General features: G+C 43.7%; 59 protein-coding genes (2 of these 59 running past the window's edge). 38 read left to right on the top strand and 21 right to left on the bottom strand.

Features of this window, described 5'->3' with window-relative positions; all coding sequences use genetic code 11:
- Positions 1–177 carry the 3' portion of a tRNA uridine-5-carboxymethylaminomethyl(34) synthesis GTPase MnmE gene (gene mnmE, locus FLAVO9R_RS20190; RefSeq protein ID WP_159534257.1) on the top strand. 1,212 nt of this gene lie to the left of the window's left edge, so 177 of the gene's 1,389 nt are visible here — the last part of the coding sequence; the start codon falls outside the window, past its left edge; the stop codon is at positions 175–177.
- Positions 178–212: 35 nt separating this feature from the next.
- Here mnmE and FLAVO9R_RS20185 read toward each other — a convergent pair whose 3' ends face one another.
- Positions 213–1,859: an endonuclease gene (locus tag FLAVO9R_RS20185; protein ID WP_159534255.1), complete on the bottom strand. Its 1,647-nt coding sequence runs from the start codon at positions 1,857–1,859 to the stop codon at positions 213–215.
- A gap of 278 nt (positions 1,860–2,137) precedes the next feature.
- Here FLAVO9R_RS20185 and FLAVO9R_RS20180 point away from each other — a divergent pair, with 278 nt between their 5' ends.
- The 19 genes from FLAVO9R_RS20180 (at position 2,138) to FLAVO9R_RS20090 (ending at position 19,227) form a co-directional block, all read left to right on the top strand.
- The gene (locus tag FLAVO9R_RS20180) at positions 2,138–2,575 is read left to right on the top strand and encodes a flavodoxin domain-containing protein (protein ID WP_159534253.1); all 438 of its coding nucleotides are present in this window, start codon (positions 2,138–2,140) and stop codon (positions 2,573–2,575) included.
- Complete coding sequence (locus FLAVO9R_RS20175) at positions 2,572–3,243, top strand: DnaT-like ssDNA-binding domain-containing protein (protein WP_159534251.1); 672 nt, start codon at positions 2,572–2,574, stop codon at positions 3,241–3,243. Before FLAVO9R_RS20180 ends, FLAVO9R_RS20175 begins: the two co-directional genes overlap by 4 nt.
- 4 nt (positions 3,244–3,247) lie before the next feature.
- The gene (locus tag FLAVO9R_RS20170; protein WP_159534249.1) at positions 3,248–4,069 is read left to right on the top strand and encodes an ATP-binding protein; all 822 of its coding nucleotides are present in this window, start codon (positions 3,248–3,250) and stop codon (positions 4,067–4,069) included.
- A gap of 712 nt (positions 4,070–4,781) precedes the next feature.
- Entirely contained in the window at positions 4,782–6,683 is a 1,902-nt protein-coding gene (mnmG, locus tag FLAVO9R_RS20165) for a tRNA uridine-5-carboxymethylaminomethyl(34) synthesis enzyme MnmG (RefSeq protein ID WP_159534247.1), read from the top strand.
- A gap of 14 nt (positions 6,684–6,697) precedes the next feature.
- Positions 6,698–7,342, top strand: coding sequence for a 16S rRNA (guanine(527)-N(7))-methyltransferase RsmG (gene rsmG / locus FLAVO9R_RS20160; protein ID WP_159534245.1), 645 nt, complete (start codon positions 6,698–6,700; stop codon positions 7,340–7,342).
- A gap of 11 nt (positions 7,343–7,353) precedes the next feature.
- Positions 7,354–8,148 carry a ParA family protein gene (locus tag FLAVO9R_RS20155; RefSeq protein ID WP_013786818.1) on the top strand — a complete coding sequence of 265 codons (795 nt, stop codon included), beginning with the start codon at positions 7,354–7,356 and terminating at the stop codon, positions 8,146–8,148.
- Between the two features lie 49 nt (positions 8,149–8,197).
- Positions 8,198–9,076: a ParB/RepB/Spo0J family partition protein gene (locus tag FLAVO9R_RS20150; RefSeq protein ID WP_159534243.1), complete on the top strand. Its 879-nt coding sequence runs from the start codon at positions 8,198–8,200 to the stop codon at positions 9,074–9,076.
- Between the two features lie 205 nt (positions 9,077–9,281).
- Entirely contained in the window at positions 9,282–9,665 is a 384-nt protein-coding gene (locus tag FLAVO9R_RS20145; RefSeq protein ID WP_159534241.1) for an ATP synthase subunit I, read from the top strand.
- Positions 9,666–9,764: 99 nt separating this feature from the next.
- Positions 9,765–10,598: a F0F1 ATP synthase subunit A gene (gene atpB, locus FLAVO9R_RS20140; protein ID WP_013786815.1), complete on the top strand. Its 834-nt coding sequence runs from the start codon at positions 9,765–9,767 to the stop codon at positions 10,596–10,598.
- Between the two features lie 104 nt (positions 10,599–10,702).
- Positions 10,703–10,924 (top strand): F0F1 ATP synthase subunit C, encoded by a 222-nt coding sequence (atpE, locus tag FLAVO9R_RS20135; RefSeq protein WP_012520222.1) that lies wholly within the window; start codon positions 10,703–10,705, stop codon positions 10,922–10,924.
- A gap of 45 nt (positions 10,925–10,969) precedes the next feature.
- Positions 10,970–11,440: a F0F1 ATP synthase subunit B gene (gene atpF / locus FLAVO9R_RS20130; protein WP_013786814.1), complete on the top strand. Its 471-nt coding sequence runs from the start codon at positions 10,970–10,972 to the stop codon at positions 11,438–11,440.
- Between the two features lie 14 nt (positions 11,441–11,454).
- Positions 11,455–11,988, top strand: coding sequence for a F0F1 ATP synthase subunit delta (gene atpH / locus FLAVO9R_RS20125; protein ID WP_159534239.1), 534 nt, complete (start codon positions 11,455–11,457; stop codon positions 11,986–11,988).
- A 13-nt stretch (positions 11,989–12,001) separates the two neighbouring features.
- Positions 12,002–13,543, top strand: a complete 1,542-nt coding sequence (gene atpA, locus FLAVO9R_RS20120; RefSeq protein ID WP_013786812.1) for a F0F1 ATP synthase subunit alpha — start codon at positions 12,002–12,004, stop codon at positions 13,541–13,543.
- A 62-nt stretch (positions 13,544–13,605) separates the two neighbouring features.
- Positions 13,606–14,466, top strand: a complete 861-nt coding sequence (gene atpG, locus FLAVO9R_RS20115) for a F0F1 ATP synthase subunit gamma (RefSeq protein ID WP_013786811.1) — start codon at positions 13,606–13,608, stop codon at positions 14,464–14,466.
- 33 nt (positions 14,467–14,499) lie between these two features.
- On the top strand, positions 14,500–15,885 hold the full coding sequence (atpD, locus tag FLAVO9R_RS20110; RefSeq protein ID WP_013786810.1) for a F0F1 ATP synthase subunit beta: 1,386 nt from the start codon (positions 14,500–14,502) through the stop codon (positions 15,883–15,885).
- A gap of 58 nt (positions 15,886–15,943) precedes the next feature.
- Positions 15,944–16,360 (top strand): F0F1 ATP synthase subunit epsilon, encoded by a 417-nt coding sequence (locus FLAVO9R_RS20105; protein WP_159534238.1) that lies wholly within the window; start codon positions 15,944–15,946, stop codon positions 16,358–16,360.
- Positions 16,361–16,558: 198 nt separating this feature from the next.
- On the top strand, positions 16,559–17,473 hold the full coding sequence (locus tag FLAVO9R_RS20100; protein ID WP_159534236.1) for a hypothetical protein: 915 nt from the start codon (positions 16,559–16,561) through the stop codon (positions 17,471–17,473).
- A gap of 152 nt (positions 17,474–17,625) precedes the next feature.
- Positions 17,626–18,582: a hypothetical protein gene (locus FLAVO9R_RS20095; protein WP_159534234.1), complete on the top strand. Its 957-nt coding sequence runs from the start codon at positions 17,626–17,628 to the stop codon at positions 18,580–18,582.
- 42 nt (positions 18,583–18,624) lie between these two features.
- Positions 18,625–19,227 (top strand): glutathione S-transferase family protein, encoded by a 603-nt coding sequence (locus FLAVO9R_RS20090; RefSeq protein ID WP_159534232.1) that lies wholly within the window; start codon positions 18,625–18,627, stop codon positions 19,225–19,227.
- Here the strand turns inward: FLAVO9R_RS20090 and FLAVO9R_RS20085 are convergent, their stop codons facing one another.
- On the bottom strand, positions 19,228–19,809 hold the full coding sequence (locus FLAVO9R_RS20085; protein ID WP_159534230.1) for a tRNA-uridine aminocarboxypropyltransferase: 582 nt from the start codon (positions 19,807–19,809) through the stop codon (positions 19,228–19,230).
- 60 nt (positions 19,810–19,869) lie between these two features.
- On the opposite strand from FLAVO9R_RS20085, the gene FLAVO9R_RS20080 reads away from it, so the two are divergent.
- The 3 genes from FLAVO9R_RS20080 to FLAVO9R_RS20070 all read left to right on the top strand — a co-directional run bounded on the left by FLAVO9R_RS20080 (position 19,870) and on the right by FLAVO9R_RS20070 (position 22,590).
- Positions 19,870–20,208, top strand: coding sequence for an MGMT family protein (locus tag FLAVO9R_RS20080; protein WP_159534228.1), 339 nt, complete (start codon positions 19,870–19,872; stop codon positions 20,206–20,208).
- Between the two features lie 74 nt (positions 20,209–20,282).
- Positions 20,283–21,476 carry an HD-GYP domain-containing protein gene (locus tag FLAVO9R_RS20075; RefSeq protein WP_159534226.1) on the top strand — a complete coding sequence of 398 codons (1,194 nt, stop codon included), beginning with the start codon at positions 20,283–20,285 and terminating at the stop codon, positions 21,474–21,476.
- Between the two features lie 478 nt (positions 21,477–21,954).
- Entirely contained in the window at positions 21,955–22,590 is a 636-nt protein-coding gene (locus FLAVO9R_RS20070; protein ID WP_159534224.1) for an OmpA family protein, read from the top strand.
- 36 nt (positions 22,591–22,626) lie between these two features.
- Here FLAVO9R_RS20070 and FLAVO9R_RS20065 read toward each other — a convergent pair whose 3' ends face one another.
- From FLAVO9R_RS20065 to FLAVO9R_RS20050, 4 genes are all read right to left on the bottom strand, one after another.
- The gene (locus tag FLAVO9R_RS20065; protein ID WP_159534222.1) at positions 22,627–23,175 is read right to left on the bottom strand and encodes a nuclear transport factor 2 family protein; all 549 of its coding nucleotides are present in this window, start codon (positions 23,173–23,175) and stop codon (positions 22,627–22,629) included.
- A gap of 143 nt (positions 23,176–23,318) precedes the next feature.
- Positions 23,319–24,320, bottom strand: a complete 1,002-nt coding sequence (locus tag FLAVO9R_RS20060) for a LacI family DNA-binding transcriptional regulator (protein WP_159534220.1) — start codon at positions 24,318–24,320, stop codon at positions 23,319–23,321.
- A 73-nt stretch (positions 24,321–24,393) separates the two neighbouring features.
- Positions 24,394–25,926: an MFS transporter gene (locus FLAVO9R_RS20055; protein WP_159534218.1), complete on the bottom strand. Its 1,533-nt coding sequence runs from the start codon at positions 25,924–25,926 to the stop codon at positions 24,394–24,396.
- A 21-nt stretch (positions 25,927–25,947) separates the two neighbouring features.
- Positions 25,948–27,285 (bottom strand): GH1 family beta-glucosidase, encoded by a 1,338-nt coding sequence (locus tag FLAVO9R_RS20050; protein ID WP_159534764.1) that lies wholly within the window; start codon positions 27,283–27,285, stop codon positions 25,948–25,950.
- Between the two features lie 518 nt (positions 27,286–27,803).
- Here FLAVO9R_RS20050 and FLAVO9R_RS20045 point away from each other — a divergent pair.
- The 4 genes from FLAVO9R_RS20045 (at position 27,804) to FLAVO9R_RS20030 (ending at position 34,592) form a co-directional block, all read left to right on the top strand.
- A complete protein-coding gene (locus FLAVO9R_RS20045) occupies positions 27,804–30,740 on the top strand; it encodes a TonB-dependent receptor (protein ID WP_442858573.1) in 2,937 nt (978 codons plus the stop codon).
- A 159-nt stretch (positions 30,741–30,899) separates the two neighbouring features.
- Positions 30,900–32,588: a tryptophan halogenase family protein gene (locus FLAVO9R_RS20040; protein WP_159534214.1), complete on the top strand. Its 1,689-nt coding sequence runs from the start codon at positions 30,900–30,902 to the stop codon at positions 32,586–32,588.
- Positions 32,566–34,086, top strand: coding sequence for a tryptophan halogenase family protein (locus FLAVO9R_RS20035; protein WP_159534212.1), 1,521 nt, complete (start codon positions 32,566–32,568; stop codon positions 34,084–34,086). Before FLAVO9R_RS20040 ends, FLAVO9R_RS20035 begins: the two co-directional genes overlap by 23 nt.
- 212 nt (positions 34,087–34,298) lie before the next feature.
- The gene (locus tag FLAVO9R_RS20030; RefSeq protein ID WP_159534210.1) at positions 34,299–34,592 is read left to right on the top strand and encodes a DUF1330 domain-containing protein; all 294 of its coding nucleotides are present in this window, start codon (positions 34,299–34,301) and stop codon (positions 34,590–34,592) included.
- 134 nt (positions 34,593–34,726) lie between these two features.
- On the opposite strand, the gene FLAVO9R_RS20025 is transcribed toward FLAVO9R_RS20030, so the two are convergent.
- On the bottom strand, positions 34,727–35,170 hold the full coding sequence (locus FLAVO9R_RS20025) for an SRPBCC family protein (RefSeq protein WP_159534208.1): 444 nt from the start codon (positions 35,168–35,170) through the stop codon (positions 34,727–34,729).
- Between the two features lie 221 nt (positions 35,171–35,391).
- Positions 35,392–36,255, bottom strand: a complete 864-nt coding sequence (locus FLAVO9R_RS20020; protein ID WP_159534206.1) for a YicC/YloC family endoribonuclease — start codon at positions 36,253–36,255, stop codon at positions 35,392–35,394.
- A 287-nt stretch (positions 36,256–36,542) separates the two neighbouring features.
- Here FLAVO9R_RS20020 and rph point away from each other — a divergent pair, with 287 nt between their 5' ends.
- From rph to tusA, 3 genes are read left to right on the top strand one after another with little or no spacing between them, the layout of a single operon-like run.
- Positions 36,543–37,256: a ribonuclease PH gene (rph, locus tag FLAVO9R_RS20015; protein WP_013786776.1), complete on the top strand. Its 714-nt coding sequence runs from the start codon at positions 36,543–36,545 to the stop codon at positions 37,254–37,256.
- Positions 37,257–37,265: 9 nt separating this feature from the next.
- Positions 37,266–37,907, top strand: coding sequence for an orotate phosphoribosyltransferase (gene pyrE, locus FLAVO9R_RS20010; RefSeq protein WP_159534204.1), 642 nt, complete (start codon positions 37,266–37,268; stop codon positions 37,905–37,907).
- 2 nt (positions 37,908–37,909) lie between these two features.
- Positions 37,910–38,167, top strand: a complete 258-nt coding sequence (tusA, locus tag FLAVO9R_RS20005) for a sulfurtransferase TusA (protein WP_159534202.1) — start codon at positions 37,910–37,912, stop codon at positions 38,165–38,167.
- A gap of 25 nt (positions 38,168–38,192) precedes the next feature.
- Here tusA and FLAVO9R_RS20000 read toward each other — a convergent pair whose 3' ends face one another.
- The 7 genes from FLAVO9R_RS20000 to FLAVO9R_RS19970 form a co-directional block, all read right to left on the bottom strand.
- Positions 38,193–39,005: a DUF1206 domain-containing protein gene (locus FLAVO9R_RS20000; protein WP_159534200.1), complete on the bottom strand. Its 813-nt coding sequence runs from the start codon at positions 39,003–39,005 to the stop codon at positions 38,193–38,195.
- A 140-nt stretch (positions 39,006–39,145) separates the two neighbouring features.
- Complete coding sequence (locus tag FLAVO9R_RS19995) at positions 39,146–39,328, bottom strand: hypothetical protein (RefSeq protein ID WP_159534198.1); 183 nt, start codon at positions 39,326–39,328, stop codon at positions 39,146–39,148.
- 53 nt (positions 39,329–39,381) lie between these two features.
- Positions 39,382–39,843: a hypothetical protein gene (locus FLAVO9R_RS19990; RefSeq protein WP_159534196.1), complete on the bottom strand. Its 462-nt coding sequence runs from the start codon at positions 39,841–39,843 to the stop codon at positions 39,382–39,384.
- A gap of 134 nt (positions 39,844–39,977) precedes the next feature.
- Positions 39,978–40,568, bottom strand: a complete 591-nt coding sequence (locus FLAVO9R_RS19985) for a YqaA family protein (protein ID WP_159534194.1) — start codon at positions 40,566–40,568, stop codon at positions 39,978–39,980.
- A gap of 54 nt (positions 40,569–40,622) precedes the next feature.
- The gene (locus tag FLAVO9R_RS19980) at positions 40,623–41,930 is read right to left on the bottom strand and encodes a metal-dependent hydrolase family protein (protein ID WP_159534192.1); all 1,308 of its coding nucleotides are present in this window, start codon (positions 41,928–41,930) and stop codon (positions 40,623–40,625) included.
- A gap of 227 nt (positions 41,931–42,157) precedes the next feature.
- Positions 42,158–42,727: a DUF1285 domain-containing protein gene (locus FLAVO9R_RS19975; protein WP_159534190.1), complete on the bottom strand. Its 570-nt coding sequence runs from the start codon at positions 42,725–42,727 to the stop codon at positions 42,158–42,160.
- A complete protein-coding gene (locus FLAVO9R_RS19970) occupies positions 42,714–43,574 on the bottom strand; it encodes a DUF3014 domain-containing protein (RefSeq protein ID WP_013786766.1) in 861 nt (286 codons plus the stop codon). Before FLAVO9R_RS19970 ends, FLAVO9R_RS19975 begins: the two co-directional genes overlap by 14 nt.
- A gap of 319 nt (positions 43,575–43,893) precedes the next feature.
- Between FLAVO9R_RS19970 and FLAVO9R_RS19965 the strand changes: the two genes are divergently transcribed.
- Together FLAVO9R_RS19965 and FLAVO9R_RS19960 are read left to right on the top strand one after the other, a co-directional pair.
- Complete coding sequence (locus tag FLAVO9R_RS19965; RefSeq protein ID WP_159534188.1) at positions 43,894–45,156, top strand: sterol desaturase family protein; 1,263 nt, start codon at positions 43,894–43,896, stop codon at positions 45,154–45,156.
- 88 nt (positions 45,157–45,244) lie between these two features.
- Positions 45,245–45,553 (top strand): DUF6482 family protein, encoded by a 309-nt coding sequence (locus FLAVO9R_RS19960; RefSeq protein WP_159534186.1) that lies wholly within the window; start codon positions 45,245–45,247, stop codon positions 45,551–45,553.
- A 62-nt stretch (positions 45,554–45,615) separates the two neighbouring features.
- Here the strand turns inward: FLAVO9R_RS19960 and FLAVO9R_RS19955 are convergent, their stop codons facing one another.
- The 4 genes from FLAVO9R_RS19955 to FLAVO9R_RS19940 form a co-directional block, all read right to left on the bottom strand.
- Positions 45,616–46,962, bottom strand: a complete 1,347-nt coding sequence (locus FLAVO9R_RS19955) for an ABC1 kinase family protein (protein WP_159534184.1) — start codon at positions 46,960–46,962, stop codon at positions 45,616–45,618.
- A gap of 299 nt (positions 46,963–47,261) precedes the next feature.
- Positions 47,262–47,534: a hypothetical protein gene (locus FLAVO9R_RS19950; protein ID WP_013786762.1), complete on the bottom strand. Its 273-nt coding sequence runs from the start codon at positions 47,532–47,534 to the stop codon at positions 47,262–47,264.
- 250 nt (positions 47,535–47,784) lie between these two features.
- Positions 47,785–48,348: a DUF6702 family protein gene (locus tag FLAVO9R_RS19945; protein ID WP_201299289.1), complete on the bottom strand. Its 564-nt coding sequence runs from the start codon at positions 48,346–48,348 to the stop codon at positions 47,785–47,787.
- Positions 48,338–50,761 carry a M1 family metallopeptidase gene (locus FLAVO9R_RS19940; protein ID WP_159534762.1) on the bottom strand — a complete coding sequence of 808 codons (2,424 nt, stop codon included), beginning with the start codon at positions 50,759–50,761 and terminating at the stop codon, positions 48,338–48,340. The genes FLAVO9R_RS19945 and FLAVO9R_RS19940 overlap by 11 nt, the downstream gene beginning before the upstream one ends.
- A 226-nt stretch (positions 50,762–50,987) precedes the next feature.
- Here FLAVO9R_RS19940 and proB point away from each other — a divergent pair, with 226 nt between their 5' ends.
- Genes proB through FLAVO9R_RS19920 form a run of 4 tightly spaced genes read left to right on the top strand, consistent with a single transcriptional unit; the run spans position 50,988 to position 54,523 of the window.
- Positions 50,988–52,085 carry a glutamate 5-kinase gene (gene proB / locus FLAVO9R_RS19935; RefSeq protein ID WP_159534182.1) on the top strand — a complete coding sequence of 366 codons (1,098 nt, stop codon included), beginning with the start codon at positions 50,988–50,990 and terminating at the stop codon, positions 52,083–52,085.
- A gap of 35 nt (positions 52,086–52,120) precedes the next feature.
- On the top strand, positions 52,121–52,594 hold the full coding sequence (locus FLAVO9R_RS19930) for an acyl-CoA thioesterase (RefSeq protein WP_159534180.1): 474 nt from the start codon (positions 52,121–52,123) through the stop codon (positions 52,592–52,594).
- Positions 52,584–53,624, top strand: coding sequence for a D-2-hydroxyacid dehydrogenase (locus tag FLAVO9R_RS19925; protein ID WP_159534178.1), 1,041 nt, complete (start codon positions 52,584–52,586; stop codon positions 53,622–53,624). Before FLAVO9R_RS19930 ends, FLAVO9R_RS19925 begins: the two co-directional genes overlap by 11 nt.
- Complete coding sequence (locus tag FLAVO9R_RS19920; RefSeq protein WP_159534176.1) at positions 53,621–54,523, top strand: DMT family transporter; 903 nt, start codon at positions 53,621–53,623, stop codon at positions 54,521–54,523. The genes FLAVO9R_RS19925 and FLAVO9R_RS19920 overlap by 4 nt, the downstream gene beginning before the upstream one ends.
- Positions 54,524–54,526: 3 nt before the next feature.
- Here the strand turns inward: FLAVO9R_RS19920 and FLAVO9R_RS19915 are convergent, their stop codons facing one another.
- Positions 54,527–54,802: a hypothetical protein gene (locus FLAVO9R_RS19915; RefSeq protein ID WP_159534174.1), complete on the bottom strand. Its 276-nt coding sequence runs from the start codon at positions 54,800–54,802 to the stop codon at positions 54,527–54,529.
- A gap of 249 nt (positions 54,803–55,051) precedes the next feature.
- Between FLAVO9R_RS19915 and FLAVO9R_RS19910 the strand changes: the two genes are divergently transcribed.
- The gene (locus FLAVO9R_RS19910; RefSeq protein ID WP_129740708.1) at positions 55,052–55,549 is read left to right on the top strand and encodes an RNA polymerase sigma factor; all 498 of its coding nucleotides are present in this window, start codon (positions 55,052–55,054) and stop codon (positions 55,547–55,549) included.
- Positions 55,542–56,138: a hypothetical protein gene (locus FLAVO9R_RS19905; protein ID WP_159534172.1), complete on the top strand. Its 597-nt coding sequence runs from the start codon at positions 55,542–55,544 to the stop codon at positions 56,136–56,138. The genes FLAVO9R_RS19910 and FLAVO9R_RS19905 overlap by 8 nt, the downstream gene beginning before the upstream one ends.
- A gap of 139 nt (positions 56,139–56,277) precedes the next feature.
- On the opposite strand, the gene FLAVO9R_RS19900 is transcribed toward FLAVO9R_RS19905, so the two are convergent.
- Positions 56,278–57,671: the 3' portion of a translocation/assembly module TamB domain-containing protein gene (locus FLAVO9R_RS19900; protein ID WP_159534170.1), read on the bottom strand. It continues 2,461 nt past the right edge of the window; 1,394 of the gene's 3,855 nt are visible here — the last part of the coding sequence; the start codon falls outside the window, past its right edge — the gene reads right to left on this strand; the stop codon is at positions 56,278–56,280.

The raw sequence follows: 57,671 nt of genomic DNA, 5'->3' as shown, positions 1-57,671 counted from the left end.
GAAAAAGCCTACGAATATGTAGTAATAGGCGAACAACAACTTCACGATGCTATGGCCGGCGAACTACTTGCAGAAGAACTTCGTTTAGCCCATCAGTCATTATGTGAAATAACCGGTGAATTCACCTCAGACGATTTACTTGGAAAGATATTTTCATCTTTCTGTATCGGTAAGTAATAGGTCGCCAGAGAGTCTCTGGCGACCCAACCAATCTAGTTCCCCCAAATGTCATTCACATAACCAGGATTATCAATAAACGGATTTCGATTCGACTGAAAACTATAAGCAGCCTCATTTCTATCAATTTCCTTTTGACTAACTGGGTCCTGTTGATGCCAATTTAACAACATTGTTAAAAACCATGATTCAAAAACTTGGCTACTTGTTCCATTAAGCACCGCATCACCATAGCTACTATTAGATTCCCATGAACTGATGACATCTTCATATCGTGTAGCCATATAAAAATAAGCGCGAGCAATATCGCCTTTAAATTCATCAATAGGTTCAAATACCGTACCGGAATAGCCTAAACCGGAAACCGCTGCACCTAATAGTGAGCCATTTTGAGAGGTAAATGTGCTACTGCCCACTTCCCCATAAGGGTAACTACTGCGCTTAGAGTTCACATATCCATCGGTTGGAAATACATGATGAATATCTGTATTCATTGGTGCTACAGCGCCACCAAACCAACTACGAGGAAAGGAATGCTCTCGGTTATAACAATCGCCTTCTCCAGAGTAGTTTCCACATTGATCACTACTAGAAGTAAAACTATAAGGGTCGTTAGAAGAAGGAAGTTCAGAATAAATATCCAATATACTGCCATCGTTTTCATAATAGCTATCTAGGCCATAAGAAACATAAAACGTCCAAAGGTCACCATATGACTGTGAGCTGTGCCCTTTAATAATATTGTAAAGTGCAGTCTTTAATGAATAACCTGTCATACCTGACGCATTTGAATAATAGTCTGATGTATCGTTATTACCGCCGCTTCCGTCACCTCCTCCATTATCGCCGCTATTTCCTAGCGTGAAGGTAGTAGCTTCTGAAGACGTAAATTCACCACCACTCGCCACGGTAACGTTATCAAATGTTAACGAATAACTGCCTGAGCCAAAGCTGCAACAAATGCCATCACCGTAACTGTCTTGTATTGTTAATGTGTAAGTGTCGTCAGTGAGACATACCGATTCGCTATAGGTGGTGTTACTTTCATAACCACTACCTTGATATTCCACAGCGTTTGCACTATTGGTAATAGTCCAACTAGTCTCACTACCATAGTTATCGGTAACGAGAGAGAACGAACCTGAATTAGACTCGCAGGTTTCTCCTCCCGGCTCCTCACTTGTGCTGTCTGTTGGCGAAAATAAGTCAACGTACACGAGTTCAGACCCGTCAAATGATGACTGATCATAGAACCTCAGTCCTATGTCTATAGATGAAGTACTAGAAGCGGTATAGGCGTAGCTTAATTCTTGCCACTGCCCAGTATTTGATGGTGTCGAATAACCTTGGTAACCATCTACGTAAAGACGCGCAGATACGCCACCCTCTGTATGATAAACCCACACACTAAAAGTGTATGACTCACCACTGACTACATCAACTGACTGCCTAAAATCGGTAGAGCCTTGCGTTGTGGTATTTACCGTAATCGCCGCAGCACTATCGCCGTTGTAAACAATACTATTAGATTGAGAAACCTCTATACCTGAGTCAATGGTATCCCAACTATTGGGAACGCCATTGCTCCAGCTTTCAAAATCGCCATTCACCACATCGGCAAAAGCAAATGCGTGAAGCGTTAACGTCATTACACCTATTGTGCGAACTATATTTTTATTCATTATTTTATTTTCTCTTTTTTTTTTTCGACATACTCGGTGTCATCAAAATAATTACACAATATGACAGCACTGTGAACAATAAACGACCAATTTGCATATAAATATAAATAAAACCTTATATCTAAATGCTATCGTTAAATTATTAGGGTGGTTCTCGACTTTTCTTTGTAATCCCAAGACAATCTTTTATCATGGTAAAAAGCCGAACAAATAGCAGGCTAGAGTGAGCAATAGCAAGTACGGCACATAAACATTTTGATGGCTAAGGTAGGTAGAAAGTGAGTAAACATTATTCCATTATCGTGGGCTCTATGCTCGGCGCATCTGAGTACGTCGCCGATGCATTGGCGAAATCATTGATTAATATGGGGAATACTGTAACTATCCATAACACGCCTACATTAGAAGACGTAAAAGACGAACCCAATTGGATTGTCTGCACATCGACACACGGAGCCGGAGAGTTACCCGATAACATTAAACCGTTTGCTAAAGCACTAGAAACTGCTGATTTATCCAAGGTGAACGCGTTTATTATTGGGTTAGGAGATACCAGTTATGACACGTATTGTTTCGGTGCTCTTATGATGGAAAATCTATTAAAATCACGAGGTGCTACATTAGAGGCATCAGCCCATTTAATAGATGTTTTGGAGCATCCTATACCGGAAGATGAAGCGGTAATGTGGTTTGAACGAATGCTGGAAACTGCATGAGTACAACGCTAACGCAAGCAGAACTCGCGGTACTGCAATCGCCGCTATCCAACGATTGCCGCGTACTTTACTTACTTGGCTTACGCCCAACCGCCAATACAGCATCAACAGCAAGTGCTGCTATTGATTATAAATTCTTACTGTCGATGTTAAACGGAGAGCATAAAGACACTCCCTATCAACGTGGCCGGCAAATTAATAGCCTTTTAAAGCAGCTTGAACTTGTTGGACTGGTGGCGCTTCCAGAAGCGTTGGATTTAGAGCACTCCATTAATGGTAAAGCCCTACTTCTTCCTTTGATAAACAATGCACAATCAAACTTTGATACCTTGCATAAATCTCACTTTGCTATTTCAGCAGACTGGAAACCAAACAAGGATCTGTTCTTAGAGATGGCCTCGCTACTAGGCATTATTGACACAGAATATGATGAAAATGAAGTTGGTGAATTCATTTCCTATTGGCTGGGCAGACCAACCACTATATTAAGTGAGTTTCAGTGGACACAGAAATTTGCTCACAATATAAAGCATAAGCGGGTAGCTGCAGGTTATTCCCCCGTAAGAAAAGTAGGAAATCAGCAAGTGAAAGTTGCAGCTGGTATCGAAGCGGATGATAATGCAAGAAAGCTGGTGGAAAAATACGCCACATTGACAAAGAAGAACTAACGCTATGGATCGAATTACAGACAAAATTGCGAATCTTGCAAAGGCACTTAACAAGCCTTCAGAGCCTAATGATGAATATATCGATTACGCAACGCTTAGAAAGCAATATGAGAACCAAGCAAACCAAGAGGTTGGTCAACTACAACAGCGCTCTAAAAAAGCACGTGTAGATGCCATTCATGGGCGTTCTGATCTAAATCCAAAATGGACATTCGCTAATTTAATTGAAGACAGTGACGATGTTATTGAAGCCGTATCTATTGCTCAGTCGTTCATTGCAGCTCACGATGATCCAGCCTGGCGCCAAAGCGGTTCACACATGATGTTATTTTATGGTGATTATGGCCGAGGTAAGTCTCATATTGCAGGCGCGATCGCGCATCAACTCATAGAGCAATATGAGATATCCGTATTATATAGGCAACTTTCAACCCTATTGGAAATGCGTTATTCCTCTTACGATTTTAGTGCCACAGACAACATAGGCCAGAAATTTAGAGAAGCAAACCAAGAACTACTAGAAGTCGATTTACTCATTCTTGATGAAGTGTGTGTGAATGAAACCGTACTTAAAAAGAATACCCAAAGCTGGTTGGGTAACTTATTACGCCAACGATTGGTGAATAAAAAGAACTGTATCTTAATCACCAACCATAGTTTAAGCGAACTAGAACACGCTATGGGGCGCTATTGCTTTGAGTCAGTTAAAGAATACGATACTTACAAAGTACGATTTCAAGGGCCAAGTAGACGTGAAGGCTTAACCCAAGATGAAGCCGAAGCACAGAATATCACACCAAGATATCAACCTAATCAGGTACGCTAAACCAAAACCCACAGGCAGTAAGCGTTAAAAGATCATTAAAATCCCCCTCGTAATTCTCTAAAAGGGTGTCATTAATAATGATCATTACTCCCTTGTGGCACTGATTTTTTCTGTTTACTCCATAAATTTTCAATTATTTTCCTGATCACATAATAAAAGATAATGAGTGATCATATGATCCACTCAAAAATTGTGGAAAGATCTCATCCACAGTTAGATCGCTCTGAAAGCCATATTCTATGCTTAGTTAACGATCTAACAGTAGTATTAACCAACATTTTATCCCCAATGCGATCACATCTTGATCAGTGCTGTGGATAGGATCCTACAAACCACTGTGTATAAGCTCTTACTGAAGAATGAGTAACTTTATTCACAATTGCCCATGTGGATAACTAAGGGGTTTATACACAAGATTATGAGGGGGTTATCGATCTGTATTACACAACCTTTTAGATCGTGTAACTTCATGATCTGAAACTGCTTTAAAGGGTTACTAACAGATCTTGCTGATCCTAATAATAATAAAAATAAACAGATCTATATAAGATCTTAAGATCAATAGAGCCAGGTCGAAAAGAAATGAGCAACAGCATTGAAGAAAATTTAACCATTTTCTTTATGCAATAAGTCAGCTAAAATACGCGCCCTTTTTTCGACTTGTACAGAAAAGAAAAAAGTTACTCCATTTACGTTAATAGTGAGGTTCGATATGTATTACACCCAAGCATTTGATGTCATCGTAGTCGGTGGTGGTCATGCTGGAACAGAAGCTGCGCTAGCTGCTGCTCGCATGGGATCAAACACCTTACTGTTAACTCATAACATTGAAACCATTGGACAGATGTCTTGTAACCCAGCGATCGGTGGGATCGGCAAAGGTCATTTGGTAAAAGAAATTGACGCACTTGGTGGTGCAATGGGTTTGGCTGCCGATCAAGGTGGTATTCAGTTTAGAACGCTAAATTCAAGCAAAGGACCAGCTGTACGAGCAACGCGTGCTCAGGCTGACAGAACCCTTTACCGCCAAGCCATTCGTAAAATTGTAGAAAGCCAAGAAAACCTCACGTTGTTTCAACAAAGCGTTGACGATCTTGTCGTTGAAAACGATCAGGTGACTGGTGTGGTTACCCAAATGGGGCTAAAATTTAAAGCCAAAACCGTGGTACTCACAGTAGGAACCTTCTTAGGCGGCACGATTCACATAGGCCTTGAGAACTATCGTGGTGGACGCGCAGGCGATCCCCCTTCGATAGCCCTCGCAGATCGTTTACGTGCCTTACCGTTTCGTGTAGACCGCTTAAAAACCGGTACACCTGCACGATTAGATGCCCGTTCGTTAGATTTTAGTGTGATGCAGGCACAACCTGGTGATAACCCAACACCGGTATTTTCGTTCATGGGCAACCGTGAAATGCATCCACAACAGATCCCGTGTTACATCACGCACACTAACGAAAAAACACATGATATTATTCGAGGCGGACTTGATCGCTCTCCTATGTTCACTGGCGTAATTGAAGGTATTGGCCCTCGTTACTGCCCAAGCATTGAAGATAAGATCACTCGTTTTGCAGACAAAGATTCGCATCAAATTTTTGTTGAGCCAGAAGGGTTAAATAGCATTGAGGTTTACCCAAATGGTATTTCAACAAGCTTGCCTTTCGATATTCAAATGAATCTTGTACGCTCAATCAAAGGTTTTGAGAACGCGCATATTGTTCGTCCAGGCTATGCGATTGAATATGATTTCTTTGATCCTAGAGATTTGAAACAAACTTTAGAAAATAAATTTATCAAAGGTTTGTTTTTTGCTGGCCAAATTAATGGCACAACCGGGTACGAAGAAGCGGGTGCACAAGGCCTAATTGCTGGCGCAAATGCGTCGCTTCAAGCACAAGAAAAAGATCCGCTTATTTTGCGTCGCGATCAAGCCTACATGGGTGTATTGATTGACGACCTGGCAACCATGGGAACGAAAGAACCTTACCGTATGTTTACAAGCCGTGCAGAATATCGATTACTGCTTCGAGAAGATAACGCCGATAGCCGCCTAACCGCGCTAGGTCGTGAGATAGGTTTGGTAGATGATGCACGTTGGGCGGCATACAACACTAAGATGGAAGCGGTTGAAGGTGAATTGCAACGCCTGCGCGGTCAATGGGTACATAAAGATCATGGTGCTACGCCAGCACTTAACACCCTGCTTAAAACGCCAGTAAGCAAAGAGCATTCGCTAGAAGAACTGATACGTCGACCTGAAATGACCTATCGTCAATTGATGGAGATTGAAAGTATTGGGCCTGGTTTAACCGATCCCATTGCGGCAGAACAAGTTGAGATCCAAATTAAATACGCTGGTTATATTGCCCGTCAAATGGACGAAATAGCCAAAACACAGCGTCACGAGAATTCACTGTTACCGGTTGATCTCGATTTTACTAAGATCTCTGGTTTATCAAACGAAGTGGTAGCGAAACTCACAGAAGCGAGACCTGAAACCATAGGTAAAGCGTCGCGCATCTCTGGAATTACACCGGCCGCTATTTCCTTGCTTTTGGTGTATTTGAAAAAGCACGGCATGTTAAGAAAACACGATAAATTAAGCGCTTAAGCAGATTTCAATTTATGAGTATAGAGCAAGAATTACACGAAATACTGGCCTCGGGCCTTGCGGCACAATCACTTCAATTAAGCGATGATCAGCAAGCAAAGCTAGTGGGCTTTGTATTATTGATTGATAAATGGAACAAAGCGTACAACCTGACATCGGTGCGTGATCCGAAAAAAATGATGGTAAAACATATTTTGGACTCATTAGCGATATATCCATATTTAGCTAAACATGAGGCCAAACACATCAGTGACGTAGGCACAGGCCCGGGTTTGCCAGGTATGCCACTTGCGATTGCGTTTCCCGATACGGCGTTTACGTTACTAGATAGTTTGGGTAAGCGCGTTCGGTTTATGACCCAATGTGTCCATGCCCTCAAATTATCTAATGTGACGCCTGTTCAAAGTCGTGTTGAAGCACATACCCCAGCGCAACCGTATGATATAGTACTTAGCCGAGCGTTCGCTTCGTTAAAAGATATGTTGCACTGGTGCCAACATCTGGTAAATTCAGACGGGCAGTTCCTTGCACTTAAAGGGCAGTTTCCAGAAGACGAATTAAAAGAAGTGAGTGATCACTATCAGGTGATCAAAACGGAAAGTCTCACTGTTCCGAATCTGGTGGGCGAACGACACCTCGTTTGGATTAAAAAGGCATAACAGGACTTATTGTGGCAAAGGTAATCGCGATCGCGAATCAAAAAGGTGGTGTGGGTAAAACCACTACTGCAGTGAATGTTGCAGCATCAATGGCTGCAACAAAACGTAAAGTGCTACTGATTGATCTTGATCCACAAGGTAACGCAACCATGGGAAGCGGCGTCGACAAATACGATGTTCACGCTACCGCGTTTGAATTGCTTATCGAAGAACAACCTATCAACGATGTTATTGTAAAAAATACAGCGGGTAAATTTGATTTAGTGGCTGCGAACGGTGACGTGACGGCAGCTGAAATTAAGTTGATGGAAATGTTTGCCCGTGAAGTACGTCTTAGAAATGCGTTAAAACCTGTTCTTGATTACTACGATTTTATCTTTATTGACTGCCCTCCTTCACTAAACCAACTTACGGTGAATGCATTAGCTGCGGCTGATTCAGTCATGGTACCGATGCAATGTGAATATTACGCACTCGAAGGGTTAACGGCGTTAATGGATACCATTCAAAAACTCGCATCAGTGGTAAATCCTGAATTGAAGATTGAAGGGGTATTGCGTACTATGTACGACCCTCGTAATCGCCTTGCCAACGACGTTTCCGAACAGCTTAAACGTCACTTTGGTGAGCAAGTATATCGTACTGTCATTCCGCGCAACGTGCGCCTAGCTGAAGCGCCAAGTTTCGGTACACCGGCGATGTACTACGATAAGTCTTCTACAGGGGCTAAAGCATATTTAGCATTGGCGGGTGAAATTCTTCGTCGTCGTGATAAATCTGCGCCAAGTCAGGCGAAAGCCAGTTAAATTATAATAAAGCGTAATGCATATCAGCAAATAGGCCATTGAGGGAAATATGTCAGCAAGAAAAAGAGGGCTAGGTCGCGGTTTGGATGCGCTATTAGCAACCAGTCAATCGACGTCGCAAAGAGAAACAGATGCTGCGGCGACAGAAGCTACACAAAGCGAACTTAGTAAATTACCTATAGAATTTCTTGTGCCTGGCAAGTATCAGCCTCGCAAAGACATGTCACCTGATGCCCTTGAAGACCTTGCTTCCTCTATTCGTGCCCAAGGTGTTATTCAACCCATTGTTGTTCGTAAAGTTGACGACAACAAGTACGAAATTATTGCGGGTGAACGTCGCTGGCGTGCATCGCAACTTGCGCAATTGGATGAAGTACCTTGTCTTGTTAAAGATGTACCTGATGAGGCCGCGGTTGCCATCGCACTAATTGAGAATATTCAGCGTGAAGATTTAAACGCGATGGAAGAGGCGCAAGCATTAGACCGTCTAATGAATGAATTCTCCTTAACCCACCAAGAAGTTGCTGAAGCTGTGGGTAAATCTCGTACAACCGTGACTAACTTGCTTCGCCTTAACAATCTTAATGATGACGTTAAGTTGCTAGTTGAGCATGGTGATATTGAAATGGGTCATGCGCGCGCATTACTAGCCCTTGATGGCAATCAGCAATCAGAAGCGGCAAATGTTGTTTCGGGTAAAGGTTTAACGGTTCGTGATACAGAAAAGCTGGTCAAAAAGCTACTTGAACCAGAAAAACCGAAGCAAGAGAAGCAAATTGATCCTGATGTGCAAAACCTTATGACCCGACTTTCAGAAAATTTAGGGGCGCCGGTAACAATAGACCATAACGCAAAAGGGAAAGGTAAATTAGTCATTAGCTTCGACGATTTACAACAGTTAGACGGAATAATAACTAAAATTCAATAGGTTATATTTCTGTGCTGAAAGGAAGTTAGCATAAATATTGCGATCATTCATTCCTAAAGCTTCGGCTGTGGACAGCCTCCTTTCCGGTTATAGCGTTAGAATATTTTCAGAATAGCTTTCAAAATGCGATGTACTGTTGAAAAATGTCGGTAAAACAGTATACTTCTGACGCTTTTCGTTAGACATGAACAAGCAGTAGGGCAACGTGAAAAACAAGTTAGCTGAACACGGATTATTTATTGCCAAAAAAGGCATTCTGGTTCAGGTAGTCACGGCACTAGTAATAACCCTTTTGGCGGGGATTATCGCAGGGCAACATTCTGCAATATCAGCCGCTGCTGGCGCAGTGATAAGCATACTGCCAACAGCCATATTTTCAGGGTTTGCATTTAAATATGCTGGTGCAAGTAAAAACGAACTTGTTGCCCAAAGTTTTAGCCAAGGTTCAAAATTGAAACTGGCACTGACAATCATTTTATTTGTAGTGACATTTGCAGGCCTAAATGCCTCGCCGCTAGAAGTTTTTGTGGCCTATGTCGTTACAACCGCCAGTCATACACTGGCCATGTTCCGTTATGGTACGAAGTAGTCAAACAATAACGATTAATAAATAACTACTGAATACTTGCTTACGAATATGTACTGGAACCAGTCACCAATTTTTACACTTTACAACTTAGGTTAAACAATGGCATCTGAATACACTACCTCAGAATATATCAAGCACCACTTGACCAATGCCACCATGTGCTCAACCGACAACGGAATTGCTTTTAACAAAGCATGCTCTGATGCAGGTTTTTGGGCGTGGCATGTCGACACACTGGCCTGGTCAATTGGCCTTGGCATACTATTTCTTGTTGTTTTTAGAAGCGTAGCTTCGAAAGCCACTACTGGCGTTCCTGGTAAAATGCAGGCGTTTGTGGAATTGGTTATTGAGTTCGTTGACGACAACGTGAAAAGTACCTTCCATGGAAGAAGCGCGCTAATTGCGCCACTTGCACTAACTATTTTCGTCTGGGTTTTATTAATGAACTTGATGGATTTAGTGCCAGTTGACCTTATTCCTTGGATTGCCGGTCTTGTGGGTCAGCATGCGTTCGGTATGGACCCTCATGATGTTTACATGAAGGCTGTGCCTACTACTGACCTTAACCTAACGTTTGCATTAGCGTCTGGCGTGTTCATCCTCATTCTTTTCTATTCAATTAAAATGAAGGGCATCAGCGGTTTTGCGAAAGAACTTACTATGCAACCGTTCGGTCACCCTGTATTCATCCCAGTAAACTTTATTCTGGAATCAGTTACCTTACTTGCACGCCCGCTTTCATTAGCACTGCGTTTATTCGGTAACTTATACGCCAGTGAGCTAATCTTTATCTTGATAGCCACCATTGGTTACTTCCAGTTACCTTTACACTTTATGTGGGCTGTATTCCATATTTTGGTTCTCCCTCTACAAGCGTTTATTTTCATGATGCTAACCATCGTGTACTTAAGCTTGGCGTGTGAAGACCACTAGTAAGCATTGATCCGCGCTGGTAATACCTGGATTGACCGGCGCGGTTAATAACCGAGTTCTACTTTTAACATTAACTTTAAATTTAACTTAAATCGGAGACGTACATGTTATACATCGCAGTTGCACTACTGATCGGTCTTGGTGCCCTTGGTACCGCTATTGGTTTCGGTCTGCTGGGTGGTAAATTCCTAGAATCTGCTGCTCGCCAACCTGAACTAGCACCTCAACTTCAAGTTAAGATGTTCATCGTAGCAGGTCTTATTGACGCTATCGCGATGATCGGTGTTGGTATCGCTCTATACCTATTGTTCGCTGTTGGTGCCTAATTTTACTACACACTTTTTTAGCGAACTTTTAGAGGAGGGGCGATTGTGAATTTTAACGCCACTTTTATTGGTCAATTAATCGCCTTCGCTGTGTTCGTGGTGTTCTGCATGAAATATGTGTGGCCACCGCTGATGGCAGCGATTGAAGAACGTCAGAAGAAAATAGCCGATGGGCTTGAAGCTTCTGAACGGGCAGAGAAAGACTTAGAACTTGCTCAAGCGAAAGCCACTGAGCAAATGAAAGATGCGAAAGCGCAAGCAGCCGAAATTATCGAGCAAGCCAAAAAGCGCGCCAACCAGTTGGTTGACGAAGAAACGCAAAAAGGCCATGCAGAACGCGAGAAGATTATTGCTTCTGGCTACACCGAAATTGAAGCTGAACGCAATCGTGCCAAAGAAGATTTGCGCAAGCAAGTTTCTGCATTAGCAGTAGCTGGCGCACAGCAAATCTTACAACGTGAAATTGATGCTAACGCACAAAACGACATTGTTGAAAAACTTGTCGCTGAGCTTTAAGAGGGAGATGAGCCATGTCTGAATTGACAACCGTTGCTCGTCCTTACGCTAAAGCAGCTTTCGATTTCGCCGTCGAGAAGAATGCCATTGCGAAGTGGCAAGAAATGCTGACCTTTGCAGGTGCAGTAGCACAAAACGATGATATGCATCAGTTGTTATCTGGCGCAGTAGCTGCAGATACTCTAGCTGACGTTTTCATCAATGTTTGTGGTGAGCAACTCGATGATCATGGCCAGAACCTTGTAAAGGTACTGGCTGAAAATAAACGTTTAGCCGCGTTGCCTGAAATTTCAAATGTGTTTGATGCGTTTAAAGCTGATTACGACAAAGAAATTGAAGTAGACGTAACTTCAGCCTCTGCGCTGAACGATGCACAGAAAACCGATTTGGTTGCATCGTTGGAAAAACGTTTGGCACGTAAAGTGAAGCTTAATTGTAACGTGAATCCTGACCTGATCGCTGGAATGGTTATTAAAGCCGGCGATACAGTAATAGATGGTTCCGTAAAATCGAAATTGAACCGTCTAGCAGACGCGTTGCAAGCATAACGGGGATAAGAGCATGCAACTTAATTCCACTGAAATTGCTGAACTGATCAAGAAAAGAATTGAACAGTTCAATGTAAGCAGTGAAGCACGCAATGAAGGTACTATCGTCGCAGTTACTGACGGTATTATCCGCATTCATGGCCTTGCCGATGTAATGCAAGGTGAAATGATTGAGCTTCCTGGAAGCCGCTACGCTATTGCACTAAACCTTGAGCGAGACTCTGTAGGTGCGGTTGTAATGGGTCCATATGCGGATTTACAGGAAGGCGTAAAAGTACAATCTACAGGCCGTATTCTTGAAGTACCTGTTGGTAATGCCCTACTAGGTCGTGTTGTAAACACACTTGGTGAGCCTATCGACGGTAAAGGCGCCATTGATGCAGCTGGCTTTGAGCCAGTTGAAAAGATTGCACCTGGTGTAATCGAGCGTCAATCAGTAGATCAGCCAATCCAAACTGGTTATAAGTCAGTTGATGCCATGATCCCAGTGGGTCGTGGTCAGCGTGAACTTATCATCGGCGACCGCCAGTGTGGTAAAACCGCAATGGCAATTGACGCTATCATCAACCAAAAAGGTACAGGCATTAAATGTGTGTACGTAGCGGTTGGTCAGAAAGCTTCTACTATCGCTAACGTGGTACGTAAGCTTGAAGAGCACGATGCATTGGGTCACACCATTATCGTTGCAGCTTCTGCGTCTGAGTCTGCTGCATTGCAATATCTTGCACCATACTCTGGCTGTACTATGGGCGAATACTTCCGTGACCGCGGTGAAGATGCGCTAATCGTATATGATGATTTGTCTAAGCAAGCTGTTGCTTATCGTCAAATTTCATTGCTACTTAAGCGTCCTCCTGGTCGTGAAGCATACCCTGGTGACGTTTTCTATCTTCACTCTCGTTTGCTAGAACGTGCTGCTCGTGTAAACGAACAATACGTTGAGCGTTATACAAACGGTGAAGTGAAAGGCAAAACCGGTTCATTAACTGCGCTTCCAATTATCGAAACGCAAGCTGGTGACGTATCTGCTTTCGTACCTACCAACGTAATCTCGATTACAGATGGTCAGATCTTCCTAGAAACTGACTTGTTTAACGCAGGTATCCGTCCAGCGGTTAACGCTGGTGTATCGGTATCTCGTGTTGGTGGTGCTGCGCAAACTAAAATTATCAAGAAGTTGGGCGGTGGTATTCGTCTTGCACTTGCTCAGTATCGTGAATTGGCGGCATTCTCGCAGTTCGCATCTGACCTTGATGATGCAACCCGTGAGCAACTTGAGCACGGTGAGCGCGTAACAGAGCTAATGAAACAGAAACAATATGCACCACTATCTATTGCAGATATGGGCGTATCATTGTTCGCGGTTGAAAAAGGTTTCCTTAAGGACGTAGAGCTTAACAAAATCTTAGATTTTGAAGCTGCTCTTCATTCTTACATGAACAGCGAAAACGCTGACCTTATGAAGACTATCAACGAAACTGGTAACTTCAACGACGAAATCGCCGCTAAGTTAGCTGACGCTTTAACACAATTTAAAGCGACACAAACTTGGTAATCAATGCAGCCGATGATGTGTAAACACCATCGGCTTCACGTTGAGTAATCGGAGAAATAGTCATGGCCAGCGGTAAAGAAATAAAAGGTAAGATTGGGAGTATTAAAAATACTCAAAAGATTACCAGTGCAATGGAAATGGTTGCTGCGTCCAAAATGAAACGGGCGCAAGAACGTATGGCCTCTGGCCGTCCATATGCGCAAAACATGCTAAAAGTGATTGGTCACATTGCTAACGGTAACCTTGAGTTCCGCCATCCTTATTTGGAAGAGCGTGAAGTTAAGCGCGTCGGCTACATTGTGATTTCCACTGACCGAGGCTTGTGTGGTGGCTTAAACAGTAATGAATTTAAGCTTGTCACTCAGGACGTCAAAAAATGGCGTGACCAAGGTGTAGAAGTGGACTTCGCTGCATTAGGTTCAAAAGCGTGCTCCTTCTTCAACCGTTTTGGTGGCACTTTGCTTGCCGCTGAATCTGGATTGGGTGATAAGCCGTCTGCGAGCGATGTAGTAGGTGTTGTACGTGTAATGCTTAAAGCTTACGACGAAGGCAAATTAGACCGAGTTTTCTTGGTATTTAATGACTTCGTCAACACCATGACACAGAGCCCTGTGATCAATCAGTTATTGCCTTTGCCAAAGTCTGAAGACGAAGAATATAAGCATCGTTGGGACTACATTTACGAACCAGATCCAAAAGAAATTTTGGAAGCATTGATGGTACGTTACATTGAGTCTCAGGTGTATCAGGGTGTTGTAGAAAACGCGGCGTCAGAACAGGCTGCGCGAATGGTTGCCATGAAGGCAGCAACCGACAACGCTGGCGACTTAATTGATGAGTTGCAACTGATATATAACAAAGCGCGTCAAGCTGCAATCACACAAGAAATTAGTGAGATTGTGAGCGGTGCCGCAGCGGTGTAGGCAAAGGTTTCTAAAAGATAACGAGGACAAATTATGAGTCAAGGTAAGGTCGTCCAAATCATTGGCGCCGTTGTGGACATTGAGTTTCCACAAACTGCGGTACCAAGAGTTTATGACGCACTACGAGTTACCGAAGGTGGCTTGTCTGGGTTAACCCTAGAAGTGCAACAACAATTAGGTGGCGGTGTAGTTCGCTCTATCGCCCTAGGTTCTACTGATGGCTTACAGCGCGGTTTGGCTGTAGAGAACACTGAAAACCCTATTATGGTTCCAGTGGGTACAGCTACTCTTGGCCGTATCATGGACGTATTGGGTAACCCAATCGACGAAGCAGGCCCAATTGGCGAAGAAGACCGTATGTCTATTCACCGTGCAGCGCCTAGCTACGAAGATCAGTCTAGCTCAGTAGAATTACTAGAAACTGGTATCAAAGTAATCGACTTAGTTTGCCCATTCGCTAAGGGTGGTAAAGTTGGTCTATTCGGTGGTGCTGGTGTAGGTAAAACGGTAAACATGATGGAGCTTATCCGTAACATCGCAATCGAACACAGTGGTTTCTCTGTATTCGCCGGTGTTGGTGAGCGTACTCGTGAAGGTAACGATTTCTATCATGAAATGAACGACTCTAACGTACTTGATAAAGTATCGTTGGTTTACGGCCAAATGAATGAGCCTCCTGGTAACCGTTTACGTGTTGCTTTGACAGGTCTTACAATGGCTGAGAAGTTCCGTGACGAAGGTCGTGACGTACTATTCTTCGTAGATAACATCTACCGTTATACCCTAGCAGGTACTGAAGTATCAGCACTTCTAGGTCGTATGCCGTCTGCGGTAGGTTACCAACCTACGCTTGCAGAAGAGATGGGTGTACTTCAAGAACGTATTACGTCAACGAAGACGGGTTCAATCACTTCAATCCAAGCGGTATACGTACCAGCGGATGATTTGACAGATCCATCTCCGGCAACAACCTTTGCTCACTTAGACGCAACAGTTGTACTTTCTCGTGATATCGCCTCTCTTGGTATCTACCCTGCGGTAGACCCACTAGATTCAACTTCACGTCAGCTTGACCCTCTTGTTATTGGTCAAGAGCACTACGACGTAGCACGTGGCGTACAAACTGTACTTCAGCGTTATAAAGAGTTGAAAGACATCATTGCCATCCTAGGTATGGACGAGTTGTCTGAAGAAGACAAGCAAGTGGTATCACGTGCTCGTAAAATTCAGCGCTTCCTTTCTCAGCCTTTCTTCGTAGCAGAAGTATTCACTGGCTCTCCAGGTAAATATGTATCGCTTAAAGACACTATCAGTGGCTTTAAAGGTATCCTGGAAGGTGAGTATGACTCTCTACCAGAACAAGCCTTCTACATGGTTGGTTCTATCGAAGAAGCTCAAGAGAAAGCCAATAAAGCATAATTATGCGGCTGACCCTGTCAGCCTATTAATGTGCTAACGTACCTAATCAGGAGGTTCTATGGCAGCAATGACAGTACATTTGGACGTAGTAAGCGCAGAAAAAGAAATTTTTTCTGGTCTTGTTGAAACGATTCAAGTGACAGGTAGCGAAGGTGAACTAGGTATACACCCCGGTCACGCGCCACTTATCTCTGCTATTAAACCTGGTATGGTGCGTTTGGTTAAGCAGTTCGGTGAAGAAGAAGTTATTTACGTTGCAGGTGGTGTACTTGAAGTACAGCCTGGTAACGTCACCGTACTGGCTGATATTGCGGTTCGTGCAGAAGATCTAGACGAGCAAGCAGCAGAAGAAGCCAAACGACGTGCTGAAGAGCACATCGCCAACCCAGGCGCAGACTTTGATTACGCAGAAGCAGCTCAAGAGTTGTCTGAAGCTATCGCACAACTTCGCCTTATTCAGAAGTTACGCAAGTAATCTAATAGCTGTTTATAAAAACCCGCCTAATGGCGGGTTTTTTTATTTGAATTAATACATAAACAGTGTAAATCAAAACGTCAATGGATTAACATAAGGATTGCTGAATATAATGATTGTCTACGCAGATTGTGGCTAATTTGTAGTATTACAAACGCACTCTGTCTGTATCCTCTCGTTAGTAGATACGTTGGTTTTATGAAGATAGCTCCTCCAACTAGTAAACCACAACAGTTTATTGGCTTATTTCCTCTATTAGTTTTATTAGCTATACCGCTATTGAATATGTTTTCGGGGGCTTTTAACTGGCCGGAATCTGGCGATCTGGCTGCTCAGCGAAGCTTTAATTATGCTGTAAGCATTTCATTATTTATTGGCTATTTCTGGTTTGGATTTCGTTACATTCACCAAAACGTAGCAAGCAGTTTAATTTCGTTATTGGTAAAAAAAAATCAGCTAGGTCAGTTTACCGTACACAGGCAAAGGCTAACCAAGGTGTTTCATCACCAAATTATCAACTCGTTAATAATTTCATCTATGTTTTTGGTTGTATTAGTATTTCTAGGCGATGTTAGTAAAGAAAGCTACAGCATCAAAGGCATTTCATTCATCGCATCGTTCGTTACACTTATTCTTCTTACAACCTTATTTTTATTTCAAGTAAGATCAAATGTGACCTACCTACTTAAGCAGGTACTCCCAGGAACCAATAAACCTTCAGACTATTGGGCGTCATTTAGCGTAATAACTAAGCTTTCTCTGACCAATGCCATTATTGCCTTGGGACTATTAACTGTTCTGCCTATCTTTTGGTTCAACGTAGTAGTGTCACCTTTGGAAGTGATAGCGGTAATGAGTTTGTCACTGTTAATGATGGCTTATACGTTTACGCCCTTGTTAAAATTAAAAGCGACGTTGAAACAGCAGAAAATACGAGCCTCAAGCCAAAGTCACAGTGAAAATAGCAATTGTACTAACGATAGTAGGCCGTCGAAGTTGGGCCGTGCCCACAGTGATCTATGCACAAACAGTGATAAACTAAAAACAATAATGGCGGTTGTACTGGTTCCTTTGTCGTGGGGATTGGTTTCAATGGTCGAAACGTTCATTTAATTTGTCGGGCTTGCGGCTAAAATTAAAAGGCGATATTTAAACACTTTTTAAATTTGGTTTGATCTTCAGTTACCCGTATAATTCCGCCTTCAGCGTTTAGTCGACGCGTATACCCCCTTTTCTATTATTATAACTAGCGATAAAAAATTACGATGAAGTTCAGTGCTTACGAGAGTAACCGCAATGTAGTAAGTGTATGGGCGTACCCACTCTTCTTAGTTTTGATTCTCCTACTTATACATAATTGGACGGGCGCATTAACTTGGCCCATTCTAGACGCCGATCATCAACGAGATTTTAATACTGCGTTAGGCACCACGATGCTTTCAGGCTTTTTTTGGCTAACGATTAGAAATGTACATAAGAATGCGGCAAGTACATTAATTGCAGCGTTATTAAGTTTAGAAAAATTAAGCAAGTTTAATCATCATCGCCGTGTTTTAGGTAGGCAGTTCGCTAAACACCTTATGTGGTCAACTTCAATTGGGGTGATCATGCCCGTCGTTTATCTATTATCCGAAGGCTTAGTGACACGAATAGATGAGCCAGAAGTACTTGTTATCGCGCTTACATCAATTCCTTTTTGGTTATTATTAACGCTCTTTATTTTGCAGGTCTTCAGTAATACTCATTATTTGCAGCAGCTTGCATCAACAGAAGAACCAGACTCTATTAAAGAGCTAAACTTGCTGCGAGAAGTATTTGACATGGCCCTTTCTAATACCTTGATAGCGGTCTGTGGATTTGCGTTAACGCCAATTTTTTGGATCAACAAGCCAGTCCCCGTCTTCGATATTGGTGTTCTCACTGTCTATGCCATTTTCATTTCAACGTATTTGTTTTTACCTATGATTATAGTGGCTAAAAGGATGCGTACCGTGTCAAACATAGTCATGAAAGAACAGGAAAGTGAACTTACTCACCTTATTCGTCAGCAAGTAAGCTGCGACGTAAAGCTGTCGTTAAGTAAGAAAATAGAGTCGATAGAAACTAATAAAGAAACCTTACGTAGAATTTTAAGCAAAACCCAAAAGCTAAGATTGCTTATGTGCATGATGCCTTTACCCGCATCTTGGTTTTTCTTTCTGTTTGTAGAATCCTTTTACTAAGGGTAGTTTATAGAGTAAACACATATTCATTAGGAGAGTGAAATGCTGATTTACGGCGATAAACGCTCTGGTAATTGCTATAAATTACAGCTTTTACTAGCATTACTTGGGAAGGCATGTGAGTGGATTGATGTCGATATTCTTAAAGGAGAGTGCCGAACAGATGCTTTTCTAGCGAAGTCCCCTAATGGTAAAATTCCCATTTTAGAACTGGATGATGGGCGTGTGTTGTCTGAGTCTAATGCCATCATGCATTATTTAGCGTCGGGTTCTACGTTTATACCCTCCTCACCTTTTACTTTTGCCACATTGTTGCAATGGCAGTTCTTCGAGCAATACAGTCACGAACCCTATATTGCGGTTGCGCGCTATATCAATCTTTACCTTGGCTTACCCGAAGATAGAAAAGCAGAATATGAGGCGAAGCACGCAGGCGGCTATAGAGCACTTGAAGTAATGGATAAACAACTTAGTCAAACCCCGTTTTTGTTAGGTAATCATGTTTCGCTGGCTGACATCTCATTATTTGCCTATACCCATGTTGCACATGAGGGGGGCTTTGATCTTGCCGCTTATCCAGCGATAAGAAACTGGATAACACTAATTAAAGAGCAAAAAGGGTTTATCCCTATGGGAGCGTTGTGATTAAGTCTCTCGCTGGTGGGCTTTGGGGCCTCTCCAATTATCTTGCATAGCTTCTTGCAGCTCAATGAAAGGCTGAGTATCAATTTTATACAATGTGTTTAATGTGTAGGCCGTTGCTTCAAGAGTTGATAACCCTTCACGAATTCGAGTATGCCTTATTCTATATTGTGTAGCCGGGGCCTGCTCGAAATGAAAGCTTGGTATAGACGATAACCATGGAAATTGCTGCAACACAGCGTAGGCTTGTTTCCAACTACCGTCTATAACCAATAGGTTTTTAAGTGATGAAGCAATATGTTCCCGTTGTGACTCAAGGGCAATACTGTTGTCACTGGGGTATAAAAGAGCTGTTGATTGAGCATTACATGTTGAAGCTAATCTTTCCATTTCGCTACTATTGTCAGTGGTGATTATCTCTACATTGTTAGTACAAAGTTTGATTAATCTCGCGGTGTTCTTAGCATTGGAAGACTCTTTAACATGCTGTATAACGATAACCTTGATGGGTATGCTGACCGAAGAAATAGCGTTGCAAATACAGGTGGTTGTTGGGTAATGACATCGTATACATTTTGTTCTCATAGTATAGATTTGTACTCAAATTTCTTCGGCAGAAAATAGGTAGAATGGATAATATGCAATATGGCTAATGTAGCAGTAGAATCCAGAATATTAAAAACACTTTCAATTGTACCTAGTGGTTATGTCGTCAGCTATGGTCAGTTAGCAGACCTTGCAGGTTTGCCGGGTAGAGCTAGACTTGTAGGAAAGTACTTGAAAGACTCCTATGTTACTACTCATTGGCATCGAGTTGTAAGAGCTGATGGGAAAATAGCATTTCCGTTGGGGTCTGAACCTGCAGAAGAGCAACGTTCATTGCTAGTATCGGAAGGTGTTTTAGTTAGAAACCATAGAGTGAACATGAAAACTTATGGTTGGAAGCCTAGTTTATATACTTTACTCGCAGAACTTGACCAGTAAGTTAAATATTCATGTGTAGCACAATTTATCACCGTTAGGTGTGGCGTTTTTTTAAAAGTGGTACCTCACTCATAATGCTAAAAAAAATCACTATAAAAGACTTAAAGCCAGGGATGTTTGTTCATCAAATACTGGAGCAAAAAGGTCAGCTTTCAGTTAAAAGCCAAGGGCGAGTTACCTCGCAGGCTGTTGCTGATACCCTTAAAAAAAGGGGAGTGTTAACCCTTGTTGTCGATACCGATAAAGCCTTTAGCGTATCATCAACTAAATCTACGCCTACAAACGAAGTACCGGTAAGCAAAAAAGGCGAAGAGAAAGCGCCCAAGGCAAGTCTTGAAAACGAATTGACCCGCGCGACTAAGTTGCATGTACAAGGTAAGCGCATCCAGAAGCAACTTCTTAACAGTGTTAAAAAAACACAGCCCTTTGATAGTAGTATTCCTAAAGAATTTTCAGCGAAGCTGGTTTCGTCGATAGACCGTAATCCCGATGCGTTGCTGTGTTTGACGAAAATTCGTGAAAAAGACGATTACCTCCTAGAGCATTCTTTAAATGTCGCCATATTGCTGGCTAATTTTGGTCGTCATTTAGGGATGTCCGAAAGTGAAGTTCAAGATCTTTCATATTCAGGTTTTCTACATGATTTGGGTAAAATTCAAATACCGGATGAAATTCTGCATAAGCCTGGCCGCTTAACTGATGGTGAAATGGACATCATGAAAGGGCATGTTAAACATGGTGTAGATTATTTAAATGGTACCGACTTAGACAAGACGCTAATTAGAGCTATCAGCGAGCATCATGAGCGCTTAGATGGTTTAGGGTACCCTATGGGCACTAAAGGCGATAATATCAGTCGTGAAGGCCGTATGTTGGCTATTGCGGATGTGTATGATGCCCTAACCGCAGATAGAGTTTACAAATCTGGTATGTCGAGCCAAAAAGCGTTTTCTATTTTACTAAGTGATGCGCCGTCTCAATTGGACTTACCATTGGTACAACAATTTATTAAATGCATGGGTATTTATCCGGTAGGAAGCCTAGTACTGCTGTCGAATGAACGACTTGCCATGGTGATGGAACAAACAGACTCGCCATTAGCGCCTAAAGTTAAGGTATTTTACTCTGTTCGAAATGCACACTTTCTTGAGCCGAAAGATATCGATTTAGCCTCGGAAAAAAACGTTAAGGTCTCAAAAGCGGCTATTGCTTCTGACTATAAAATTGATGTGAAAGCCTTTTTCGAACGCTCGGTATCTATCGGGTAAGCGCTTAAAGAGACTTAAAGAACAAAAATAGCGCGCAAATTCGTCAGGCCTTCGGCATACACTGTCGGGTAAAAGCGACTAAGTAAAAAAGTTGCTTATGTCTGTACCCCTTACAAACACGCTCGCAATTTACAACTTAATTACCTAACTTTAGCGAGTTTACAAGCGTGGTTTGCAAGTGCATATCAAAATACAGTCTGTTATAACATGGCGTTGTGCAGCCTGCTTTACCCGATGCCATTTAGCTTACGTTCAGTTAACTTCCTCTATAATGCCCTTAATGATTTTGGTTTATTGGTTACACTCATGGCAGTTGATGAATGTGGAATGCATATTGCTGCAAACTATTGAATAGATATTGGCGATAGTTTTTTTAACAGTAAAAATAGTAGTGATACGAGCAAATAATTGGAAAGTTTAAAAGTAAGCGTAAGATCGCGTTCACTTTAAAAGTTGATAACGACGTACCGAGGATGTTATGAAAAAAACGATAGGAATTACTTTAATTGCGGCATCTTTAGCCGTTGCAGGCTGTGCTAACGATCCATCAAATTCTCAGAAAGGTGCAGCCATAGGTGCTGTCATGGGCGCATTGTTAGGCAAGGCAACGGGAGATAATGATAAAAGTCGCTACGCTTGGGGTGCGGCGGTTGGCGCTATTGCGGGTGGCGCGATTGGCGGATACATGGATAAGCAAGAAGAAGCGCTTCGTAGCGAATTATCCGATACCGGAGTTCAAGTGGTTCGAGAAGGTGACAACTTACGTTTGATCATGCCTGGTGATATAACGTTTGCCACAGACAGTTCTTCTATCAGCCCTAACTTTAACCCAGTACTTCAAGATGTCGCCAAGGTAGTAAATAACTACGAAAAAACAGTACTGATGATAAAAGGCCATACTGATGACACAGGCTCGGAGCAGTATAACCAAGGTTTGTCTGAGCGCCGTGCTGGCGCGGTTAGGAACGTGTTATTGAATTACAGCGTCAACTCTACGCGTATCACCACAGTAGGTATGGGTGAATATCAGCCTAAAGTGCCAAACGACACTGCTGCAAACAGGTCGATGAACCGTCGTGTAGAACTAGAAATTCAGCCGCTAACTCAGTCGTAGTTATAATTGCTAGCAATAAAAATTAAAAAAGGGCCTTTATTGGCCCTTTTCTCTATGCGATTTAATTTGCTCAGCAACACTATCGGCTAGCGCATTTGGAATGGGAATGGTTAAGTGGTATTGGCTGACTTTCCACTCATTGTTTTCGAGTATTAATACACCGGTTCCACGTGTTAGTCCTAAGCTATCGTTATCTAGACGTTCATCGAACCACGCCACATCGCGATTATTTGAAAAATATATATGTCTTGAATGAGGGATATATGTCCAACCCCGCCCTTTCGAAAAATGAGGTTGTGCGTATGCTTTAAAAACACTAATAGTCCATACCTCAGAAGCATCTGTACCTATGAAAACAGCATTGTCGCTGTATAGAGAGAAGTATTCGTCGAAGTTCGCGTCAGAGGCCATTTGGTGCAGTAAGTCGAGCACCTTATTTACCTTTTCTTCGGCTTCTAACAATGGCTGAACTTTACTACTTTGAACTTGGTTACTAGTATGAAGTTGTGTCGTCGAGGTTAATACCTCAGCAGCAAATGCATTAAAACAACTTAGAAATAAAATGACGGTAATAGTTAAACGCATATAACTCGCTCCCTAAGGGCATCAAAGGTTTCACATGAAACAGTGAAGAAGCAGTTTATCTTAAATAGAAACAGCGCCATAGAGCAGTTTATGTATTACTTATGTGTTAATGGGCAATTATGGGGAGCACGTGTAGGGAGTACTTAGGCTTCGAAGGTCATGGTGGACTCTCGTATTATCAGTGAAGGTTGAAACAAGGTTTTTACCTCATCTTTGTAGCCATAAACTACATTTAAAATATGACGTGCTGACATTGCGGCCATGTCAGAGATAGGATTGCTAACCGTGGTTAGGCGTGGGAAAACATGGTGAGCAAAAACGGCATCATCAAAACCTACGATAGACAAATCTTGAGGCAGGTTCATTCCTAAATCTCTCGCACAACTCATTGCGCCTGAGGCCATCCAATCATTCGCACATACCAGCGCTGAAAAAGGCGAGTCTCCAGAAAGTAACTCTAATAGACCTGCTTTGCCGTCTTCTTCGGCGTAGTTTCCTTCAAACACCAAGTTCGGCGTAAAGGGTATTCCTGCTTCTTTAAGCGCGCGCTTATGACCCGCTAATCGTTGATTGGCATCGCATTTATCAGATGGGCCCGATATATAACCAATATTTTTATGGCCTAAGCTAATAAGGTGCTGCGTGGCTAAATAGCCGCCTTTTTCATTGTCTAACACAATACATCCCTCACCCACACCTTCAACTTGGCGGTTAACCAAAGAAATTGGGAGACGAGATGAATTAAGCGTTTGCAAGTATTCATCGCTCATTGCTTCTGCATGCATAATAATAGCATCGCAATTACGACCAATTAAAAACTCGACGGCATCTTGTTCGGTTTCTAAATTATTGTGCCCTACCGTAATAATAACGTGCTTATCAGCGGCTCTTAGGGTTGACTCTACCGCTTGCATCAAGTCGCCAAAAAATGGCGAGTTTAATTCTGATACCAGAATGCCTACGCTATCTGAACGGCTGGTGGCCAGTGAACGGGCGACAGAATTTGGGCGATAGTTTAGCGCTAACATGGCTTCTTCAACCTTGGCTTTTAAGGCGGGGTTCACAGTAGTTTTACCGTTTAACACCCGAGATACCGTCGACAACGATACCCCTGCCTTATCAGCTACTTCATAGATTGTTGCCACGTATTACTTCCCCTAACTTAGTTTTGATGCTCATTAATGCCATGTTCGCATTTTTTATGCATTATGCCGTTATTCAGGCAGTTGCGCTACGTCGCTTAAGTAAAGTCTCTGTTACTTCTTGCTGTCGCGCATCGGTAAGCGGATAAAGCATAATAAGGAGTGCGCCGGCTATACCGAAACAGGCAGGTATCCAGCTCATCAATGCTTGCATGCCAGGTAAGGTTTGCGATATAGAATCGACTTGCATGCCGTCATAACCATAACTTCCTAGCACCAACAGAACTAGAGCACCTGCAAAGCCTCCACCGGTTTTCTGTACAAAAGAGCCTGCTGAATAAACTAAGCCTGTCGCTCTTCGGCCTGTACGCCATTCGTTATAATCTGCAGAGTCGCCAAGCATGGAAAAGAATAAGGTTGGCATGATCGCAGCGAAAAACTCCGCACTACATCCCAATACAAATATGCCCGTCACAGAACCTTGTGGCACAAAGTAAATTGCACATGTCAGGGCGCTGCTAGCCAATAACGAGAGAATAAATAGCTTTTTCCTGCCCATAAAACGCGATAATGCTGACGTGGCCAAAGCGCCTAATATCGATACCACCAATAAGGCAATAAAATAATATCCGGTGAGCAACTCATCACCAATGTAGTACTTAAAGTAATAGGCAATGACACCGTACTTTATGCCGTTAAACATCATAGTAAGGAAGCCCATGCCTAGCAAAATGACCCAGGGTTTATTGGTAAGTAAATCAATGATGTCTTGTTGTGAACGACTATTGCTCGCTTCAGGTCGATTTACAAGGCGCTTAATAAAGATGGATGTTATTGAAATGACCACAACGAAAGCGATGCCACTTGGCCAATTTCGATAATAGAAAAAGGCAGTAATGGCCGACAGTGGGAGCAGAATTAAAGGCAGCTGACGAGACAAGTCTTTTAGTTCTTGAAGTAAGCTTGCTCCGTCGTTTTGCACTACTGGAACCCTCTCCTTGGTGGTGGCCACAGTCGTGAACATCAATGCGACTAAGAGAGTAGCAAAAAGGTACATGGCATATTGATAACCCTTTGCAGTATTACCTTCACCGAAGAACGCAACTAGCATAGGTAAGCACCCCATGACGAGCAGTCCTCCCATAAAAGCCCCAGCAAACCGAAAGCCGGATAAACTGGTTCGCTCTCGGTCGTCGCTTGTCATTACGCCCATTAGCGCTGAATAGGGTACGTTATTAACCGTGTAAGCTAAGGTTAGCCCTATGTAGGTTAGGTAGGCATAGATGAGCTTATTCGTATAAGAAAAATCAGGTGTGGTGAAACACAGCACCATGAATAAGCCTAAAAAAGGGGTAGAGCCTAATATCCAGGGTCGAAATTTACCGAGTTTAGTTTGCGTTCTATCGGCAATCATTCCCATGATGATGTCAGTAACGCCATCCGTAAGACGTACCACAAGAAAAAGCATGGCAGCCGCAGCAGCAGTTAACCCAAAGGTATCTGTGTAAAACACCGCTAAGTAAGCAAGGGCGCCGCGCCAGACTAAATTAGCCGCTGCATCGCCCAACCCATAACCAATCTTTTCCCTTACACTCAACGAATGATTCACAGCGTGTTCCTTTTGTATTTGTTATTTACGACTAGCTAATAAACGTTGGTAAGCCTTCGCGCTATTTTTGAAAGTACGCTCTTGCGTATTAAAATCGACGTATACGAGCCCGAACCGCTTTTCATAGCCCTCTGCCCATTCGAAGTTATCCATGAGGCTCCAGGCGAAGTAACCACTCACTTTCACGCCAGATTCAATCGCTTCGTTAACTGCATTTAGGTGGCCAATGTAATAGTCTATTCTATCTTCGTCGTCTACCATACCATCTTGAACTACATCTGCCATGGCAGCCCCGTTTTCGGTAATGTATACAGGGGGGAGGTTATAGCGTTCATGTAAAGAAACGAGTAGTTCACGCAAGGCTTCCGGGTAAATTTCCCAACCAATATCCGTCATGGGTGCTTTGTGGGCGTGCTCGTGAAATAAGTCTTCTGCTTTATGTGGTGCAGAGTAATGAAGACGGGTATAGAAGTTAATGCCAAGAAAATCTAAAGGCTGGCAAATAATTTCCATGTCGCCTGATTCAATAGGTGGCTTGTCATTATCTGCTAATGCGTCGATAACATAGGGATAACTCCCTTCCATTATTGGTTGCATATACCATTGATTTATATATTGATCTGCCATTTCCGTGGCGAGCTTATCGGCGTCTGAATCTGATGCGCTATAGCATGGCGTAAAATTTAACACGATACCGTTTAAGGCATCAGGTGCATTTTTCCTTAGCACCTGCATACCTAATCCGTGGGCGAGTAAAATGTGATGAGCGGCAGTTCGACCGAACTTTCTTCCTTTCCGTCCAGGCGCATGCACACCAATTTCATAGCCTAAATATGCAGAACAAAATGGTTCGTTGAAGGTAGCATAGGAATAAACTCGCTCACCAAGGGCTGCAGTAATTTTGTCTGCATAGTTTGCAAAATCGTAAGCGGTTTGACGATACAGCCACCCGCCTTTTTCCTCTAAATACTGTGGTAAATCCCAATGATAAAGAGTGACGAATGGTTTTATATTCGCCTCATTTAGCACGTCAAGTAATTGAATATAAAAAGAAACGCCCTTCTCATTTAGCTCTCCATCCTGATTCATCACTCGTGGCCAAGAAATAGAAAAGCGATACGCATCTACACCAAGTTGTTTGAGCATTTCAACATCATCACGCCACCTAAGAATATGCTCACAAGCTACAACACCATCAGAATCATCAGCTACTGCCCCGGGCGTGCGGCAAAAAACGTCCCAAATACTTTCCATTCGATTTTCAGCATCCCCTTCTATTTGAAAAGAAGAAGTCGCTGTTCCAAATGTAAATTGTTTATCTAGCATTGGGCTTGTTTTGGGTAGCTCGATGTCTTTCATCATTTCATAGGGTCCTATTACAATTCTGGATAATGTAGCAGGGTGAAGATTTAGTAATGCTTGAGAGATAAGCGCAACAGATGACTTCACCTATTTTGTTTATAGCATGAACTCAACATTTTGAGAAAGCGCTTTCTTTGTAAAGTTGTTATTTTTTATCTTTACGTTGAAAAATCACCGTTTACATTTGGACTGGGGGCGCTCGGTATGGTCGCTTCAGATAAGACTTTAAATCGCTGATTTTTAATTATAAATTTAATTTTTAATAAATAAGCGATGTAAAGTTGGATTTTCGTTGTGAACTTTGTGTGAAAAATATGTTGATCTTTAGTCTGGGATGTCTTAGTTTTGAGAAAGCGCTTTCTCCTTTGGGTGTTTCGTTGGTAAACCTGAGAAAGCCCTTTCTTGGGAAGCGCTCATCACTCAGCACAACATAAGAGAGAAAGACAGTGACACATAACAAGCTATACAAATCTAAAATCGCTACTAGTCTGTCTTTAATATTGGGAACAGGCCTGATGTTCCCAGTACAAGCACAGGAGGCTAGCGAAAGTGACAATATAGAAGTCATTCAAGTATCTGGGATTCGAAGCAGTGTTCAAGAATCGATGGGCATTAAGCGTGATTCAGCGGGTGTTGTTGATGCTATCTCCGCTGAAGACATTGGTAAATTTCCTGATACTAACTTGGCGGAATCCCTTCAACGTATTACGGGCATATCAATAAGCCGAAATAACGGTGAAGGTAGCCAAATTACGGCACGTGGTTTCGGACCAGATTTCAATATGGTGACGCTAAATGGAAGAACGATGCCAGGCGCCGCTTTACCTAATGGTGGTAGTGTTGGTAATTCCCGTGCATTTAACTTTTCTGATTTAGCATCTGAAAGTGTTCGTGCTGTAGAGGTTTATAAAACCGGTCGCGCAAGTATAGCTACTGGTGGTATTGGTGCCTCAGTTAATATTCGTACCGCAAGACCATTTGATGCTTCTGAAACTGGGATCATGGCCAGCGTAGGCGCGAAAGCATTACACGACACCACAAACCGCGTGGGTGACGATGTCACGCCAGAGTTATCTGGTTTTATTAACTACTTAGACGACGACAGAAAATTCGGCGTAACCTTTACTGGTTCTTATCAGCAACGTGATAGTGCCGCACAAGGCGCATTCGTCAATGAATGGCGAGTAAATCCATTTAATGGCACGGTACCGCAGTCTCCAGATCCGGCTAATCCAGATAGTGGTGATCCTATCGTTTTAAATAATGCACCAGCGATGGGGCAATTATTTGGTATCCCTTCAGATTTACGTTACTACATGGCGGACAGAGAGCGTGAGCGTACAAACGCCCAGCTTACTTTTCAGTATGCGCCAAGTGATGATCTCGTGGCTACCCTAGACTACACGTATTCAAAACAAGACTTATATGAAGCTCGTGCAGAACAGTCGATTTGGATGGACGACCGTTACTTTACTAACCTAACCTTCGATGACAATACGGTTAAAACACCCGTGCTGATTACGCAAGAGCGTAGAGATTTATTGCCTCGTGACTTAGGCTTAGCGATACAAGAGCTTAATCAGGTTAACGAAAATAAGTCAGTAGGTTTTAACGTTAAATACTTTGCTACCGATGATTTAACGCTGCATTTCGACTTGCATAATTCTACTGCAGAAGGTAGACCAGATTCACCTTACGGTACATGGACAAACCTTGGTCTTGGTGCGAACGTTGCCCGCGGTCAAGGTGTCGATTTCTCCGGTGAATTCCCTATCATGATGCTAGATTTCGACGATGTTTCTCGTACGAATCTAAACGGAAACGGCGTGCTTGACCAAGACGATGTGGGTACATCAATTCTTGATATGAACTTTGCTTCGCAAGAAACGGAAATTACCCAAGCTCGCATTGACGGTAGTTATGCTATGGATACCGGAAGTATTAACTTCGGTATTGAATCTCGTGATATGGAAAGTACATCGCTACAATCATTAACCCGACATACTATGGGTAACTGGGGTATTGAAAATCCAGGTGAATTGCCAGCAGGTTCATTAACCCCTCTCGATTTAGCCAGTGAATTTAGCGACTTCAATACCACAGGTATGTTTTCACAAGGGTTTACCGGAAGCGTGGCTGAAATTGGTGCCTTCGCTGCCCAAGAGTATGGTTTCGATTTACTTGCCAACAACCCATTTGCCACTAACCGGACTATTGAAGAAGATATTACATCGGTTTATTTTGAACTCGATTTATCCGGTGAACTCAATGGTATGGAATACAACTTATTGACCGGTATTCGTTACGAAAATACGGATGTCACGTCTATTGCGAATATCAGCCTACCTAGCGGGATCGCATGGGAAGGTAACAACGACTTTAACGTTCGTTTTGGTAGCGACATGGAAGATGTTGAAGTTGATTCAAGCTATGACCATTTCCTTCCTGCGTTAGATTTCGATATCGAAGTGATGGAAAATGTGATTGCGCGTTTCTCCTATAGCAAAACCATTGCTAGACCGACTTATAACAACTTAAGTGCGGCTTCTACTGTTGGTACGCCAAGTAGCCCCACCCTCCTTAGCGATGGCCCAACGGCTACGGCGAGTTCAGGTAACCCTGCCCTAATACCTCTTGAGTCAGACAATGTAGATTTATCGCTAGAATATTACTTTGATGAAACCAGCTACGTATCAGTAGGTTTTTACGATAAACGGGTTAAAAACTTTATTGGTAACGAACAAGTTGAAGAGAACATATTTGGGTTGACGGATGCTACGGCAGGTCCTCGTGCACAGGCAGCTATGGACGAACTTGAAGCCCGCGGCATTCCTATCAGCGATACCTCGTTATTTAACATGGTCGCTGCAATGGAAAATGGTGTCGATTACGACTCTATGACCGACGAACAGTTCGAAGCGGAATACGACATTATTCCAAATGGTGATGACCCATTGATGACTTTTATCAATTCGAAGCCTGTGAATAACAAAAACGCCAATATTTACGGATTTGAGCTGGCTGCACAGCACTTCTTCGGCGATACCGGTTTTGGTATTCAAGCGAACTATACAACGGTTACCGGTGACATCGGGTTTGATAACAACGCTAACCCAAGTATTACTCAGTTTGCGCTAGTCGGCTTAAGTGATACCGCTAACCTGATATTCATGTATGAAATGGATGCACTTCAAGCACGTATTGCCTATAACTGGCGTGATAAGTTCCTTGATACGACGTCTCAATATGTGAATGAGCCAGGTTATACTGAAGCATACTCACAAATTGATTTTAGTATGTCGTATGAGGTGACGGACGCATTGACGGTATCGTTCGAAGGGATAAACATTACCGATGAAAATATTCGTCGACACGGAAGAACTAGCGCAATGCTATGGAAACTAGATGAATTAGGCGCACGTTACGCATTGGGTGCTCGTTACACCTTCTAAGTAACTGGTAAGCTAAATTGATAAATGGCCTATTGGGGTGGAATGTATTGCACCTCAATGGGCTTTTTTGTCATAGTGGATCCTAAAGAAAATACTAAATTAAACACAACGCTTAGTAATAAAGAAACAACCCCCTACAAAAAATGAAAAGGGTAAACAGTGTCGAACCAACCTATTAAGCATGTAGTCATTGTGGGCGGTGGAACCGCTGGTTGGCTGTGCGCTGGAGTATTAGCCGCTAGGCTGGGTAAAAGAATAAGCAACAGAACAAATACCAATAGCAACAACCCAAACCACGCACAAAACATCAGTGATGAAAGCGCCATACACATTACACTGGTGGAATCGCCTAATGTGCCAAGTATCGGCGTGGGAGAAGGCTCTTGGCCTTCGTTACGAGATACACTTCAAGAAATAGGTATCAAGGAAGCGGATTTTCTTACTTGTTGTAATGCATCCTTCAAACAAGGCTCTACCTTTGCGGGTTGGCGAAACGGCCATCAAGATGACAAATACCAACACCCTTTCACTACACCCACAGGCTATACTGAACTGGATATTCACCGTTGCTGGCAACAGCTTTTCAGCAGCGAATCGTTTGAGCAAAGTTTCTGCTTACAACCCGATATTTGTGATGCTGGGCTAGCACCAAAGCAAAGCTCAACACCAGAATATGCCTACGTGCTCAATTACGGCTATCATTTTGATGCCACTGCACTGGCAACCTTGCTCACCAACCATTGTAAAAACAACCTAGGTGTAAAGCACACCCAAGCACATATTGCGAATGTGGTTGGTCAGGATAATGGCGATATCGAGTCGCTGGTGACTGAAAACGGCGATACGATAAAAGGTGACTTGTTTATTGATTGTAGCGGTCAACAAGGGCTATTAATCGACAAACATTATCATGTGCCATGGCATTCAGTGTCGTCGGTGCTGCTAAATAACCGCGCCGTGGCAGTACAGGTGCCTTATGGCAGCAGCGACATAAAGGCTTCCGCCGATACAATTGCTTCAACGACAATCGCCACTGCCCAAACCTGCGGATGGACATGGGATATTGGCTTGCAACACCGTCGTGGTGTGGGGCTAGTGTATGCCAGTGACTATGCAAGCGAGGAAAACGCAGAATCTCTCTTGCGCGAGCACTTGGCGAAGCGGTTACCCCAAAGTGAAATAGAAAACCTTAAATATAGACATTTACAGTTTGACCCAGGCTATCGAAAGCAGTTTTGGGTAAATAATTGTATTGGTATGGGAATGTCAGCAGGCTTTATCGAGCCGTTAGAGGCCTCGGCAATTGCGATGGTTGAGCTAGGTATTCGCATGCTGTGCGACCAGTTTCCGCAGAACCGACAACACATGAGCCACGTGGCCACGCGTTACAATCAGCGTTTTACCTATCGCTGGGAAAGAGTTATCGACTTTTTAAAACTACACTATGTGTTAAGCGAAAGAGAAGAGCCCTATTGGTTGGCACAGCGAAGCGAGTCAAGCATTCCAGATTCGCTAAACGCGCTACTCGATTTGTGGCAATATCAAGCCCCTTCTCGTTACGATCTTATTGAAAACGAAGAAATCTTTCCCTCGGCAAGCTATCAATACATTTTGTACGGTATGGGGTTTCACACCAACGACAGACAGCTTGATAAAAACAGCAACATGGTTAAAAAAGCCTTCGCGTTAAAACAAAGTCTACAACAAGGCAAAAGCCAACTACTTGCTGGGTTGCCGACCAACCGCGATTTACTCTCCGCCATTTCTCATCAATTAGAGAAAGACACCACAGCAAATAATAACGACAAGAAAGAAGGACCTCGCCATGATGTCATCGGTTTCCGATAATCTAAACGCTATGGGTACAGGGGCGAAAAACAGCCCAGTGAAGCGTGTAGTAATTGCAGGGGGCGGCACCGCCGGTTGGATGGCCGCCGCTGCGCTTTCAAAGTTACTTGGCAAATCACTATCCATTACGCTGGTGGAATCAAAAGATATAGGTATTGTTGGTGTGGGCGAGGCGACAATTCCTCCTATTCGCACTTTTCACAAGTTATTGGGCATAGACGAAAAAGCCTTTATGCGTGCCACCAATGCCACCTTCAAATTGGGTATAGAGTTTGAAAACTGGCGAGAGCAAGATCACAGTTATATTCATTCTTTCGGCGTAACGGGTCGAGAGTGCTGGGCGGGCGAATTTCATCACTTTTGGCTGCGAGCAAAAGCCCTTGGTTTTGGTGGTGACTTTGGTGACTACTGCACCGAATTAAAAGCGGCACAAGAAGGCAAGTTTGCCTATGGCGAACGCATGCCAATGAACTTTGCCTATCACTTTGATGCCGTGGCTTACGGACGCTTTTTAAAAGGGCTGGCAGTAGATGCGGGAGTGACGCATATTGAAGGTGATATTCAACATGTAAGTAAATGCTCACATACTGGTTGTATATCTAGTATAAAGCTATCGGATGGTCAGGAGATTACAGGCGATTTATTTATCGATTGCACTGGGTTTAAAGGGCTGTTGATAGAAAAATCACTTCATACCGGGTATGAAAACTGGAGCCATTGGCTTCCCTGCGACAGCGCTTTGGCAGTACAAACCGCGTCGACGGGCGCGCCCATTCCTTATACAAAAAGTGTGGCACATACTGCGGGATGGCGCTGGAAAATTCCGCTTCAAAATCGAGTGGGCAATGGTTTAGTGTATTGCAGCAATTATATGAGCGATGACGAAGCCAAAGACACCTTATTAAGTGCCATAGAAGGCGAAACTCTAAATGAACCAAGAATTATAAGATTTACACCAGGTAAACGTCGGTTAGGGTGGAATAAAAACTGTGTTGCATTAGGGTTAGCCAGTGGTTTTATCGAACCTTTGGAGTCTACTAGTATTCACCTGATCATGACCGGTATTGTACGCTTAATGCGCTTGTTTCCATTTGATGGAATAACCCAATCGACGGTAAATGAATACAATAATAAGTACAACAGTGAAATGGCAGCCATTCTCGATTTTATTGTGATGCATTATAAAGTGACCAACCGAAAAGACAGCCCATTCTGGGAACATTGCAATAGCATGGACATTCCGCCCTCCCTCACCCACAAAATAAATCTGTTTAAACAAACTGGGAGAGTGTTCTTAGATGACGGTGATATTTTCCGCGTAGATTCATGGACACAAGTTATGATGGGGCAAGGCGTGGTGCCACAGCAATACCATAGGGTGGCCGATGAAATGTCTGAAACCGAACTTGAGCGGTTTCTAGCCGGCTTAAAACAGCAGGTAGACAACCAGGTATCAGCGTTACCGTCTCATCAAGACTTCCTTGAGAAATACCTGTAATTAATACAGCGAATTTGATTATTCTGTTTCGCCATAAACTCATTCAATGATTAGGCTAATTATTTAGTTATTGTGAACTGCTAAGCTATAGCCAACGTTAAGCATTAGCGCCTAAATTAGTAAAGACGTTGCCAATAACACCTACTCACAGTGCATGCATAGTTCGCCCCTTAGCGTGGTGCACAAATATTCTTAAATAGGAAAATAGCCAGATGAAAGCTTACTCAGTATTGGATGTAATCGTTAAAGATGAGAGTTGGGTTCCAGCGTATATGGAAAGCGTGGGTGACATAGTGTCGAAACACGGTGGGGTATATTTAGCTAATAGCACTAACTACGAATTTGTAGAAGGTAGCGGTAATAAAGAAGCGGCGCGGGTTATTATTGAATGGCCATCTGTAGATGCTGGTAAAGCGTTTATGTCAGACCCAGCCTATCTTCCCCATTTAAAAGGGCGTCAAGCCGGCACCATCAGTAATCACTTTTTGATTGAAGGCAAAGCCTGATATTGCGTTAGCGCAGTGTCCGCGGCATTAGTGTCGCGTTGGCTCTTTAACAACACGCCGTAAGCACTATGCCGGAAGTGTGTAGATTAGTTTTCTATCCAAGCTCGGCCTAGTGCGAATGGAAGTGTTATCAATTAGCGTGGCATATTCCCAATCTGCTTTAGAATACTGCCGAAGGCTTTGCCACCATTTTTTTGAATTTGCTTATCGAAATATAAACTACCTAAAACAAAAATGGTGATGTGGCCAATTGAGCGCCATGTCGCATGGGTTTTGCCGTCGATTTCCTTCAACGTAATTTCACCTAATTGGTGATCATAAGGAAGCGGTTTTGACTTCACCACTTTATAGCCTAATTTATAGGGAGGATCGTAAGCGACTATTTCTTCATGCAAATTGGCCCCACCCGCAATAATCTCTCTTACAGCACCAAGACCATTTTGTTCCAACTTACCTTCAACAATAAGGTTGGATGCTTCCACGCCTTTAAATTGTGCATAGTTTGCATGGTCACTTAACGTGGCAAAAACAAAGTCTATTGGCTGGTCGATAATCCGCTCTACATAAATTGAAAACATCCACTGCCCCTGATGCATTTATTGTTATTGAGTACGACTGATTTATTCACTGCTTACTCAAATATAAAGCAACAGATATATAGCTCAAATAACCACTTTTGATTTGTAACTATAGCTTGAGGGAGGGCGCTGATAAGCACTTATGGTAAAAGCATAAAAAAACCTCGCGAAATAGCGAGGTTTCTATGTTTATTGTTCGATTTACCAAGCGCTAGAGAGCTTTATTCTATATTCTGGATCTGCTCGCGCATCTGCTCAATCAACACCTTAAGTTCAACCGCCGATTGGGTGATATCAGTATTAATTGATTTTGAACCAAGCGTGTTCGACTCGCGGTTAAATTCCTGCATCATAAAATCTAAACGACGGCCAACTGCCCCGCCCTTTTTAAGAATGTTGCGGGTTTCTATTACATGAGCGTTTAAGCGGTCTAACTCTTCGGCAACATCTACTTTTTGCGCAAGCATAATCATTTCTTGTTCGAAGCGGCCTGCATCTAGCTCAATTTTGGCTTCTTCGAAGCGGGCTTGTACTTTCTCGCGCTGCCACACCATAATTTCAGGCATACGGGCGGTTACTTTCTCGGCTTCTACTTCAATGGCGTCTAAACGCTGAGTGATCATACCTTTCAACGCTTCGCCTTCGGTGGCGCGTGCGCTTATAAAATCGTTAAGTGCTTGGTCGAACGCAGCCATAACATCGCCATGAATGGTGTCCATGTCGGCTTCTTCGGCAGCAATAACACCAGGCCAGCGCAATACGTCTAGCGGGTTTACACCGGTAGATTGCCCGTGAGCTTGCACCCAGTCGGCGGCGTGAAGTACTTGCTTAGCTAACGCTTCGTTAAGGTTAAGTGTGGTTACAGCAGCATCGTTAGCGGTGAAACGTAACGCGCACTCTACTTTTCCGCGCGCCAGTTTCTTTCTAAAACGTTCGCGAAGCACAGGCTCTAAAGAGCGAAATTGCTCGGGTAAGCGGAAGTAGGTTTCTAGGAAACGTTGGTTAACAGAGCGTATTTCCCATACCGCGGAGCCCCAGTCTTTTTTCGTTTCTACCCGCGCGAATGCGGTCATGCTGTAAATCATAAATAGTCCTTTTATTGCACTTTTTGCAAATGAAAGCCTGCAAAAACAACCCGCTGTCGCGCATTGTGTCATCATTATCATCAGGCAGGTTTTCTTGTATTCACTATAGTAGCCTACATTGATAAGAGTTCGATATGTTAAAAGGGCGAAAGTTCGTTTTTAACAGCTGGTATTAGTGCGTTATACTTACGCCCCAAACTCAGGCTTGTCTGCACACATATCCAATATTCCGTGTGTTACTTGCCAGAACTATTTCTTTTATAAGCATTCATCTCGTGGAGAACTCTATGCGTCCAAGCGGCAGAACCGCCAATCAAATTCGCCCCGTTACTATTACTCGTCAGTACACATGTCACGCTGAAGGCTCAGTGCTGGTGGAGTTCGGCAACACTAAAGTGTTGTGTAACGCCACGGTTGAAGAAGGCGTGCCTCGTTTCATGAAAGGCCAGGGCAAAGGTTGGATCACGGCGGAATACAGCATGCTTCCTCGTGCTACTCATACTCGAAGTGGTCGTGAAGCTGCTCGTGGTAAGCAAGGTGGCCGTACGCTAGAAATTCAACGCCTTATTGCGCGCTCGCTTCGCGCTGCAGTAGATTTGAAACTACTAGGCGAAAACACGATCACGCTTGATTGTGATGTTATTCAGGCTGACGGCGGTACACGTACTGCGTCTATCACGGGTGCATGTGTGGCTTTAGTTGATGCGTTAACGTATATGCGTAGCAAAGGCATTTTGAAAGCCAACCCTCTTAAGCACATGATTGCGGCGTTGTCGGTAGGTATTTATAAAGGTACGCCTATTGCTGACCTTGAGTACACCGAAGATTCAGTAGCCGAAACAGATATGAATATCGTCATGACCGAAACCGGTAAGCTTATTGAAGTACAAGGTACTGCAGAAGGTGAACCGTTTGCGTTTGAAGAGCTTGATGAAATGCTGACGATTGCTAAGCACGGCTTGCGCGAATTGTTCGACATTCAAAAAGCAGCACTGGCGTAAGGAGTTACCATGAAAGCGTTTCAGCGCAGTTTTATTGAATTTGCCATTGAGCGTGGTGTACTTAAATTTGGTGAGTTCACCTTAAAGTCTGGCCGTGTAAGCCCGTACTTTTTTAACGCTGGATTATTTAATTCTGGCGGCGACTTAGCAAAGTTGGGGCGCTTTTATGCCGATGCATTAGTGGATGCTGGGGTGGAATTCGACGTATTGTTCGGCCCTGCCTATAAAGGCATTCCTATTGCTACAACGACTGCGGTAGCCTTAGCCGATAGCCATCATCGTGATGTGCCTTACTGCTTTAATCGCAAAGAGGCGAAAACTCATGGTGAAGGGGGCAACTTAGTAGGTAGCCTGCTGGAAGGTCGCATCATGTTAGTGGATGATGTAATTACCGCAGGTACGGCTATTCGTGAGTCTATGACCTTAATAGAGCAGCACAAGGCGAGTTTATCCGGCGTGCTTATTGCGCTAGACAGGCAAGAACGCGGTAAGGGTAAATTATCTGCTATTCAAGAAGTCGAGCGCGATTTTGGTACTACCGTGATTGCTATTGTCACGTTAGCTGATGTGGTGACTTACTTAACTGAGCAAGACAACATGACCAATGAAATCAACGCGATAAATACATACCGTGAAACCTATGGTATCTAAGTATGGCGACTGAATTTCAACAAGCCTTTGATGAAGCCACAACGCATTTAGATGCGTTGGGGCTTCGTTGCCCAGAGCCCGTGATGATGGTGCGTTTGCAAATACGTAAGCTGGAAGACGGTCAGACTTTGTCGGTAACGGCAGATGACCCTTCAACGGCACGGGATATACCCAGTTTTTGTCGATTTATGGAACATACCCTTGTGGCATCACAAACCGATGTAATGCCGTATCAGTATGTGATCAAAAAAGGGGGGTAAGGCGCGCTTAGCGCTTTTAGTCAACTCAGGTTCGACGATATCTGGCTTCAAACCCGCAATAAATACCAAACATAATAAACCCGACTCCCATGGCAGCTAGCATGTAGAGCCCGAACGTTTGCTGGGTAAGGGTTTGTAGTGCTTGTTGCAGCCCTCCCGCTTCAGATGGGTCGTTTTTTACCGCAGATATGACAAAGAAACTGCCCACCAGAAAATACACCACACCTCTGGCAAAATAGCCTATACTACCAAACACTTTGGTCGTTTTCCGTTTGTGACCCGTTAGCTTTGCTTGTTCAAATTTTTTGAGGAAGTCTGCTTTGTAAGCGTGTTTAAACTGCATAAAAGCAAATATAAGCACACCTGCACCAATAGCGGCAACCAAATAGGTTCCCCATTGATACTGCAGAAGTTGATGGCTTACCTGCTCCCCTTTTGAGCCACCGCTACCAGTCGAACTATTGCCTGAGTTGCTGCCAATAAGTACCTTTGCACCTAAGAACGCGGCACCAAAATAGAATAGTCCCGATACAAACAAAAACACGCGCATAATAATGTCTTTGGTTTTTGTCATATCTAGTGATTCGGTGTTTAAAATACTTTGAAGCCATCGCCACAGGGCGTAGCTCACTAATCCCGCTATTAAAATAGCTAGTAACACTTGACCAAACGGCTGTGATTTGAGTGTGACAAACACGTGTTCTTGTGTCGCTTTTTCACGGTCTGCAGCAGTAATTACCGAGGAAAGAATAAAGAGACCAAGCATGGAGTACATGATGGTTTTCGCGCTATAACCTGCGCTAGCAACGGCGGAAAGCCAGTTTGATGTATCGCGCACGGTGCGCTCCTCGTTCGTATAATTGAATTTCGTTTATTACGATTATCAAGAATCGAACCACTAGTTATAAAGGCGTGAATAATAGAAGCGTAAAAAAAAACCTGCGCAGTGCCTCGGTAGTGCGTTTTACTTGCTATTACCTATTTGTTGTTACCACTTACGGCTTGTAACAGAAGTTGCTGCAATTGTTGTTTGCTACGAGAGCAGTTGCAATGTATGTCTGACACGTGCAAGTTTTGCCCGCTTAACATTTTTCGAAGCACTGATGCTTTAACGTTGAGTGAGATAAAATCATTTTTGTCGTGAAAGTTTTCTACTGTCATGCTGATGTCCCTCGCCTTCATGGGGTATGTTTTACGGTTGATTGGTTGTATCACTAGTGCAACGATAGCGCCTGCTGATGCTCAACTGGCATACAACCGCTACCCTGCTCAAGCGCAACTTGTATGGCGCAAATAAGCTTACATACCGAGGGCTTGCTGGCATGCAAAGGCAGTATGGCGATAAGTTGCTGGTGACACTCTTGTAGAATTTGGTGCGCTTCGTGTTTTTTATCTTCTTTGTGTAACAACGAAGATAAATACATGGCCATTGTGCCAAAGGCCAATACATCTTCGTGAATAGATTTATCAATCGTATCGGAAACCGGCTGTAAGGCGGTAAGAACAACTTTAGCGGCTTCGAAGGTTTGATAGCCAAGGCTCCTCGCCTCGTTATATTTGCCCGCTTGGTGAGCTTGCTGCGTTTGTACCTGCATAGCGATTCTGTGCTCGCGGGCGTGTGAAGGGTTTAGCTGTAACCACTTCCTGTAGACTGGGCATAACCGTTGTAAATTCATAATTTGCACCTCCTAAAAACTACATTAGTGCAAATGAGAATTATTATCAAATGTAAAATTGAAAAATTTTATCGAAGTAATTTACAAAGCAGATTAGTGCGTTAAGTGCGCATTAAATAGTGCTAGAAAAACCACTAACCTTTCAACACATTAACCGTAAACCATACGCCAATAACCAATGCAGTGAGCACGGCGATGGCGGCAATTTTATATTTCTTAATAAGCTGCTCGGCCTTGTTTCCCGCGAAATACACTACGGCGGCTAAGCCAAAATAGCGGATGGCCCGCGCGATCACCGTGGCTAACAGAAAAAGGCCGAGTGAGAATTTGGTAGCACCTGCTGCTAACATGGCCACTTGAAAGGGGATGGGGGCAATACCTAATGTCATCACAAACCAAAAACCTTGGTTCTGCATTTGTTGTTTAACACTGTTGAATTGTTGTTGGCTGGAAAAAGTATCAATTACCCACTGGCCGAGTAGGTCGAATAAATAATACCCTAGCGCGTAGCCAAATATTGCACCCACTACACAGCCCAAGGTTGCCATTAGCGCTATCAGCCAAAGCTTATCGCGACGGGCTTGCATCAAGGGCACCATAACCGCTTCAAGAGGCACCGGCACAATAGTCGACTCTAAAAAAGACGCAAACGTAATACTGGTAAGCATGTGTTTGGAGTCTACCAGTTGCTTTGTCTTTTTCTTTACCTTTTTACCCAGTGCCATCTTTTATTTTTACTGCCTTGACGTTAATGCGGCCCTGATACCCAAAGCCTTCCTTTATTGTTTGTAAATTTTGCCGTCCTTCATTACAAAAGACACACTTTCTAAAAGCGATATGTCTTCTAGCGGGTTACCTACCACGGCCACCAAGTCGGCAAATTTTCCAGCCTCTAATGTACCTAATGTATCACTAACGCCCAGCAATGCCGCGCTATTAGCGGTGGCGCTCAATAGCGCGTCTGCTTCAGACATGCCTGCTTCAACCATTAGGGAGAATTCTTGCGCGTTATCGCCATGTGCAGAAACTCCGCTGTCTGTTCCAAAAGCAATTTTTACGCCTGCTTTGTGAGCCTTTTCAAAGGTATTTTGAATTAGCGGGCCAATTGCCGCGGCTTTTGGGCGCACTAGTTCAGGAAAGTAACCGTCTATTTTCGCTTTATCGGCAACAAATTTACCCGCCAAAATCGTTGGCACATAGTAAGTCCCTTTTTGTTTCATTAGTTCGCGCACTTCGTCGTCCATATAGGTGCCGTGTTCAATAGAGTCAACGCCAGCGACAATAGCGCGTTTCATGCCTTCTTTACCGTGCGCGTGAACCGCTACCGTCATGCCGTAATCTTTTGCGGTCTGTACAATAGCGTCTAATTCATCGGTCATAAATTGTGGGTTTTGACCGCTTTTCGCTACGCTCAATACGCCGCCAGTGGCAGTGATTTTAATTAAATCTGCACCGTCTTGATAACGGGAGCGAACGGCTTCACGGGCTTCTACTTCGCCGTTAACCACGCCTTGTTTAGGGCCAACGTCGGGGCGCAGTAAGTGAGATAATCCGTTGCTTGGGTCGGCATGTCCGCCAGTGGTGGCTATTGATTTTCCAACCGTGAATATACGCGGGCCGGTGGCATAACCTCTACTGATCGCATTTCGAAGAGAGACAGTTTCATGATAGCCGTCACCTAAATTACGTACTGTGGTAAATCCAGCATCTAGCGTAATTTCAGCATAGTTAGCGGCCTTAAGTGCATAGTCAGCCTCATTCAATGAAAAGCGTTCTAAATAGGTTTGAGGGCCACCATGCTGGGAAGATAGATGAACATGCATATCCATCAAGCCAGGCATTACTGTGGCATGCTTTAAATCGATAACCGTGTCTGATTCTGAGGGTGTTTTATAGCCAGACTCTACCGACGCAATTTTGTTGCCCTCGATAATAATGGTCACTTCGCTTTTAAGCTTGTCCGACGTACCGGTGAAGGCTTTACCCGCGTGCACTAAGGTGGCGGAAAAGGCAGGCGCTGAAAGAGCAATTGTGCCAAGTGTTGCCAGTCCTAAGGAAATAGCTAAGGAAGTCAGTGTCTTTTTCATGATGGTTCTTCTTATGATGTGTGAATAGACGAAGAACCAATGTAGAACACCAGCAAAGCTAACGCAAAACTTTGCGCTACGTTATCGGTGTTATTTTACTTGCTGTGATATTTAAAACTGCTCGCAATCGCCTTCGCCTTCGCCATCTTCAGCTTCTGCCCAAGCTTTTAAACAGAGACTTTTAACCAAAGGCTTTCATCGAAGCTTAATGCTAAAGCCTTGCACCACTATTTAGTGGGCACGGCGCCAATAATGAAGGGGATAGAATTCGAGGTAACCACAAATTGCGTTTCATCACCTTCATGCTGCTCGGTAGCGTGCTCAAGCAGTTGGTAATAAACGTTTTGGTGCAAGCGCGCCCACAAATTGCGTCTAACTAAAACATAGGGAATGGGCGTTGCTTCGGTATCTTGTAAGTCGGGGGGGGGCTTGCGTAAGCTGAGTTGTTCTGCCGAGCTCAGTGTAACGATATCGCCAGTTTGCGTGGTGAGCTCTAAGCAATCGTTATCAAAACGCCACTCGGTAATCAAAAAAGGAACGTCTTCTACGGTAATGCCCACTTTTTCAACAGGGGTAACCAGAAAATAATTGTCGTTTTCTTTTTTAAGCACAGAAGCGAACAACTTAACTAGGCTTGCTCGACCTATGGGGCTACCTTCGTAAAACCAACGGCCATCTAGCGCGATGGTTAAATTGATATCACCGCAAAAAGGCGGGTTCCACTTTTCCACCGGCGGAAGGGGGCGCGCCTTGTCAGACGTGCCCTTTAATTGCTGTTGAAATCTAGTTAGATCCATTTTCTTCAAGTAACACTTTAATTTCACGCAGCTTTGCTTTAATACGGCGCATATTGTCTGGGCCTGTACGAAGCAACTGCTTCTGCGGCTCGTTTAGATTCTCTAAACGAGGATCGGTGTACTTATAGGTAACTGAATCGGTATACACTTCAACAGGTACCGGCACTTCAGGTGTATCGAGCAACTGATCGATAGCATCTAATACCACTTCATTGAAGTTTTTATTCGAATCGCCAATTTCTGCGTATTTGTCTTGAATGTCGCCTTTATAAATATCGTACATGCCCAATAACGCTTCACTTTCAAAAGACTCAAGCATGTTTACATAAGGTGTATAGCGCTTATAGCTTGCGGCATCAATCCATTGCTTTCCAGCCTGCGAATAAACACGAAATGTTTGTTCAGGAGGCGTAAGCAACTGGTGATTGGGCGCCATTTCATCATTCGCTAAGTTGGTAACCGAGACCACAAATCGTTGTAATAAACCTTCATTCACAATCATGCGGTTTACGCTGTCGTCAGTGGCGGTAGAAATATCCAGCAGTGATGATTTTATGGCTGGGTCGCTCACATCTAACGGCTCAGGATCTGGCTCTACAGGTTCCGGCATTGGAGGGACTTCGTCTGGCTCTTCAAGCTCTAAAGGTGGCGGAGCAGGCTTAGTTTCAAAAACGTCGGGCACTTCTTCAACAGGCGCTTCCGCATCTGGCTGAATAACTTCAGGCTCGGGGGCGACGGGCTCTTCTTCTTTCGAAGGCCAAAACACGAGAGCCAAGATGACTACAATTATTACCCCGATAATAAGAAAATGGGGACCTAACGTACGCTTTTCTGACGATTCGCTCATAATATCTCCGCTGCAATAACTGATCTAATATTAATACTATCAGAGATAACACCCAATATTTGGATATCACGCAAGAGAATTGTTCTCTGATGAAGGTAATTTCCTTATTTAGAACACTTTTTAACGTAATTGGTTCGCAATTCGATCGTAATTTGTAGCAATTTCTTAGCGATAGCAGCTAGTTTTAAGAAATGTTACAAGGAGAAACTTTGGTGTCATCATTCTATAAATTCCTTAATTTTGCAGTGAAATATAAAATAACTTGATTATTTGCTACATATTATTAACAATTCAAATGGGTTTAAAATGCGTAGATATTATGACTGTCATTCTTTTTGCTATTCCTGTATTCATTCTTCTTATCGCCATTGAAATACTTGTCGATAAGCGAAAAAAAACAGGTCACTATCGTGCAAACGATGCGATTACCAGTCTAAGCATGGGCGTGTTATCGAGAATAATGGCCCTTGGGCATCAACTTATACCGCTCACTTTTTATGTGTTGGTGTTTAATACTTTTGCATTTACCGAGCTGAGTTATTCGCATTGGGTCTGGGTAGCTGCGTTCATATTGTACGATTTCTTTTATTATTGGAATCATCGCATGGGCCATGAAATGAGTATTTTATGGGCTGCGCATGTGGTGCACCATTCTAGCGAAGATTACAACCTAACTACTGCATTGCGGCAAACGAGTGGCGCTATTTTCAGTTGGATTTTCTATCTGCCATTGGCGTTGGTAGGCTTTCCGCCCGAGATGATAATTACCGTTGGTGCACTTAACTTGATATATCAATTCTGGGTACATACTCAGCATATTGATAAACTAGGCTGGATGGAAAAATGGTTTGTTACCCCCTCGAACCATCGTGTACATCACGCCCAAAACCGTGTTTATATCGATAAGAATTATGGTGGTGTGTTCATCATATGGGATCGTTTATTCAATACCTTTATTCCAGAATTAGAAAGTGACAAACCGGTATTCGGCATTCGCGGTGCATTGAAAAGTTTTAACCCTTTGTGGGCGAATGCACAGCTTTATAGTCAATTAGCCAAAGACAGCTTTTACACCACACGTTGGCAAGATAAACTGCGTGTGTGGTTTGGTCGCACGGGGTGGCGCCCCAAAGACGTGGCCGAACGCTTTCCCTTCGAAAAGGCGCCGCTGTCCTCGTTCAAAAAATTTAATCCTGCATTGGCTGCCCCTGTTACTTTTTACAGTGTGGTGCAGCACGTTATCGTGTTGTCTATCACCGTATACTTATTGCTTTTTATTGAAGCATTAAGTGGTGCTCACCAGTTAATATTGGTGGCGACAATAGTGGCGATGAGTATCCAAAATGGGTTTGTTTTGGCCGGTTCAAAATTGGCGTTAGCGCTAGAAGGGCCTCGACTACTGATATTTCCACTGATGTGGCTAGGAAGTGGGCTTGTTATTCCTTCGGCCATATTTGGTGGCGCGTGTTTGGTCAGTATGATCATGCTCGTTAGGGCTGTGCGCTCTAGTGTGACACTCAGCAATATGGCTGAAAGCGTGTCTTCAGAGGATACCGATACTCAAGCATCAATACCATCGTAATGAACCTGTTTATCCCCAGCACCGTAAGAAGCAGCGTAAAAATTATCAAAAAAGTCATCGGTTGATTTACGTGCGCTGAGGGGCGGTTATGCACAAGTTTCTATTTACCCATATTGAAGGTAAGTCTTTAAACATCGATTATCTTGAAGTTCAGTCGTATGAGATGAACGTTTATTTGGTCTACCTAACCGTGGGGGACAAAAGCGGCATGGTGTACGACAAGCAAGACCGACCCATGCGTTTTTTCAGTACAGGCCAAATACGAGAAGTATTTTCTCACTGCACTGTCCAGCAAGCCGTTATGAAACACGACTCCCCCTATGACGAAATGATTGGTAACCCACCCAAAAGTGCAGAACAAATGGCGTTACCATTTAGCATGCAGTTGCCTTATTAGTTACTTACGGTGCTAAGGTGATATTTGGACGGCCGCCAAGGCGTTAGGTCAGGGCTGTAATCTCAGGGCTTTAGCCAAGGCTCTGCGGCGGCGCGCATATTAACTTGTGTGCCTAATCGCTTAGCCAACATGTACAGCCCCCCTAACTTGCGATGAATAAACAATGCATCAACTGGCGGTGTGTGCCAAAAATCATGCTGCATGGTTAACGCCACGCCTTTGTCGTGCAGTCTTGGCAACAGGTCGCTATTGCCGAAATCGTAGGGGCCGTCTTCTCTAATTGCTTCACACGCTTCCATTCCCAATGCCACAACACGATCTTGCTGTGCAACAGTGTGTTCTTGGTTTATTAAGCCAATTTGTAGGGCAGCGTGTTGCATGTCTTGTTTATTACCGCTGGCAGCACTTTGAAGCAGAGCTTGGTAGCCCATCGCAATATCGTCTGGTACTTCACGCGTTGCCCCGAAGTCTAGTAATACCCATTGCTGAGTATCTTCTTTGTATCGATAGTTGGCTAAGTTCGGGTCGCTTTGAAGTAGCTTAAAGCCAAATATCTCGTTAAAAAATAATTGGAATAGTGACGTCATTAACTTGTTGCGAGTTTCTTGGGGAGCGTTCATTGCAGCATCAAGGGGGCTAGCTTCAATAAAGTCCATTGTCAGCACAGAGTCTGTTGTTAATTGTGGATGAACACTGGGTATTACAAATTGGGTAGCGAATTCAGCATCGTTATGCTGCGTTACCGCGTCTTTATAGCGCGATAGCATGCTGGCTTCGCGGTGATAGTCGGCTTCTTGATGAAGTTGAATTTTTGCTTCTTCTAACAGCGGGCCAATATCTAACGAACTCGGCACCAAACCTGTGAGTTTAATCAGTGTTGCTACGTTATCAACATCGCTACTGATACTTTTACGTACACCAGGATACTGTACCTTTGCGGCCAGCATTTTCCCGTCCATAGTAATCACTTTGTGTACCTGACCGATGGAAGCGGCGGCAACGGGCGCATAGGAAAAATATAGCAAGTCATCATGCCAACTTTCTCCCCATTGAGCCTTTAGCGTGGTATCTAATTGGGCTTTTGGCATAGGATCGGCATCTTCCCTTAGCCTAGCTAATATAGTAGCGAGTTCTGGCGGTAAAAAGTCGCCCGTATCCATAGAGATAAGCTGACCTAGCTTCATGGCGGCACCACGCATGGTGGCGAGCTGATCGGCAATGTTGGTAATATTTTTTGGTGTCAGTAACAATGCGCTAAGTGCAGGGCGTTCGCCCTTAATCCATTGGCTGGCACCATTAGTAACAACATTACCCGCAATTTTGCCTGCCAAAGCACCTAGGCGCCCTACTCTCCCAATTCGAGAAGACGGTACTGCTCGCGCTTTTCGTTCATCGGTATTTTTTGCCATGAAGTAACCTTGGAAGCCTTTAATCTTTTATGAAACGCGGGCAGCCCCATTTAATGAAGACCACCCTGTGAGACCCAATCTGTGAGGTCCAACCTACGGCATCCAGCCTACGAGTACCAAATTATCTTAGTACTTATACGCTAAAGTGTCGTTGGTCGATTACTTCTTAATTTTTTGTATATTGCTTAGTTAAATAGTGCTGCATTGAGGTGTTACGAAGCTCTAGCTACGCTACTGGGGATAAAACTACCGATGATCACACAATCAGCTCTCAAATTACCGGTGCTCAATATAGGCGTTTAGACTATCTGAGCTACCATTTGTAGTATAAGGCCAACTACGCTGCCTATTGCGAACCCTACCCAGCCATTTCTTGTCATATAGCGAAATAATGCCGCGCCAAATATTCCACACCATAGCATGGCTGAATATACCGCTATCATGCCCTCACCCGTGCCGCTGTTAGGTAAAAACATCATCACAATGAAGGTAAGTGCCATGGCGCCGCTAAGTAGCACCCACATAATATTCTTGTTATTGGAAAACGCATTGGTGGTTGTATTATCGCTCATGGAAAGTCCCCATGGTGTGAGTTAAAAGCATGCCCTTACTTGTCCCTTTTTTATAAAAATCGACATTCATTTATTAATATAAACCGATTGTTCTAAAAACTGGGTATTAGGTTAACTTAGGCGAGATTAACGCAAATGGGAATAAGACTTCAGGGGGATATAAAAAAGCACTGCGAAGTGGCAGTGCTTTAAATCAGTAATAGGAAGTTGAATAAAGATTAAGTAACACGTACATAATGCGCTTAGTGCATTAATGATGGTCGCTAGCAAATTCCACTTCAAGCAAGGTGACGTTGTCGGTGAAGGTCAGGGTTTTTAAAGGCCCATTCCCTTCTACGTTTAACGTATTAACTTGCGTTGGCCACAAATCACGTAAGGCATCGTGACGAATCATCAAACCATCTAACTCTGGCGGTTGAGCGGTTTCTTGGTACACCCAAAAGTGATTACCATCCAACTCAAAACCGACCAAACCTAAGTCTAATGACTTTTCCTCACCGTTTAACAACGCAAAATGGTTGCTCACGTAATCAGCGAAGGCTTGTTGGGTTTTCTCTTCTTCCATAATATCGGCGTGCTTATCAAACAGCACTTTTACAGCATGCTCGGCATCGTGCAGGTTAAAGCGGTGCATTACTTCAATGTTTTGCGTTCTAGGGTTGAACAACACTGTTGTGATAGCGGCTTTAACTTGGTGCGCGTTAGCCCAAGTACTGAATAAACCGGTACATAAAAAAACAGCCACAAGCAGCGCCGTTAGGCTCTGCTTGTGGTTTTTAGCAGATAACTGAAAAGGCATAACCTTAGTTGTCATCTTCGTCTTCGTCATCATCGTCGGTCTTTAGCTCGGTTTTTACGTCGTTCATAAGATCGCGATACTCGTAAGTGTTACGAGGCTTAGACTTGTACGCTTCAATACGTGAAGGAATGATTTGACGCGGATAATGGTTGTTTTCAACATCTACGTCTGCGGTTTCCCAATGTGGGTCAACCGTTACGCTTACTAGCTCTTTGCCTTTTTCAGTGACAATCAGCTTGCTTACCGCTTTCGGTGTACGACGCCAAATTTCAGCAGGAATACGCATCTCTTGTGTAGTGCCATCCTCGAATGCTAGCTCAAGAATAATCGGCATAACCAAGCCGCCCTTGTTGCTAAAGTCGAGCACGTAGTAGTTTTTGTCCTCACGTACCGCACGTTCAAACGCTTTACGTTCCCAAGGCTCAAGTTTCTTCAAGAAACTACGGTACTTGTTGCGCTCTTTGTTAGTTACTGTGTAACGATCGTTTTCGTCATAGAAATCTTTGATATCTTCGAAACGGTCTACCCAAAGCTCTTTCCCTTCTTCTTTATTGCGAATATCGGTAAGTGACTTTGGTTTATCAAGTTCGGCTTCACGCTCACGGGCGAAATCAATATCAGGATCTTCAGTGTTCAAACGAAGCTTGTAAACGCTATCTAGGCTGATATCAACGTGATCGGTAGTATAAAACCAACCGCGCCAGAACCAATCTAAATCAACACCAGAAGCTTCTTCCATAGTACGGAAAAAATCAGAAGGTGTAGGGCGTTTAAACATCCAACGCTGTGCATATTCTTTAAAGGCGAAATCGAACAAATCACGGCCAAGAATGGTTTCACGAAGAATGTTTAGTGCGACGGCTGGCTTGGTGTAAGCGTTAGGACCTAGTTTAAGTACCGAATCAGACTGGGTCATGATAGGCACTTGTGTTTCAGATTTCATGTAGCTGACAATGTCGCGAGGCTCAACGCCCCATGGAATGGTTGGATCCCATTCACGTCCAGCAACCCCGTCTAGGAAACTGTTTAAACCTTCGTCCATCCATGTCCACTGACGCTCATCAGAGTTTACTGTCATTGGGAAGTAGATATGACCGACTTCATGAATAACTACACCAATTAAAAAGCGCTTTTCAGCCAAAGAATAAGTACGAGAGCCATCATCGCGAAGCTCGGTGCGTGGGCCGTTGAAGGTAATCATTGGGTATTCCATGCCGCCTACAGGTCCATTTACAGACTGGGCTACAGGATACGGATAATCAAAACTAAAGCGGCTGTATACATCCATAGTGTGGATAATAGATTCAGTAGAGTACTTTTCCCAAAGTTCACCACCTTCTTTCGGGTAGAAAGACATCGCCATCACTAGTGGTTGCGTATCCCCACCTTGCTGGTAACCACGGGCATCCCACATAAATTTACGTGATGAAGCCCATGCGAAATCACGTACGTTGTCGGCTTTAAAACGCCATGTTTTTTGCTTGTTGGTACCCGCTTTTTCGTTCTCTAGCGCTTCTTCAGCCGTAACCACGAATACAATTCGCTCAGCATCTTCCGCTTCTTTCAAACGTTTACGTTGCGTGCTAGTTAACACGTCGTCAGCGTTTTGCAATACACCGGTAGAAGAAACGATATGATCGGCTGGAACCGTAATATCAACTTCGTAGTTACCGAATTCTAAGGTGAACTCACCACGGCCAATAAACTCTTTGTTTGTCCATGCTTCGTAATCGGTATAAGCCGCTAGACGAGGGAACCATTGGGCTAGTAAGAAAATATCGTTACCGCCTTCACGTTCGTCATCTGGGAAGTGTTCGTAACCCGCACGAGCAGAAACGGCATCTTCTTCAACAATATTGAACGCAAAATCGATATCGAAAGTGACGTTGTTTTTAGGTTGAAGAGGTTGCGCTAAATCTACACGCATTAGCGTACCAACGATAACGTGGTGTAAATCGTTACCTGCGCTGTCTTGCACTCGTGAAATGGTGTAACCCAACTCGTTATCGTCAACAAACTGCTGGCGGCGAAGTGCTGCCATGCTCAGTTGAGCAGGCTTACTGCCACTGGCTGTTTTCGTTGCAGGGCCTCGGTTGCCTATGCCACCAAACGTAGTGGTAAGAGCTGACATAGAATCGTCGCGGAATTTATTCTGATCCAATTGGACCCATAAATACTTCAACGTATCGGGTGCATTGTTGTGATAAGTAATGGTTTCACTGGCTTCAATACGGCGTGTATCTTCAATCAGTTTAACGTCAATTTTGTAGTCTACTTGTTGTTGCCAGTATTGATGACCCGGCTCACCCGCTGCATTTCGATATACATTGGGGGTAGGAAGTGATTCATCTAGCTGACGGAACTTATCTTCAAAATCGCCTTTTGTTTGATTTATTGCTGCGTTGGCGAATGGAAGATAAATCAGCATAGACAACACTGGCGCAAGCCAGAAAAGATGTCGTTGGTGCTTATTCATGGAGATTCCCGGTTATTTTTATAATAAAATAAGCGAACTATTATATAAGCCCTTTTACTTTTATCCCAGTTTTTGGCCGTAAACTCGCCCTATTTTAACGCAAAAAACTGTAACATAACGTTTGTTTAAAAAGCGAAGTGTCGTATTCTTAACCCCTGTTTTCTTGCATCATCTTCTTATGAACCGTCTCAATTGGCAGCGTGCCGTAATTAAAGTAGGTAGCGCCCTTATTGCGCCAAATGGCGATGAGTGTAGCGCCCGATTTTTATTGGCATTAGCACGCTTCATCACGATAAGCCGTGAATCTGGCAAAGAAATTATTTTGGTTTCCTCGGGCAGCGTGGCAGCAGGGCGAAGCAAAGTGAAAATTCGCCACAATGCATCTATTGCCGAAAAGCAGGCGATGGCCGCCATTGGTCAAACCCAAATGATGGCAAACTGGCAACGCTTTTTCGACTTTCCTTGTGCGCAGGTTTTACTTACAGCCGACGATCTTCGAGACCGCACTCGCTATGTGAATATTAAAAACACCCTAAGAGAACTACTAAATCATAATGCGCTTCCCATTGTTAATGAGAACGATACCGTCGCCGTGAACGAGCTAAAAGTGGGTGATAACGATAACCTTGGTGCATATACCGCGCTCGTCGCTCAAGCCGATACACTGATTATTTGTTCCGATATTGATGGGTTGTACACGGCTGATCCCCGTAAAGATCCAAACGCTACATTAATCAGTGAAGTGCACAACATCGATGAATCGATTTATAAACTCGCTGGTGGTGCGGGTACTTCAGTGGGTACAGGTGGTATGCAAACAAAAATTGAAGCGGCAGATAAATGCACCAGTAGTGGTATACAAACTATTATCGTGAATGGTAGAAAAGGGGCGTCTTTCGATGCGATGCTAAACGGTTCTATTCCTGGCACCTTATTTCATGCCAGCAATTCACCTAAAAAAGCACGACGTTTATGGTTAACGCATACGCTTAAAACGTGTGGCCGTATTCATGTAGATGAAGGTGCGAAAGCCGCTTTGGTTGACCGCGGAGCATCATTGTTACCTTCAGGTATAACGAACATAGAAGGTAACTTTAACCAAGGGGAAGCAGTAGAAATTTGCTTTGAAGTCCAAGTTATTGCCAAAGGCTTGGCCCTTTATAACGCTCGAGATTTAATACTGATAAAAGGGAAGAAGTCGCAGCACATCGCGGATGTGTTAGGTTATGAAACGACCGACGTGGTTGTACATCGCGACGATTTGGTATTGCTTTAGTTTCCACATTTTTAACTTTTGGGATAACGCCACGCATGACAGACATTACTCCATCGCTCAACGATTACCCTTATCACCTTGAAATTGCCACTCGCTGGCAAGACAACGACGCCTACGGTCACATTAATAACGTGATGTATTACAGCTTTTTTGATACTGCTGTAAATCGCTTTTTAATTGATGAAGGTGGCCTTAATATTCAAGAAAGTAGCGCTGTTGCTTATGTCGTTAGCAGTCAATGCCAATACATTGCTCCCGCCGCCTACCCCGAAACAATTTACGTTGGGTTAAGGGTAATAAAGTTAGGACGAAGTTCGGTTACTTACGGTTTATCGGTATATGCCGGTGACGCCAAACGCCGCGTGGCGCACGGTCAGTTTGTACATGTATTTGTCGACAGACTCTCTGACAAAGCAGTGCCTATACCCGTTAATATAAAAACCGCCCTTGAGTCTATTTGCGAGTCTATCGGCGAGGTAGTCAATCAAGGAAATGCCGGTGGCCAATAGTCAAGCCGCCCAAGCAGGCACTAAAAGCACGAAAAAACATACTCATAAAAAGCTAACAGGGGTTTTTCTTGATGCTGAAACGTTTAGTGCAGATTTACTGAATTCAGACACATTAGATACGTCATTGCTCAACAACGTAAATGTTGAGCTAACTTGCTATGACAACACCCTTCCGGAAGAGGTCGTTGCCAGAATAGCGAATGCCGATATCGTACTTACCAACAAGGTAGTATTAGATAGCGAGGCGCTGCAACACGCCAAGGTGCTAAAGTATGTGGGTGTATTGGCCACAGGTACTAACAACGTAGATACTAGTTACTGCCAAGCGCACAATATTCCCGTGCAGAATGTGGAAGGTTATGGCACCGACAGTGTTGCCCAGCATACTTTAATGTTGCTCCTCAATTTAGCCACTGCGTTTCCTCAGTATCATAACGATGTAAACCAAGGTAAATGGGCAACATCGCCGCACTTTTGCTTAACCGAGCATCCCATTGTGGAGCTTGCTGGAAAGCACGCGGTTATAGTAGGTCATGGAGAGTTGGGAAAGCGAGTTGAAGCGCTATTTATCGCAATGGGTATGAAGGTGAGTATTGCAGCGCGGCCAGGCGGCGTTTCTTCAGAGGGGCGCATCGATAACAAGCGAGACACTCGACCTTCATTAGAATCATTATTACCTATCGCCGATGTGGTTAGCCTGCATTGCCCACTAACGGATGATAACTACCACCTTTTTAACGAAAGTCGATTGTCGTTGATGAAACCTACCAGTTTTCTTATTAATACCGCCAGAGGCGGGCTAATTGACGAAGCCGCGCTGGTGGATGCGCTTAAATGCGGAAAAATAGGCGGCGCGGCGGTTGATGTTATATCTCAAGAACCTCCCCCAGCCGATCATCCATTGTTAACGGGTACTATTCCCAATCTTATTGTTACCCCTCATACGGCGTGGATGGCGAATGAGTCTCGTCAGCGGCTGTTTAACATGGCTATAAACCATCTAATTCAGTTTATAGATGCTCAACCATGAGCAATGGCGTGCTCTTTGCTGTTTGTACACTCATTTGGGGATCTACATGGATTGCCATCACGTATCAGATAGGGCATACCGCTGAAACCTTGGCCGTTGCATGGCGCTATACGTTAGCTGCAGTGTGTTTAGGGCTGTTTTGTATAGTGCGCGGCTTGCCGTTTAAGCTACCGCTGCACATACACATTAAAATGGCTGGAGTAGGCTTCTTTCTATATTGCCTCAACTATACCCTGCTATATATGGCGCAGGCGCATATTATCAGCGCGTTACTCGCTCTTATGAGTTCCAGCATTATTTACTTTAATGTGGTACTTCGGCGGTGGTGGTTAAAGCAGCCTATTCGTTTAGAAGTGGTGGTGGGCGCTACGTTTGGGCTTGCGGGTATTATTTGCTTGTTCGTGCCTGAGTTTTCAAAAGTATCGATGGACGCTGCGTTAGTGGCGGGCCTTTCCATTGCATTTGTTTCTTTTTTCAGTGCATCAATTGGTAACGTTATTTCAGAGCGGATCCTCACCTCGGGCACACCGGTTATTCAAATGAATTTTTACGCCATGAGCTATGCCATGATGATGCTCTATGTTACCGCGTGGTTCACAAACGACACCTTGGTCATTCCTACTGCCCCTGAGTTCTATATTTCGTTGCTTTATTTGGCTATTTTCGGTTCGGTGTTGGCGTTTGGCTCGTACATGAAGCTACTAAAGCAAATTGGCGCAGACAAAGCGGCTTATGTGGTACTGGTTTATCCCATTGTGGCACTTGTTATCTCCACTTTTTTTGAAGGTTATAGGTGGAGCTGGCTGTCTGTACTTGGCGTAGTAGTGGTGCTGGTGGGCAACGCCATAGCGATGGGTAAAGTACCCATGTTTATGCGTCGACCACCCCTAAGTAGTTAAGCCTTACTTAAGTGCATTTATTTTTTGATTAAGCTCGAATGCGGGCTCGGTCACTATAGCTTCGAGTGTTTCTACCCGTTCAATCAAGGCCTCAATTTGCTTATCTTTTTTCTCAATAAGCTGTTGTTGCTGTGTCGCTTTACTAGCAATGAAAGGATTGCTACAGGTGCCGTTCATCCAGTCGTTGAGGCGCCATTGAAACTTGGCATCTAAGTAACTTGCGCCAAGGGCGATAGTGGCAATAAAACCAATAAGTAAAAAAATGCTTAGCGTAGACATAGTGTGCTCCAAGGTAAAAGTGTTGTAACCGATGAAGGTGCTTTCACCACCCTCTTCATCATTACTAGTCTTTGGCTTTCAAAAAAAATTACAGATAGATGTAATTTTTTTCGCTAGCCCCAGACTACACAAAATAAGCACGAATGATTTCTGTCAAAACATGCATGTTAGAAAAGTAAATGAGTGGCTTTTACCGTAATAGTTGGCAATGCAGCGCAGTTAATAATAAGAAATACTGAGGACGAGAGATTGGGGCAAGGATTTGAAGATGTGTTTGCGCAGTACGGCAGTTTATTAAGCCGTGTCGCAAACAGTTACGAGGCTAACCATGCGCTACAGCAAGAGTTGCTACAAGAAATAGCCATAGCTGTGTGGCAGGGGCTTACTCGTTTCAAAGGCGATAGCAGTGTAAAAACCTATATTCTAAAAATAGCCCATAACCGCGCCGTTACTCACGTGGCCAATCAGGTGAAGCGCATCGACACCGACGAGTACAATGATGACGTTGTTATTGAGCAAGCGTCGCAAATTTCCCCTGAAACCGCCACCAGCCAGCAACAATCGCTATCGCGATTACTCGTTAAAGTACGCGCTCTCGCGGTACAGCCACGCCAAGTACTTACCCTTTCTTTAGAAGGCTTATCTTACGATGAGATTGCAGATATATGCGGCCTCACTAAATCGCATGTAGGGGTTATTTTAAAGCGTGCTAAAGCAAGTGTATTGGAAGGAAACTCTGATGAATGATAACAACAAAAGCGCTGATAATAGCCGTGACAATGACCTTAGCGCACTATGGCAAGCCCAACCCGTGTCGAATGTAGATGTGGAAGAGGTGAAAAAAACGTTTAAAAGCCAAATAAGAAAGCAGCGACTTTATTTTTTAATGGATTGTTTGTCATTGGTGCCAGGCATTTGGATTTTTATACATTACTGGGAAGAGCTTCCGGTTGCAGCTCGCGTCTTGTATTTTGGTCTTATGTCTCTCGTTATCCCTTTGCTTGGCTATCAGCTTTGGCTTAGAAGAGTGGCTGCGTTTGGCAGTAATGCGCAAACTAGCAATCATGTACAACAATTGAAAAAGCAGTTTAAAAACAATGCACGTATTGCCTTTATTAATAAACACTCTGCCTGGGTAGCCGTATTTATTGTTATTGCGTTTAATACCATTTTTACTTTGGCTAAGGCAGCTGAAGAAAGGGAGTATGGGGTAGTACTGCTGGTAACGGCAATCACCGCTGGCATCATGGCGGTGTGGTATGTTTGGGCCCATCGAAGACAGAAGCAATTTGAAAAAAAGCTAAAGGCATTAGAGGATATGAGTGACGGTGGCTAGCTATTCGTGAAAGCCTATCGAATGGATGTCAACCAACAAAGACCATTAAAAACGATAGCCATATTCTTATTCAGTTGAAGAGTGGCGAATTCTATTGACGAGTAATACGGAGCCTGCCGACCTCGTCAATATTAGTTATCTAATTTTTGCTGTTCGCGGCTTTTGGGGTAGCAGCTTCACCGTTACTGGTATCGCTGCTTTCATCCTTGCTAACAACATCATCGTCTTTCTCTTCACCTAAGAAGAATTCATAATATAAATCTAAAGCGAATTCAGACTGATCTTCAATGGTGGTTTGTACCGCTTCTAAAAACAAACGAGGCAGCAAGCGGTATCGCAATGCTAAATCGGGTGGTTCTTGCCGACGGCGGAGGGTGCTGCTTGAGTCATTGTTGCTTAACCCCACATCCACGTTGTATTCAGCCGTTAACCTGTCGTTAATCTGGCCAGTTACAGATAGTTTGTTCTCGTTAGTGCTTAAGCTGAAATCATCAATACCTAATGCTTTGCCAACTTGGCCAGTTAAGGTTTTGGTATTTGAAAGCCCAAAACCCACTAGCAATGCAGCGTAGTTAGGATCTTCGCTTTCAGCGTCTGGCCCCGACCCTGTAAGCAGGTACGAGAGTACGTTTTGCTGATCCATGGCAGGTTCAGAGAACAAATTAATACTAGGAGAATCGGCTGCCCCGTCTATCCTAATGCCGGCAATCACATCATCGTCAGTTTTATCTGGGTCGCGAATGGCTTCAATCAGCAGCATAGGCTGATCGATAGGACCATTAAACTGTACTTCACCCGTTTGAATAACAAGTTGCTGACCATAGGCGTTATAACGGCCGTTGAGTATTTGTAAATCACCAAATCCCACCAAGGCGGGTTGGTTATTCACTTTTACACCACCGTGTAAGCTTGCCGTTAAACCAAATGCTTCCAGCTTCACTTCACCGGTTTTAGCTTTATCAATATTGACCATCACAGACGCATGCACAATATCAAGGGGCTCTTCTTTGGGGGGCTCGCCGCGAAGGTGAACATCTTTAGACGGTGACACCGCGCTTTCAGGTAGCGACTCAACTTCTATTCGCGCCCACGGTATATTTACACTGCCTGTTACATCAACCTTGTCAGCGGTAGCCGCTACTTTCAAATCTGGCGATACCCGTAAACGCATATTGGGCTGGCGCACCTCAAATTTGTCACCTTTCAAATTAATATTCGCGCTTGGTACATCAGACCAATTGAGATCGCCGTTTAGCGCCCCTTTTCCACCGCCCAGCAAAAACGTGCCGTCGAAGTTGGCTTGTTGTCCGTTTAACGTAATTGATTGAGTCCAGTTTTCTAATGACACTGGCGTGTCCTGAATATCAATGGCGCCGTTTTCTATTTGTAATTCACCCGTGAGGTCTGGTGAGTCGATAAACCCAGCCAATGTGATAGTGCCATTCATCACACCTGTGAGGGTGCGAATAGCTGGAGATAAAGGCTTCAGTGGCGCTACATCAATGTTAACCAGTTCTAGGTTACCGCTAATGG

Source organism: Alteromonas sp. 38 (assembly GCF_902506055.1).
Taxonomy (GTDB): domain Bacteria; phylum Pseudomonadota; class Gammaproteobacteria; order Enterobacterales; family Alteromonadaceae; genus Alteromonas; species Alteromonas lipotrueae.
The sequence above is the reverse complement of the archived record's forward strand: the minus strand, read 5'-3'. Positions and strand labels throughout refer to the sequence as shown.

Coding starts and splice junctions, on each gene's coding strand:
- rph (WP_013786776.1), top strand. CDS start 36,543: ATGCGTCCAAGCGGCAGAACCGCCAATCAAATTCGCCCCGTTACTATT.
- FLAVO9R_RS19945 (WP_201299289.1), bottom strand. CDS start 48,348: ATGACAACTAAGGTTATGCCTTTTCAGTTATCTGCTAAAAACCACAAG.
- FLAVO9R_RS19955 (WP_159534184.1), bottom strand. CDS start 46,962: ATGGCAAAAAATACCGATGAACGAAAAGCGCGAGCAGTACCGTCTTCT.
- FLAVO9R_RS20085 (WP_159534230.1), bottom strand. CDS start 19,809: ATGAGAACAAAATGTATACGATGTCATTACCCAACAACCACCTGTATT.
- FLAVO9R_RS19950 (WP_013786762.1), bottom strand. CDS start 47,534: ATGAGCGATAATACAACCACCAATGCGTTTTCCAATAACAAGAATATT.
- FLAVO9R_RS20050 (WP_159534764.1), bottom strand. CDS start 27,285: ATGAAAGACATCGAGCTACCCAAAACAAGCCCAATGCTAGATAAACAA.
- atpB (WP_013786815.1), top strand. CDS start 9,765: ATGGCATCTGAATACACTACCTCAGAATATATCAAGCACCACTTGACC.
- atpG (WP_013786811.1), top strand. CDS start 13,606: ATGGCCAGCGGTAAAGAAATAAAAGGTAAGATTGGGAGTATTAAAAAT.
- FLAVO9R_RS20100 (WP_159534236.1), top strand. CDS start 16,559: ATGAAGATAGCTCCTCCAACTAGTAAACCACAACAGTTTATTGGCTTA.
- FLAVO9R_RS20065 (WP_159534222.1), bottom strand. CDS start 23,175: ATGCGTTTAACTATTACCGTCATTTTATTTCTAAGTTGTTTTAATGCA.
- FLAVO9R_RS20185 (WP_159534255.1), bottom strand. CDS start 1,859: ATGAATAAAAATATAGTTCGCACAATAGGTGTAATGACGTTAACGCTT.
- FLAVO9R_RS19970 (WP_013786766.1), bottom strand. CDS start 43,574: ATGAGCGAATCGTCAGAAAAGCGTACGTTAGGTCCCCATTTTCTTATT.
- tusA (WP_159534202.1), top strand. CDS start 37,910: ATGGCGACTGAATTTCAACAAGCCTTTGATGAAGCCACAACGCATTTA.
- FLAVO9R_RS20175 (WP_159534251.1), top strand. CDS start 2,572: ATGAGTACAACGCTAACGCAAGCAGAACTCGCGGTACTGCAATCGCCG.
- FLAVO9R_RS20045 (WP_442858573.1), top strand. CDS start 27,804: ATGTTCCCAGTACAAGCACAGGAGGCTAGCGAAAGTGACAATATAGAA.
- atpA (WP_013786812.1), top strand. CDS start 12,002: ATGCAACTTAATTCCACTGAAATTGCTGAACTGATCAAGAAAAGAATT.
- FLAVO9R_RS20170 (WP_159534249.1), top strand. CDS start 3,248: ATGGATCGAATTACAGACAAAATTGCGAATCTTGCAAAGGCACTTAAC.
- FLAVO9R_RS19940 (WP_159534762.1), bottom strand. CDS start 50,761: ATGCTGATTTATCTTCCATTCGCCAACGCAGCAATAAATCAAACAAAA.
- mnmG (WP_159534247.1), top strand. CDS start 4,782: ATGTATTACACCCAAGCATTTGATGTCATCGTAGTCGGTGGTGGTCAT.
- FLAVO9R_RS20095 (WP_159534234.1), top strand. CDS start 17,626: ATGAAGTTCAGTGCTTACGAGAGTAACCGCAATGTAGTAAGTGTATGG.
- FLAVO9R_RS20150 (WP_159534243.1), top strand. CDS start 8,198: ATGTCAGCAAGAAAAAGAGGGCTAGGTCGCGGTTTGGATGCGCTATTA.
- FLAVO9R_RS20025 (WP_159534208.1), bottom strand. CDS start 35,170: ATGTTTTCAATTTATGTAGAGCGGATTATCGACCAGCCAATAGACTTT.
- FLAVO9R_RS20020 (WP_159534206.1), bottom strand. CDS start 36,255: ATGATTTACAGCATGACCGCATTCGCGCGGGTAGAAACGAAAAAAGAC.
- atpD (WP_013786810.1), top strand. CDS start 14,500: ATGAGTCAAGGTAAGGTCGTCCAAATCATTGGCGCCGTTGTGGACATT.
- FLAVO9R_RS19930 (WP_159534180.1), top strand. CDS start 52,121: ATGACAGACATTACTCCATCGCTCAACGATTACCCTTATCACCTTGAA.
- FLAVO9R_RS20075 (WP_159534226.1), top strand. CDS start 20,283: ATGCTAAAAAAAATCACTATAAAAGACTTAAAGCCAGGGATGTTTGTT.
- FLAVO9R_RS19920 (WP_159534176.1), top strand. CDS start 53,621: ATGAGCAATGGCGTGCTCTTTGCTGTTTGTACACTCATTTGGGGATCT.
- FLAVO9R_RS20090 (WP_159534232.1), top strand. CDS start 18,625: ATGCTGATTTACGGCGATAAACGCTCTGGTAATTGCTATAAATTACAG.
- FLAVO9R_RS19990 (WP_159534196.1), bottom strand. CDS start 39,843: ATGAATTTACAACGGTTATGCCCAGTCTACAGGAAGTGGTTACAGCTA.
- FLAVO9R_RS19905 (WP_159534172.1), top strand. CDS start 55,542: ATGAATGATAACAACAAAAGCGCTGATAATAGCCGTGACAATGACCTT.
- FLAVO9R_RS20030 (WP_159534210.1), top strand. CDS start 34,299: ATGAAAGCTTACTCAGTATTGGATGTAATCGTTAAAGATGAGAGTTGG.
- rsmG (WP_159534245.1), top strand. CDS start 6,698: ATGAGTATAGAGCAAGAATTACACGAAATACTGGCCTCGGGCCTTGCG.
- FLAVO9R_RS19980 (WP_159534192.1), bottom strand. CDS start 41,930: ATGAAAAAGACACTGACTTCCTTAGCTATTTCCTTAGGACTGGCAACA.
- FLAVO9R_RS19965 (WP_159534188.1), top strand. CDS start 43,894: ATGACTGTCATTCTTTTTGCTATTCCTGTATTCATTCTTCTTATCGCC.
- FLAVO9R_RS20080 (WP_159534228.1), top strand. CDS start 19,870: ATGGCTAATGTAGCAGTAGAATCCAGAATATTAAAAACACTTTCAATT.
- proB (WP_159534182.1), top strand. CDS start 50,988: ATGAACCGTCTCAATTGGCAGCGTGCCGTAATTAAAGTAGGTAGCGCC.
- FLAVO9R_RS20070 (WP_159534224.1), top strand. CDS start 21,955: ATGAAAAAAACGATAGGAATTACTTTAATTGCGGCATCTTTAGCCGTT.
- atpE (WP_012520222.1), top strand. CDS start 10,703: ATGTTATACATCGCAGTTGCACTACTGATCGGTCTTGGTGCCCTTGGT.
- atpH (WP_159534239.1), top strand. CDS start 11,455: ATGTCTGAATTGACAACCGTTGCTCGTCCTTACGCTAAAGCAGCTTTC.
- FLAVO9R_RS20105 (WP_159534238.1), top strand. CDS start 15,944: ATGGCAGCAATGACAGTACATTTGGACGTAGTAAGCGCAGAAAAAGAA.
- FLAVO9R_RS19995 (WP_159534198.1), bottom strand. CDS start 39,328: ATGACAGTAGAAAACTTTCACGACAAAAATGATTTTATCTCACTCAAC.
- FLAVO9R_RS20035 (WP_159534212.1), top strand. CDS start 32,566: ATGATGTCATCGGTTTCCGATAATCTAAACGCTATGGGTACAGGGGCG.
- pyrE (WP_159534204.1), top strand. CDS start 37,266: ATGAAAGCGTTTCAGCGCAGTTTTATTGAATTTGCCATTGAGCGTGGT.
- FLAVO9R_RS19975 (WP_159534190.1), bottom strand. CDS start 42,727: ATGGATCTAACTAGATTTCAACAGCAATTAAAGGGCACGTCTGACAAG.
- FLAVO9R_RS19960 (WP_159534186.1), top strand. CDS start 45,245: ATGCACAAGTTTCTATTTACCCATATTGAAGGTAAGTCTTTAAACATC.
- FLAVO9R_RS19915 (WP_159534174.1), bottom strand. CDS start 54,802: ATGTCTACGCTAAGCATTTTTTTACTTATTGGTTTTATTGCCACTATC.
- FLAVO9R_RS19985 (WP_159534194.1), bottom strand. CDS start 40,568: ATGGCACTGGGTAAAAAGGTAAAGAAAAAGACAAAGCAACTGGTAGAC.